The 57,671-nt window shown below is 49.2% G+C and carries 55 protein-coding genes (1 of these 55 running past the window's edge); 34 read left to right on the forward strand and 21 right to left on the reverse strand.

What is annotated here, in order from left to right; genetic code table 11:
- Window positions 1–453 precede the first annotated feature (453 nt).
- From ppa to DU481_RS07820, 4 genes are all read left to right on the forward strand, one after another.
- On the forward strand, window positions 454–987 hold the full coding sequence (gene ppa, locus DU481_RS07805; protein WP_350133620.1) for an inorganic diphosphatase: 534 nt from the start codon (window positions 454–456) through the stop codon (window positions 985–987).
- Between the two features lie 294 nt (window positions 988–1,281).
- Window positions 1,282–2,127, forward strand: a complete 846-nt coding sequence (locus tag DU481_RS07810; RefSeq protein ID WP_350133621.1) for a carotenoid biosynthesis protein — start codon at window positions 1,282–1,284, stop codon at window positions 2,125–2,127.
- A gap of 159 nt (window positions 2,128–2,286) precedes the next feature.
- A complete protein-coding gene (locus DU481_RS07815) occupies window positions 2,287–2,748 on the forward strand; it encodes a hypothetical protein (RefSeq protein WP_090316054.1) in 462 nt (153 codons plus the stop codon).
- 36 nt (window positions 2,749–2,784) lie between these two features.
- Window positions 2,785–3,117: a hypothetical protein gene (locus DU481_RS07820; protein ID WP_292666746.1), complete on the forward strand. Its 333-nt coding sequence runs from the start codon at window positions 2,785–2,787 to the stop codon at window positions 3,115–3,117.
- Between the two features lie 110 nt (window positions 3,118–3,227).
- Here the strand turns inward: DU481_RS07820 and DU481_RS07825 are convergent, their stop codons facing one another.
- Window positions 3,228–4,634, reverse strand: coding sequence for an alkaline phosphatase PhoX (locus tag DU481_RS07825; protein ID WP_350133622.1), 1,407 nt, complete (start codon window positions 4,632–4,634; stop codon window positions 3,228–3,230).
- Between the two features lie 353 nt (window positions 4,635–4,987).
- On the opposite strand from DU481_RS07825, the gene DU481_RS07830 reads away from it, so the two are divergent.
- Window positions 4,988–5,437 carry a hypothetical protein gene (locus tag DU481_RS07830; RefSeq protein ID WP_350133623.1) on the forward strand — a complete coding sequence of 150 codons (450 nt, stop codon included), beginning with the start codon at window positions 4,988–4,990 and terminating at the stop codon, window positions 5,435–5,437.
- Between the two features lie 85 nt (window positions 5,438–5,522).
- Here DU481_RS07830 and DU481_RS07835 read toward each other — a convergent pair whose 3' ends face one another.
- The 3 genes from DU481_RS07835 to DU481_RS07845 form a co-directional block, all read right to left on the reverse strand.
- Entirely contained in the window at window positions 5,523–5,885 is a 363-nt protein-coding gene (locus DU481_RS07835) for an exosortase system-associated protein, TIGR04073 family (RefSeq protein ID WP_121164020.1), read from the reverse strand.
- A gap of 61 nt (window positions 5,886–5,946) precedes the next feature.
- A complete protein-coding gene (locus tag DU481_RS07840) occupies window positions 5,947–6,471 on the reverse strand; it encodes a hypothetical protein (RefSeq protein ID WP_350133624.1) in 525 nt (174 codons plus the stop codon).
- Window positions 6,472–6,763: 292 nt separating this feature from the next.
- Complete coding sequence (locus DU481_RS07845; RefSeq protein WP_350133625.1) at window positions 6,764–7,300, reverse strand: hypothetical protein; 537 nt, start codon at window positions 7,298–7,300, stop codon at window positions 6,764–6,766.
- 204 nt (window positions 7,301–7,504) lie between these two features.
- Between DU481_RS07845 and DU481_RS07850 the strand changes: the two genes are divergently transcribed.
- On the forward strand, window positions 7,505–8,374 hold the full coding sequence (locus DU481_RS07850; protein WP_090316027.1) for a phosphoribulokinase: 870 nt from the start codon (window positions 7,505–7,507) through the stop codon (window positions 8,372–8,374).
- A gap of 151 nt (window positions 8,375–8,525) precedes the next feature.
- Window positions 8,526–10,724 carry a UvrD-helicase domain-containing protein gene (locus DU481_RS07855; RefSeq protein WP_350133626.1) on the forward strand — a complete coding sequence of 733 codons (2,199 nt, stop codon included), beginning with the start codon at window positions 8,526–8,528 and terminating at the stop codon, window positions 10,722–10,724.
- Between the two features lie 18 nt (window positions 10,725–10,742).
- Here DU481_RS07855 and DU481_RS07860 read toward each other — a convergent pair whose 3' ends face one another.
- The 4 genes from DU481_RS07860 to DU481_RS07875 form a co-directional block, all read right to left on the reverse strand.
- Window positions 10,743–11,606, reverse strand: a complete 864-nt coding sequence (locus DU481_RS07860; protein WP_350133627.1) for a BPSS1780 family membrane protein — start codon at window positions 11,604–11,606, stop codon at window positions 10,743–10,745.
- A gap of 46 nt (window positions 11,607–11,652) precedes the next feature.
- Window positions 11,653–12,603, reverse strand: a complete 951-nt coding sequence (locus tag DU481_RS07865; protein ID WP_350133628.1) for a homoserine kinase — start codon at window positions 12,601–12,603, stop codon at window positions 11,653–11,655.
- A 78-nt stretch (window positions 12,604–12,681) separates the two neighbouring features.
- Window positions 12,682–13,131, reverse strand: coding sequence for a DUF2782 domain-containing protein (locus DU481_RS07870; protein ID WP_350133629.1), 450 nt, complete (start codon window positions 13,129–13,131; stop codon window positions 12,682–12,684).
- A gap of 9 nt (window positions 13,132–13,140) precedes the next feature.
- On the reverse strand, window positions 13,141–13,860 hold the full coding sequence (locus DU481_RS07875; RefSeq protein ID WP_317530950.1) for an LOG family protein: 720 nt from the start codon (window positions 13,858–13,860) through the stop codon (window positions 13,141–13,143).
- A gap of 15 nt (window positions 13,861–13,875) precedes the next feature.
- On the opposite strand from DU481_RS07875, the gene polA reads away from it, so the two are divergent.
- Entirely contained in the window at window positions 13,876–16,617 is a 2,742-nt protein-coding gene (gene polA / locus DU481_RS07880) for a DNA polymerase I (protein ID WP_350133630.1), read from the forward strand.
- A 31-nt stretch (window positions 16,618–16,648) separates the two neighbouring features.
- Here polA and DU481_RS07885 read toward each other — a convergent pair whose 3' ends face one another.
- Window positions 16,649–19,174: an Rne/Rng family ribonuclease gene (locus tag DU481_RS07885; RefSeq protein ID WP_350133631.1), complete on the reverse strand. Its 2,526-nt coding sequence runs from the start codon at window positions 19,172–19,174 to the stop codon at window positions 16,649–16,651.
- Window positions 19,175–19,637: 463 nt separating this feature from the next.
- Between DU481_RS07885 and DU481_RS07890 the strand changes: the two genes are divergently transcribed.
- On the forward strand, window positions 19,638–20,636 hold the full coding sequence (locus DU481_RS07890; protein ID WP_350133632.1) for an RluA family pseudouridine synthase: 999 nt from the start codon (window positions 19,638–19,640) through the stop codon (window positions 20,634–20,636).
- 30 nt (window positions 20,637–20,666) lie between these two features.
- Here DU481_RS07890 and DU481_RS07895 read toward each other — a convergent pair whose 3' ends face one another.
- The gene (locus DU481_RS07895) at window positions 20,667–21,311 is read right to left on the reverse strand and encodes an arylesterase (protein WP_107803409.1); all 645 of its coding nucleotides are present in this window, start codon (window positions 21,309–21,311) and stop codon (window positions 20,667–20,669) included.
- Between DU481_RS07895 and DU481_RS07900 the strand changes: the two genes are divergently transcribed.
- From DU481_RS07900 to DU481_RS07925, 6 genes are all read left to right on the forward strand, one after another.
- Window positions 21,310–21,996 (forward strand): ABC transporter ATP-binding protein, encoded by a 687-nt coding sequence (locus tag DU481_RS07900; RefSeq protein ID WP_350133633.1) that lies wholly within the window; start codon window positions 21,310–21,312, stop codon window positions 21,994–21,996. The two genes, DU481_RS07895 and DU481_RS07900, sit on opposite strands and share 2 nt — an antisense overlap.
- Window positions 21,997–22,057: 61 nt before the next feature.
- On the forward strand, window positions 22,058–24,568 hold the full coding sequence (locus DU481_RS07905; protein ID WP_350133634.1) for an ABC transporter permease: 2,511 nt from the start codon (window positions 22,058–22,060) through the stop codon (window positions 24,566–24,568).
- Window positions 24,569–24,572: 4 nt separating this feature from the next.
- Window positions 24,573–25,766, forward strand: coding sequence for a radical SAM family heme chaperone HemW (hemW, locus tag DU481_RS07910; RefSeq protein ID WP_350133635.1), 1,194 nt, complete (start codon window positions 24,573–24,575; stop codon window positions 25,764–25,766).
- A gap of 45 nt (window positions 25,767–25,811) precedes the next feature.
- A complete protein-coding gene (locus DU481_RS07915; protein WP_350133636.1) occupies window positions 25,812–26,609 on the forward strand; it encodes a formate/nitrite transporter family protein in 798 nt (265 codons plus the stop codon).
- Window positions 26,610–26,675: 66 nt separating this feature from the next.
- Entirely contained in the window at window positions 26,676–27,182 is a 507-nt protein-coding gene (locus DU481_RS07920) for a hypothetical protein (protein WP_350133637.1), read from the forward strand.
- A 57-nt stretch (window positions 27,183–27,239) separates the two neighbouring features.
- Complete coding sequence (locus DU481_RS07925) at window positions 27,240–27,650, forward strand: hemerythrin domain-containing protein (RefSeq protein WP_350133638.1); 411 nt, start codon at window positions 27,240–27,242, stop codon at window positions 27,648–27,650.
- Window positions 27,651–27,760: 110 nt separating this feature from the next.
- Here the strand turns inward: DU481_RS07925 and DU481_RS15575 are convergent, their stop codons facing one another.
- The 8 genes from DU481_RS15575 to DU481_RS07965 form a co-directional block, all read right to left on the reverse strand.
- Entirely contained in the window at window positions 27,761–28,048 is a 288-nt protein-coding gene (locus DU481_RS15575; protein WP_502889927.1) for a PEP-CTERM sorting domain-containing protein, read from the reverse strand.
- A 418-nt stretch (window positions 28,049–28,466) separates the two neighbouring features.
- Window positions 28,467–28,928 (reverse strand): BLUF domain-containing protein, encoded by a 462-nt coding sequence (locus DU481_RS07935; RefSeq protein WP_350133639.1) that lies wholly within the window; start codon window positions 28,926–28,928, stop codon window positions 28,467–28,469.
- A gap of 32 nt (window positions 28,929–28,960) precedes the next feature.
- Complete coding sequence (locus DU481_RS07940) at window positions 28,961–30,556, reverse strand: putative bifunctional diguanylate cyclase/phosphodiesterase (protein ID WP_350133640.1); 1,596 nt, start codon at window positions 30,554–30,556, stop codon at window positions 28,961–28,963.
- A 253-nt stretch (window positions 30,557–30,809) separates the two neighbouring features.
- On the reverse strand, window positions 30,810–31,895 hold the full coding sequence (locus DU481_RS07945) for a Swt1 family HEPN domain-containing protein (protein WP_350133641.1): 1,086 nt from the start codon (window positions 31,893–31,895) through the stop codon (window positions 30,810–30,812).
- Window positions 31,892–32,305, reverse strand: a complete 414-nt coding sequence (locus DU481_RS07950) for a helix-turn-helix domain-containing protein (protein WP_350133642.1) — start codon at window positions 32,303–32,305, stop codon at window positions 31,892–31,894. The genes DU481_RS07945 and DU481_RS07950 overlap by 4 nt, the downstream gene beginning before the upstream one ends.
- Window positions 32,305–32,589, reverse strand: a complete 285-nt coding sequence (locus DU481_RS07955; RefSeq protein WP_350133643.1) for a type II toxin-antitoxin system HigB family toxin — start codon at window positions 32,587–32,589, stop codon at window positions 32,305–32,307. Before DU481_RS07955 ends, DU481_RS07950 begins: the two co-directional genes overlap by 1 nt.
- A gap of 156 nt (window positions 32,590–32,745) precedes the next feature.
- Complete coding sequence (locus tag DU481_RS07960; RefSeq protein WP_350133644.1) at window positions 32,746–34,257, reverse strand: YifB family Mg chelatase-like AAA ATPase; 1,512 nt, start codon at window positions 34,255–34,257, stop codon at window positions 32,746–32,748.
- Between the two features lie 78 nt (window positions 34,258–34,335).
- Entirely contained in the window at window positions 34,336–34,632 is a 297-nt protein-coding gene (locus tag DU481_RS07965; RefSeq protein WP_107803238.1) for an accessory factor UbiK family protein, read from the reverse strand.
- 243 nt (window positions 34,633–34,875) lie between these two features.
- Between DU481_RS07965 and DU481_RS07970 the strand changes: the two genes are divergently transcribed.
- From DU481_RS07970 to DU481_RS07985, 4 genes are read left to right on the forward strand one after another with little or no spacing between them, the layout of a single operon-like run.
- Window positions 34,876–35,880, forward strand: a complete 1,005-nt coding sequence (locus DU481_RS07970) for an aminoglycoside phosphotransferase family protein (protein WP_350133645.1) — start codon at window positions 34,876–34,878, stop codon at window positions 35,878–35,880.
- Window positions 35,881–35,899: 19 nt separating this feature from the next.
- Window positions 35,900–36,616: an N-acetylmuramate alpha-1-phosphate uridylyltransferase MurU gene (murU, locus tag DU481_RS07975; RefSeq protein ID WP_350133677.1), complete on the forward strand. Its 717-nt coding sequence runs from the start codon at window positions 35,900–35,902 to the stop codon at window positions 36,614–36,616.
- Window positions 36,617–36,634: 18 nt separating this feature from the next.
- Window positions 36,635–37,942 carry a Xaa-Pro aminopeptidase gene (gene pepP / locus DU481_RS07980; RefSeq protein WP_350133646.1) on the forward strand — a complete coding sequence of 436 codons (1,308 nt, stop codon included), beginning with the start codon at window positions 36,635–36,637 and terminating at the stop codon, window positions 37,940–37,942.
- A complete protein-coding gene (locus DU481_RS07985; protein WP_350133647.1) occupies window positions 37,939–38,304 on the forward strand; it encodes a hypothetical protein in 366 nt (121 codons plus the stop codon). The genes pepP and DU481_RS07985 overlap by 4 nt, the downstream gene beginning before the upstream one ends.
- A gap of 37 nt (window positions 38,305–38,341) precedes the next feature.
- Here DU481_RS07985 and DU481_RS07990 read toward each other — a convergent pair whose 3' ends face one another.
- Window positions 38,342–40,660, reverse strand: coding sequence for a penicillin acylase family protein (locus DU481_RS07990; protein WP_350133648.1), 2,319 nt, complete (start codon window positions 40,658–40,660; stop codon window positions 38,342–38,344).
- 287 nt (window positions 40,661–40,947) lie between these two features.
- Here DU481_RS07990 and flhB point away from each other — a divergent pair, with 287 nt between their 5' ends.
- From flhB to motD, 7 genes are read left to right on the forward strand one after another with little or no spacing between them, the layout of a single operon-like run.
- Complete coding sequence (gene flhB, locus DU481_RS07995; protein WP_350133649.1) at window positions 40,948–42,090, forward strand: flagellar biosynthesis protein FlhB; 1,143 nt, start codon at window positions 40,948–40,950, stop codon at window positions 42,088–42,090.
- 53 nt (window positions 42,091–42,143) lie between these two features.
- Window positions 42,144–44,225, forward strand: a complete 2,082-nt coding sequence (gene flhA / locus DU481_RS08000; protein ID WP_350133678.1) for a flagellar biosynthesis protein FlhA — start codon at window positions 42,144–42,146, stop codon at window positions 44,223–44,225.
- Complete coding sequence (flhF, locus tag DU481_RS08005) at window positions 44,222–45,553, forward strand: flagellar biosynthesis GTPase FlhF (RefSeq protein WP_350133650.1); 1,332 nt, start codon at window positions 44,222–44,224, stop codon at window positions 45,551–45,553. The genes flhA and flhF overlap by 4 nt, the downstream gene beginning before the upstream one ends.
- Entirely contained in the window at window positions 45,546–46,442 is an 897-nt protein-coding gene (locus DU481_RS08010; protein WP_350133651.1) for a MinD/ParA family ATP-binding protein, read from the forward strand. The genes flhF and DU481_RS08010 overlap by 8 nt, the downstream gene beginning before the upstream one ends.
- A gap of 6 nt (window positions 46,443–46,448) precedes the next feature.
- Entirely contained in the window at window positions 46,449–47,165 is a 717-nt protein-coding gene (locus tag DU481_RS08015) for an RNA polymerase sigma factor FliA (RefSeq protein WP_350133652.1), read from the forward strand.
- 43 nt (window positions 47,166–47,208) lie between these two features.
- The gene (locus DU481_RS08020; protein ID WP_350133653.1) at window positions 47,209–47,967 is read left to right on the forward strand and encodes a flagellar motor protein; all 759 of its coding nucleotides are present in this window, start codon (window positions 47,209–47,211) and stop codon (window positions 47,965–47,967) included.
- A gap of 48 nt (window positions 47,968–48,015) precedes the next feature.
- A complete protein-coding gene (motD, locus tag DU481_RS08025) occupies window positions 48,016–48,807 on the forward strand; it encodes a flagellar motor protein MotD (protein ID WP_350133654.1) in 792 nt (263 codons plus the stop codon).
- Between the two features lie 11 nt (window positions 48,808–48,818).
- Here motD and DU481_RS08030 read toward each other — a convergent pair whose 3' ends face one another.
- Window positions 48,819–49,253 (reverse strand): flagella synthesis protein FlgN, encoded by a 435-nt coding sequence (locus DU481_RS08030; RefSeq protein ID WP_350133655.1) that lies wholly within the window; start codon window positions 49,251–49,253, stop codon window positions 48,819–48,821.
- A gap of 29 nt (window positions 49,254–49,282) precedes the next feature.
- Complete coding sequence (flgM, locus tag DU481_RS08035; RefSeq protein ID WP_350133656.1) at window positions 49,283–49,588, reverse strand: flagellar biosynthesis anti-sigma factor FlgM; 306 nt, start codon at window positions 49,586–49,588, stop codon at window positions 49,283–49,285.
- A 281-nt stretch (window positions 49,589–49,869) separates the two neighbouring features.
- Here flgM and DU481_RS08040 point away from each other — a divergent pair, with 281 nt between their 5' ends.
- From DU481_RS08040 to hisS, 8 genes are all read left to right on the forward strand, one after another.
- Entirely contained in the window at window positions 49,870–50,619 is a 750-nt protein-coding gene (locus DU481_RS08040) for an EI24 domain-containing protein (protein ID WP_350133657.1), read from the forward strand.
- Between the two features lie 48 nt (window positions 50,620–50,667).
- Window positions 50,668–51,501, forward strand: coding sequence for a DUF3025 domain-containing protein (locus DU481_RS08045; RefSeq protein WP_350133658.1), 834 nt, complete (start codon window positions 50,668–50,670; stop codon window positions 51,499–51,501).
- 148 nt (window positions 51,502–51,649) lie between these two features.
- A complete protein-coding gene (gene ndk, locus DU481_RS08050) occupies window positions 51,650–52,075 on the forward strand; it encodes a nucleoside-diphosphate kinase (protein WP_350133659.1) in 426 nt (141 codons plus the stop codon).
- Between the two features lie 24 nt (window positions 52,076–52,099).
- A complete protein-coding gene (rlmN, locus tag DU481_RS08055; protein ID WP_350133660.1) occupies window positions 52,100–53,200 on the forward strand; it encodes a dual-specificity RNA methyltransferase RlmN in 1,101 nt (366 codons plus the stop codon).
- Window positions 53,197–53,985, forward strand: coding sequence for a type IV pilus biogenesis/stability protein PilW (pilW, locus tag DU481_RS08060; RefSeq protein WP_350133661.1), 789 nt, complete (start codon window positions 53,197–53,199; stop codon window positions 53,983–53,985). The genes rlmN and pilW overlap by 4 nt, the downstream gene beginning before the upstream one ends.
- On the forward strand, window positions 53,985–55,157 hold the full coding sequence (locus DU481_RS08065) for a RodZ domain-containing protein (protein WP_350133662.1): 1,173 nt from the start codon (window positions 53,985–53,987) through the stop codon (window positions 55,155–55,157). Before pilW ends, DU481_RS08065 begins: the two co-directional genes overlap by 1 nt.
- A gap of 38 nt (window positions 55,158–55,195) precedes the next feature.
- Complete coding sequence (gene ispG / locus DU481_RS08070) at window positions 55,196–56,434, forward strand: flavodoxin-dependent (E)-4-hydroxy-3-methylbut-2-enyl-diphosphate synthase (RefSeq protein ID WP_350133663.1); 1,239 nt, start codon at window positions 55,196–55,198, stop codon at window positions 56,432–56,434.
- A protein-coding gene (gene hisS, locus DU481_RS08075) for a histidine--tRNA ligase (RefSeq protein WP_350133664.1) crosses the window boundary here: on the forward strand, window positions 56,434–57,671 show its 5' portion. Its footprint extends 22 nt past the window's final position; only the first 1,238 of its 1,260 coding nucleotides appear in the window; its start codon is at window positions 56,434–56,436; its stop codon lies beyond the right edge, outside the window. Before ispG ends, hisS begins: the two co-directional genes overlap by 1 nt.

The following is a 57,671-nucleotide window of genomic DNA, read 5'->3' on the forward strand; positions in this document are numbered from 1 at the left end:
ACTGTAATCAAGATCGGCAAAACTCGTTTGGTGTGGCATGGCGTATTTAGAAGGTCGTTAATAAATCTATTATCTCAACAAACCTCGGGATTTGTTCAGCGGTTCCTTAAGAAAACAGCGTAGTACGAACATGTGTAAAAGTGCTATCCGGAATGGATCAGCAAACCGGGGGACCATTTCCTTTTTAAATTTTCATTGAAACGGAGTGTTTTTTTAGCCGGAATTGAACTCATACCGGTCGACGCCAAATATCCCGGAAACTTAGCCCATCCGATGCTGCAACCGGCGATGATTGAACATTGTGTAATTCCTAAGTGCCTGGATTTGCGCATGGGCCGCAATGAACGGTTTTTTCAATGCTGGTTTGACAGCCTTTCCACTCCTCAGTACACTCAAACCCAATGAATGACAACTTCTGTCATTCACTTCAAACCTAGCAAAAAGGCAAATTCCATGGATATCAATGCTATTCCTGTAGGCGGAAATGTGCCTAACGATGTCAACGTCATCGTCGAAGTACCGACCGGTGGTGAACCTGTCAAATATGAGTTTGATAAAAAATCCGGTGCATTATTTGTGGATCGAATCCTGCATACACCCATGCGGTATCCGGCCAATTACGGTTTTGTTCCACACACCTTGTGCGATGATGGCGATCCGCTCGATGCACTGGTGATTGCCCGTTCGCCATTTCTCGCCGGTTGCGTCGTGCGCGCCCGACCAATTGCGCTACTGCATCTCGAGGATGAGCATGGCGGTGATGAAAAACTGATCTGTGTGCCGGATAATAAAACTTTCCCGTATTACGCCCATGTGCGCGAACGCGACGATTTGCCCGATATTGTGTTTCAGCAGATTGAGCATTTCTTTACGCATTACAAGGATCTTGAGCCGGAAAAATGGGTGCGCGTCGGCCGCTGGGGTGATTCCGCCGAAGCGCGTGACATGGTGATGCGCGCCATCGACATGGCGAAAGCCGCAGATTGAGCACTGGTGTGCCCGGAGCAAAGGTACGGACTGTACGGCAAAAGTAGAAGATTTCGCGAATACGTATCCAGCAACGCAGAATATGCGTTGCCTTGTTTTGCTTCTTTATTTAGTTGTTCATCTGTCAGATTAAGCTTATTGCTATCCTTCATAGCAAAATCAGCCAGACAATAAAACCCAGCAGGTTGTGAAGACGCTGGGAATCGCAATCCAATGCTGCGGATAATTGCCGGAACTAGCGATTATCCGCTCAAATCGAGAGGACTGAACAGTTCATCGGCCTAGGAGTTATTCATGTTTGATGCCGCAATTGACACCATTGTCATGCGTCCCTATGTATTTACTTTTTTTGCGGCATTTTTGCTGGCCTGTGTGCCGCATTTGGGCTGGCGCAAGACGTTGATTTTCACACTGGCCGGATACTTGATCGCTTTTACCTCCGAGAAACTCTCGATTACCACCGGATTTCCTTACGGCTGGTACTATTACATCGACGACACCAGCCATCAGGAGTTGTGGGTTTGGGGAGTGCCTTTCTTCGATTCGCTCTCTTACGTTTTCCTGACTTATTGCAGCTACACGACGGCATTGTTTATTTTGTCACCGCTGGCAACCAAAGGTGCTGATCTGATCACGTTGGAGACGCGTGCCATCCGGCATTCATGGGCAGCGCTGGTATTGGGTGCTTTTTTGCAAACATTCCTGGATATCATCATCGACCCGGTGGCACTGCAGGGAAACCGCTGGTTTCTCGGGCAGATTTACGGTTACTACGAAGCAGGATTGCATTTTGGCGTGCCGATTTCAAATTACCTCGGCTGGTTGCTGACCAGTTTTCTATTGGTAGCCGCTTTGCAGCAAATTGACCGCAAGCGGGACGGGAAAACACCGCGCGGGATTTTTGCCATGCCGTTCCGCTCTTTATTGGGGCCGGTTTTATATCTTTCGGTACTGGTCTTTAACTGGATAGTCACACTGTGGATCGGCGAATATCTGATCGCGCTGACCGGCATATTGATTTTTACTCTGCCGATCGTCATGGTGATCGTTTTGGCTGCTTTGCGGGTCAATCGCTACCGTGCGGAAGAGTTAAAGGAGCATTTGGAAAATTATCCGTGGTCACCGCTGAATAAGTCATGAAAATTGCAAACCGGGCGCCGGTCCGTTGCAGATTTGACGGCAACCGTGGTTTGTCTTGTCAAGCAACGCATACTTAGGCACTATGGTAGTGATGTTAGATTAGCCGGGAAGTTAATTTATCCATCTATTAACCGGGTTATATCCATCAGGAGATGACAAATGATGAACATTGATCGAAGAATACCGGGATTCGGCGTATTTTTAGTTTCTGTTTGTCTCGCGGTGATGCTGGCGTTATCCAGTTGTGCGGTAAAACGGATCAGCGGTTATGACGAGACGACCGATAGGGCGGTGACTGATTTACAGCGCAAAACGGAAGCACATCTGGTGACGCTTGAATCGGTAGAAGGTTTGCCCGAGTGCACATATGAAAATCATAAGCAATTTTACGATGAAGCCAAGGTGGATATTAACGTGATTACCGTCCGTGCTGCGGCGATTCCGAAAAATGACATCACCACACAAGAGTCGCAATTGCTGGCCAGTCAGTTGGATAATCTCGAAAAGCTACATAAGATCGCATGCTTATCCAAGGATCAAATCACGCTCGTGCGTACGCATTTCAATACCAGCTTTACGGCAATTCTAAAGCTCGAGCTTGCGAAGCGGCGTGGCGAGTGATTGTTGCGCAACGATTGATATCTATCTGAGGAGAATATGATGAGCCTGGATGCGGTTAAATTGGGAAAAGACATACTCGCTGCGTTGAATGGTAGCCTCACGGAAAAATGGCCCGATGTCAAAGATTATGGTGAAGCCGAAGCGAAAAAACTCGCACAGACATTGGTGATGATCGCAACGCTGAAAGCCACTGGGAAAATCAATAAGGAGCAGGCCGAGTTACATCTGGAAATGCAAAAGAATGCGACGCGCATGGTACTGATGACCATAGAAGGATTAGGTGTTCTGTCTGCCGAAGCAGCCATCAATTCGGCATTGAGTGCCGTGAAGGATAATGTGAATACGGAAATTGGTTTTACGTTACTTTAGCAAGCTATTCGATAAGAAAGATCACCCCAGGCTTATCCGGGGTGATCTGCTTATCGCAAAGTCTCAAGTCACGGTTATACCGCTGACTTCGAATTCCGCAGAATGATCAATTACGAATTGCTTTGTGAGGGACGTTTTCTGCGATACACAGTAGCACCTACCAAACCAAGTCCGACCATCAGCATCGCATAGGATTCGGGTTCCGGCACCGCAATCATCACGGTACGGTCATCGCCGCTGAACGGATGTTGCACATTCACATAAGCGATGTTCGGGTTAAATTTATCAAAATAAAGCCCGGTCGGTTCTGCACCCAAAGTTGACAGGGAAGCCCAACGGCCAACCGATTCGGCAATACCGTCGTTATTCGCATCTTGAGCAAACCAGATATCGGCGGAGCCGCCCGGTTGGTCTTCAACGATATAGATATTGCCTTTGGCATCGATAGCCAAATTATCCGGATTCTTGAATACGCTGCCGACACCCAAACCGGTGGCTTGGTCAAGCGTGGAAGTATTGACAAACAGACTGGCGTTATTGCTGGCGAGATTGAAGGAATACACTTCATCCGTCGTGGTAGTAGCCACGTAGAGGATCTGATCGCCGTTCGCCAATGTTTTGATTTCCAGATCTTCCGGGCGTTGATAATCGGTTGAAAGCGCATTGTTGGCGGATAAACGGCCATCGATGGTGCCATCGGCATTGAGTATTGAGACTCCAGGCAGTGCGCCGCCATTGGCATCCGTGATCGGCGCCCAAGTGATGGCGCCGGTCGCATTGGCATTGCCGCCACCGTTAACTTGCATTACGAAAGTTTGGCCAGCAGCAAAATAGTCATCGCCGTTGGTTGCATTCGGGCTGACTGAAACAAATTTGTAGATGCCGCCACCGTTGACTTCATCGATAAAGTAAAAATTATTGTCTTTGTCAAATGCCAGACCTTCGTGTGATACGTGTGGAATGACGGAGCGTTGCACGAAATGGGAATCGCCTGTGCCGGTTGCGGTGACTGGGTTGGTCAATTCAAACAGACGTCCTTTGGTGCTACCGGCGCCCCATGATTCCTCGGCGGTCAAGTAGCCACCCCAGGGGGTCCAAAGGGAAGCATCACCGGAAACGAAGTTTTGCGTGCCAGATGCGACCAGCGTCACGGTACGGGTATTGTAATTGGCATTCCACAAATCGATACGTTGTACGCCAGCGGATCCGGTTTCAAACGGCATGAACAGATAACGACCTGCATCCGCGCCGGATTCGTTTGCCGTGATCATGTCCCAATTGCCGCTATTATCGATGCCTTGGCTTAATTGATTGGCACGATTGGCAATGGAAGTCTGACTCCAGCTTGGATTAGCGAGTAAAAACGGACTGGATTCCGCTAACGAACCGCCGGGAACGCTGCCAGGTAAAGCAGTAAAGCTGTCAAAACCGGTGCTGGCGGCAACAGCTTGCGGTACTCCGGATATCATCATGAGCGCTCCGGAAACGACAGTAGCGAGTATTCTTTGTTTGTACATTGTATTCTCCCGAAATATGCTAAAAAATTCTTTAATCCAATGATAAGTACAGGCAATCTGGCTATCTGCGTTGCAGATCCTGGATTTTCCGGTCCCCGGCTCACACCGGGTATAGCTTTACAGTACGCGATGGATTATAAGAACGGGATGTGACGTGTCTATTGCAGGACTATTACCGGGCCGGTTGGAAATTACTTGGCGCCGGAATAGTCTGTGTGGATGTTTTGGTTGTCATAGGGCAAGGAAGAAAATGCTGTTATGAAAAAATGCGATAATTCTGTTTACAACGATGAGGTGTGGCTCCGCTATGGGACAGCGCATGCTTCGGATTAACAGTAATGAGAGGAGAATCAATGAAGTTGTCAGTTTTTCCATTTCTGGCGATTGCCTTGCTGGGCTGTACTGCGTTCACAGCCGGTAATCAGCGTCCTGCGCTTGATGTCATGCTGATCGGGGTATGGATAGGCGAATACCTGGAGGAGGGCGGCACGTTAAAACGCTGGACGCAAACGAGAAATGCCGATGGCACTTATACCATTGAATTCAGTTTCACGGAAAAGGATGATACGGCGCAGAGTTTTAGCGAATCCGGCCGCTGGTGGATCAAGGATGGTTTATTCTACGAGATTGCTTTACCGGAAAAAGGGCATCCCGATAAATACCGCTATTCTTTTAAAAAGAAGGATTGTGTCAGTTTCGTACTGGTGGAAAGCGAAGGATTCGCCGAAGAGGAAGGCAGTTATGTATTCAGCGAATGCCTGGAGGCGGACTCACCACCGGCAAATTTTGGTAAGTCCATATAGTTTCTAAAAAACTTATTTCTTAACGATTGTTTTCTGCCACTGCACTTTCTGCTGAGAGCGGCCAGTGGCAGAAATAGTGAAGCGATTAGCGCATGTGCGCTTCGACAAAAGTGGTTTCGCGGTTGAAATCATCCCAGATGGTGGCTGGTTTGACAAAAGGCGTTGTCGGTACCAGGAAGGTTGCAATATCGAATGCTCCGCTCAGTGAGCGGCCTACCGCATTGGCGATACCGGTCAGAAAACCGACCGTCATGCCGTGAACGACGCCATCCCGGTTGCCCACAATCGTGATTGTTTTCGGTATTTCAACAACCCCGGTCACCGCATTGGCAATACCATTTCCCAGTTTTTCTACAACTTTGTCCGGATACTGATCGGCAAATACCCATTGAGGGGCTGCTAAAAGCATCGTGCAGACGATTAATAATGCTTGAATCGTTTTTTTCATTGTCAATCCTGTCGAGTAATTAATTGCATTTTTCATTCTACCGAAATGCCGGGTAATTTTTCTACTTGCCATCCCCTGGTTTGGCAGGTTGTTTCAAAATGCCCAGAATTCCTTCAACATCACGTTCGATCCGGCTTTCCGCATGCCCCAAGTTTTGCAGTTCCGTTCTGATTCGGTAGGCGATTTCCAGAGCGAGCAAATCCATGGTGTTTTTGTCACCTTTCTGCGATGCTGCTTGATACTCTACTTGGAACCGGTCGATAGCATTCAGCATAATATCGTTCTTGATATTCAAACTGGCTAGGATGGAATCCAATTCATATTTCAGATTGCCGGGTAATGCCGGTTGCGCCAGCTGAGATCCTTTTTCCGGCTCATATGGCATGTATTTGGGTAGCAAGACCGAGAGCATGAACAGGGCCATACCCGATCCCACGGTGATTGCTACAAACTGCCAGATTTTATATTCCTTCCCACGCAGTTTTATGACGCTGGTCCGTTTCACACCAAACCAGGCTTGAACGATTATTCCAATTAAAAACAGAATGGCACCAAGTGCCATGATAATAGGTACAAGCGGATGCACAGTTTTACTCCTATATTCTTATCTTAAAGTTCAAATGCAATTGGCAAAAAACGAATGGCGAGTTTCTATCCTGAATCGCTGGTTGCCGATGTTCAGCGATCGTTTTCGATGCATATTCTAACGTAATATGATACGGAGTTATTGGTTGTTTGATAAGCAATGATCTATCCGTTTGAACACGGATTTATGCTGACCTCACTGCAAGCTTTTCTCTCCACACTGAAACTCCGGGTATTGTGACTCGAAATGTTATACCTGTTATGGAGATTAGTGCAGGAGGCAGAGCGAAAAATTATCGCGGTGGCGGTGGCGGGGGGTTACCCGGAGGCGGCGGAGGCGGAGTAAAATTGGATGGCGAAGGTGCCGTGCCGCTATGTGCGGGCGGGCCACCGCTAATTCTGCTGGATACCGGGACGTGATGGCCTTTGGCGTACATGCATTGAATATAGCTCATGTCGTAGCGCTGCTGATTGACGTACGCGGAAGTGCTGGCCGTGCCAGAACCCGCCAACCCGCCAGCTAACAAACCAGTACCCGCGCCGATTGCGGCGCCTCCACCACCCGCGATGGCTGCGCCTGCTGCCGCACCGAGTCCGGCACCGATCGCTGCACTTTCCACACCACTCGCTTGCGCCGATTGCCGTGGTGTTATACCGCCGACTTGCTCATAGGCATAGCGGCGGCAATCGTAGTCATCGTAGCGGAACTGCTCGAAGCTTTTACCGGAGCCCGGCAAGGTCATCACGCTGGGGCCGGACGGTAAACTGACACAAGCTACCAGAATGCAGGAAGCTATCGGCGGTATGATCAGTTGTTTGATTGCTTTCATGGTGCTTTCACTCCATTATCGTGCATGCGGGTTTAGGGGGCTGCGTGCGGTCAAGCAGTGGTATTTCTCGCTACGTGAATTCGTATAATGCTTTCAGACAAAGTTCAATGCAAAGCAATTATCCCTGTCAAAGATTAGCAGAAAAAAGGTATCATATAGGATGCAAAATTTTAATAGTGATATATATTTTAGGAGAAAATAAGAATGTCGCAAAAACACCCGGTTATCGCCGTTACCGGATCATCAGGTGCAGGCACCTCAACGGTTAAAACCAGTTTTGAACATATTTTCCGCCGTGAGAAGCTCACTGCGGCGGTGATCGAGGGTGACAGTTTTCATCGCTACGATCGTGAAGCGATGAAGCAAGCCGTAGCCGAATCAGAAAAAAACGGCAACCGCCCGATCAGCCACTTCGGTCCTGAAGCCAACGAATTTGAAAAATTGGAAGCACTGTTCAAAGAATACGGCGAGAAAGGCACGGGACAAAAGCGTTTGTACCTGCATAACGAAGAAGAAGCTGCGCCTTGGAATCAAAAACCGGGAACATTCACACCTTGGTCGCAGATTCCAGCTGGATCCGATCTGCTGTTTTACGAAGGGCTACATGGCGGCGCCAAGAGCGATACCGCCGATGCTGCCAAATATGTGGATTTATTAGTCGGTGTAGTGCCTATCGTCAACCTGGAGTGGATTCAAAAAATCTATCGCGACACCAGTGCACGCGGTTATTCGGCTGAAGCTGTCACACACACCATATTGCGCCGCATGCATGACTATGTGCATTACATCACGCCGCAATTCTCGCGTACGCATATCAATTTCCAGCGCGTGCCGACGGTCGATACTTCCAATCCGTTCATCGCCCGGGAAATTCCGACATTGGACGAAAGTATGGTCGTGATTCGTTTTAGACATCCTGAAACGACGGATTTTCCATTCCTGCTGAGAATGATCCATGATTCGTTCATGTCCCGTCCTAACACCATCGTTGTTCCCGGCGGCAAAATGGGTATGGCGATTGAACTGATACTGACACCGCTGATTTTGGATATCGTTGCCAAAAGCAGGGCATAGTAGTTTCTAACCAACGGCCGGTTAATTCGTGAATCACGATATCAAGTGCAAGCTCTGATTTATCGTATTCCGGATTAATCAGTGCGTTGAAAATGCACTCGATACCCTTAGTTCCAAGTCTAGTCAGTTTGTTGCTGGCTATATCGGCTACATGACTTCTTTATTATCCAACCTCAATCCGCAGCAACTCGAAGCGATCACTTTACCGCATCAATCAGTACTGGTGCTGGCTGGTGCCGGTAGCGGCAAAACCCGTGTACTGACAACGCGCATTGCTTATTTGATCCAATCGGGGCAAGCGAATCCGCATGGCATCCTGGCCGTGACGTTCACCAATAAGGCGGCTAAGGAAATGTTGACGCGTATTACCGCAATGCTGCCGGTGAATCCGCGCGGTATGTGGGTCGGCACGTTTCATGGTTTGTGCCATCGCATGTTGCGGACGCATTATCAGGATGCCGGTTTGCCGCAAGCGTTTCAGATTCTCGATTCCGCCGACCAACTGGCTTTGATCAAGCGCATTCTGAAAGATTTGTCGGCTGACGAAAAGAAATTCCCGCCTCGCCAGGTGCAATGGTTCATCAATAATGCCAAGGAAGCCGGATTGCGTGCGGCGTATGTGACGGTCGAAGATGCTTATTCGCGCCGCATGCTGGAGTTTTATCAAACGTACGAGCAGCAATGCCAGAAGGAAGGTGCGGTGGATTTTGCCGAATTGCTGTTGCGCAGTTATGAATTGCTAAGCCGCAATGAAGTCCTGTGCCAGCATTACCGCGAGCGTTTCCAGCATATTCTGGTAGATGAATTCCAAGACACCAACCCGCTGCAATACAAATGGCTCAAATTACTCGCGGGTACAGGAACTAAGAATGCCGCTGCGGTTTTTGCCGTCGGCGATGATGACCAGAGTATTTACGCGTTTCGCGGCGCTTATAGCGGTAACATGCGCGACTTCGAACATGATTTCGGCATTACCCGGGTGATCAAGCTAGAACAGAACTATCGTTCGCACGGCCATATTTTGGATGCAGCGAATGCTTTGATCGAAAACAATAGCGAGCGATTGGGGAAAAATCTCTGGACGGCGGAAGGAAAGGGCGAGCTATTGCGGGTTTATAACGCCCCGAATGATTTCGACGAAGCGGCGTTTATCGTAGGAGAAGTCAAAGCATTGCACGCGGAGGGTGTAGCGTTGTCGGAAATGGCATTGCTGTATCGCTCCAATGCCCAGTCCAGGGTGCTTGAGCACAGTTTATTCAATGCCGCGATACCTTACCGAGTGTACGGCGGTATGCGGTTTTTCGATCGGCAGGAAATCAAACATGCATTGGCTTATTTGCGCTTGATTGCCAACCCCGACGATGACAGCGCGTTATTGCGAGTGATTAATTTTCCAGCACGTGGCATCGGTGCTCGCGGTTTGGAGCAATTACAGGACGATGCCAAGACGCTGGGCGGCAGCTTGTGGGCGGCTGCGGTGCAGAAATGCGGCGGAGAAGATAGCTTGTTGCAAAAATCACCGGAATCGTTAAAAGGCATTGCCGGGTTTGTGCACCTAATCCTGACCATACGGCAGTATTGCCATGATCTGCCATTGCCGCAGATTGTGGAATACATGCTAACGCATAGCACGTTGTTGGCTCATTACAGTAAAGAGCGTGAGGGTGCGGAAAGACTGGAGAATTTGAACGAATTGATTAATGCTGCAACCAGTTTTGTGCATGAAGCGGAAAATGACAGCTTGGCGGAATTTCTTGCGCACGCTTCGCTGGAAGCCGGTGAGCACCAAGCGGGCAGCGGCCAGGACGCACTGCAATTGATGACAGTGCATGCTGCCAAGGGACTGGAATTTCACAGTGTTTTTCTAAGCGGTCTGGAAGAAGGGTTGTTTCCACATGAAAACAGTCTGAATGAAATCAACGGCATTGCTGAAGAGCGGCGGCTGATGTATGTGGCCATGACGCGCGCGCGCCGCCGGTTGTATATCAGTTTTGCGCAAAGCCGCATGTTACATGGTCAAACCCGTTATCACATCGCGTCGCGTTTTCTCGATGAAATCCCGCAAAACTGCTTGAAATGGCTGCAATCAGCACCGCGAATGAATCAAAGCGCCTACGCTTCCAATAGCGGTGGTCAAACCACAGCAGGTTTTTCAAAAACCGCTTATGGTCAGCCAAAATCTTCCGGTGGAGAGTGGCGCATCGGACAAAATGTCTCACATGCCAAGTTCGGCGACGGCGTTATCATCAACTACGAAGGCAGCGGCAGCGATGCACGCGTTCAGGTTAATTTCGATCATGCCGGTGCGAAATGGCTGTTGCTCGAATATGCCAAATTGACCGCGCTTTAGCGCGCTGTATGCGTGTGCTCAGCGGTCGTTTTGGTCCTTATCCTGAGGTTTATTTCCGGTTGTAGTCGTTTCCTGCTTGGCTTCAGGCTCATGTTGTTCCGGTTGCTGATCGGCATCACCCCAATTGGCTTTTTGTAAATCCGCTTCGGATGGGTTGTTTTTAAAGCGAATGGGTTCATTGAGGAAAATATCTTTGTAGCTGACGTAAATGGAAGCGAAAACGGTAGGAATCAGGATGATCAGACCGGCACCATATGGCATTACACTGATGATAGTCAACACGATGAGCGTGACGCCATACAACTGAAATGGAATGAAGTTTCTCAGGCAGGCAAAAAAGCTTTTTTGCATGGCGATAATGGGCGGTACGTTATCAAACACAACCAGCAACGGTGAGAACCAGGAAGCCATCATCAATGGAATGGAAAGCGTCAGTGCAATCAAAGAGGATGTCAGGAAACTGCTCATCACACCCATCAGCTCACTTTCGTCGACCCGCTTGCCATAGAGCATCATGTCCGTCATTTGGGAACCGCCAATCAACATGACCAGACCGATGATGAGAATCTGTCCGATCAAATAAATTCCGCCGATCGTAATGAGCGGCACGGCATTGGTTCTGAAGGCAACGAATAAGTGTGTCATATCCAGTGACTTGCCTTGTTCCATGTCCTTGCATCCCAGCATGATCCCCGCCAGAAATACCGGTGAAACCAGGGTGAAAATAAATTTTCCCAGCAATGGGATCAATGACATCGATATGGCGATCAACATCAAGGTGAAGCACACAAAAATCCAAGCCAGCGGTGCTCTACGAAACATGTAGAAACCGCTTAGAATCCATTGCAATCCTTGTTTTGCGTGAACTTGATGAATTTCCATTAATGTTTCTCCAGTTAATTTCAGTAAAAACGGTTTTAATCGAGCGTTATATCCAGAGCTGTTGTAGTTTTACTGAATCGCGTGCATGATTTTTTAATATATCCCGGAAATGCGCCGGATCTTTGGCGTGTGTCAATTCCCCCGGGCGCGGTAAATGATAGTCGTACAAACGGGATACCCAGAAACGCAGTGCGCCGGCACGCAGCATGGCTGGCCAGACATCGTGTTCGGCCGCGTTGAGCGGACGTTCATCATGATAGGCTTTAATCAGCGCTAGCGTGCATGATTCATCCAAGACTTTGTTCTCAGTCATGCACCAGTCGTTGACCGTAATGGCCAGATCATACAAGAATGCATCGTTGCAGGCGAAATAAAAATCGATGACGCCGCCGATGGTATGTCCGGTAAACAGAATATTGTCGCGGAACAAGTCGGCGTGAATAACGCCGCCCGGTAGTGCGCCGGTTTGCTGCGATTGTTGAAAATTCAATTCTGCCGCAAGCAGGGATTGCTCGTCAGCGGAAAGAAAAGGTGCAATCTCAGGCGCTCTGGCTTGCCACCAAGGGAGTCCGCGCGGATTATTCATGCGTTCCGGATACGAGCTGCCCGCCACATGCATTTGAGCCAGCATCCGGCCAACTTCCGCGCAGTGTTCCGCAACGGGATGTATAACGGACTGTCCCGGCAGGCAGGTTACGATCGTCGCCGGTTTGCCGTTGAGCTCGCCCAGCAATTGATGATCCAGCATCGCGACCGGCGCGGGGCAGGGAATGCCATGCCGGGATAAATGCGCCATCAGATTCAGATAATATGGCAGTTCGTCGCGCGTCAGTTTCTCGAACAACGTCAATACAAATTTGCCTTGCGTGGTCGTGACGAAATAATTGGTATTTTCGATGCCCGACGAAATACCTTGCAATTGGACCAACTGACCCAACGCATAATTTTGTAACCAGACCGTGAGCTGGCTATCGGAAACAGGTGTAAAAACTGACATGGGCTAACAGACTAAAAAAGCGGAAAAGTGGAAACAGAAAGGTTTCATTGGATTACATGCTTTCGCTTTTTATCGGGGTTAAAATTTCAAGAATTGCCACATCGGCGGGCTGACATCAATACCGGCATCACCTGCGTGCGTATGGCCTCGGCTGATGTTTTTTTTCAGATAATACGGCGGACCGATGCGCGGAATCACCTTGATCATCATCAATTCGCCGTTGACGCGATGCTCTTCAATGGTGTCTTCGCCACGCTTGATGATGGTGACTTGCGTTTCCAGTTCGGGATCCGGCTGAATATCGGGTGGAAGTGGTGGAGGATCCGCCAATTCTTTAGGTAACTCGGGAGGCTCCGGCAATGGAATGAGGTTATCCGGGTGCGAAAGCTTTTTAGCTTGCTTCGGCTGATCGGATTGCGCCGTGGCAAGCGGTGCAGAAATGATCACCAAGATAAAAATAAGTGGATACAGGTACATCATGTTGGTTACCGGCGGGTCGAGATTAACGGGTATTCTACCTAAAATCATCGCTGACAGTTAAAGATTGAGTTGAATTTCTCGCTCGGCGGCGGTCGGTTCAAATCCGCTGCTTTCATAATATTTAAAAATGGCATTGACGATTTGATCCGGCTCATCAATGACCTGAATCAGATTCATGTCTTCAGCCGATATAAAACCTTCGGTGATCAAAGTGTTCTGAAACCAATCCAGCAAACCGCGCCAGAATTGGGAATACACCAAAATGATCGGCATCTTGCGGGTTTTGCCGGTTTGTACCAATGTTAGCGCTTCCATCAATTCATCCAGGGTGCCGAAACCGCCGGGCAGCACAACATAAGCCGTGGCGAATTTGACAAACATATATTTGCGCGCGAAAAAATGCCGGAAAGTCTGGCTGATATCCTGATAAGCATTGCGATGCTGTTCGTGTGGCAGCTGAATATTCAATCCGATGCTGGGCGATTTGCCGTAATAAGCGCCTTTATTTGCGGCTTCCATGATACCCGGACCGCCGCCGGAAATGACCGCAAAACCGGCATCGGAAAGTTGCTTGGCAATCTGCTCGGCTAACTTATAGTGCGGATTATTGGGGTCAGTGCGTGCGCTGCCGAAAATGCTCACAGCGGGCTGAATGGTGTCAAGACGTTCTGTTCCTTCGACAAACTCTGCCATAATGCCGAACAAGCGCCATGATTCTTTTGCTGACCAGGGTTTATCCACAGACAAATGCGTGGCCGGTTTATCGTATAGGCTCATAGGAAAATCTTATCAATGAAAACATTGTTGCTGGTTGACGGTTCATCGTATTTGTATCGCGCTTTTCATGCATTGCCAGACTTACGTAATCATAACAATGAACCGACCGGCGCAATTCATGGCGTGCTCAATATGCTGCGGCGCTTGCACAAGGATTACCACGCCGATTATAGCGCGTGCGTGTTTGATGCAAAAGGTAAAACTTTCCGCGACGAGTTGTATCCCGACTATAAAGCGCACCGGCCGCCGATGCCTCCCGATCTGGCGGTGCAGATCGAACCCTTGCATGCTTGCATTCGTGCGATGGGATGGCCGATGCTGATTGTTGATGGCGTGGAAGCCGACGATGTCATCGGCACGTTGGCCAAACAAGCCGCCGCTGCCGGTATGCGTTGCATCATCTCGACCGGCGATAAGGATATCGCGCAACTGGTGAATGCGCAGGTGACGTTGGTGAACACCATGAGCAATGAAATACTCGACGAAGCGAACGTGCAGGTTAAATTTGGTGTGCCGCCGGATCGTATGTTGGATTATTTGATGCTGGTTGGTGATACCTCCGATAATGTTCCCGGTGTGCAAAAAGTGGGCCCCAAGACGGCGGTCAAATGGCTCGCGCAGTACGGATCGATCGAAAATCTCATAGCGCATGCCGGTGAGATCAAAGGCGCGGTCGGTGACAATTTACGCCAGGCGCTGGCTTGGTTCGATACCTCGCGTCAGTTAATCACGATTAAATGCGATGTCGATTTGCCGGTCAAAATTACCGATCTTGCGCCGCAGCCGCAGGATACCGGGCGATTGGTTCAGCTGTATGAGCAGCTCGACATGAAATCATCTTTGCGAGAACTGCGCCAGCAGATGATTGAGAGCCAATCCGGATCGATCGTTACCGATGAAACGCCAGGTAACGCGATGAGCGATAGAAGCTCTCCTGCCGCACTGGATTGCCCCGTTATGTACCAAATGATTCTGACCGAAAGTGAGTTGGATGAATGGCTGACCCGGCTGGATACAGCGCCCTTGGTGTCAGTGGATAGCGAAACGACCAGCCTCAATCCGATGCAGGCGAAATTGGTGGGGATTTCGTTTTGTATTGAAAGTCATCATGCGGCGTATGTTCCGCTAATGCATAACTACGCCGGTGTACCGCAACAGCTTGCACTTGAAACGGTGTTAAATAAATTAAAGCCGTGGTTGGAGAATGCGGCAAAACCCAAGCTGGGGCAAAATTTGAAATACGATAAGCATGTGTTTGCCAATCATGGTATTCAATTGAACGGTATTACGCATGATACGTTGCTGCAATCGTACGTATTCGAGTCGCACCGGCCGCATAATATGGATAGTCTAGCGTTACGTCATTTGGATGTGAAAACTATCAGTTATGACGATGTGACCGGCAAAGGCGTGAATCGCATGGGGTTTGACGAAGTAGCGCTTGATGTCGCTACACAGTATGCCGCGGAAGACGCGGATATCACACTGCGCTTGCACCAAGCGCTATATCCCGGCATTCAGAAGGAAGAACGGCTGAATTACATTTATCGTGAAATAGAGATGCCGGTTCTGGACGTGCTGTTTGAAATTGAACGCAACGGTGTGCTGCTGGATTATAAGCTGCTGCAAAGACAGAGCCACGAACTAGGCGAAAAATTGCAAACGCTGGAACAACAAGCGCATACGCTTGCGGGACAACCCTTTAATCTGAATTCACCGAAGCAGATTCAGGAAATTTTGTTCACTCAACTCAAACTGCCGGTTATCAAAAAAACACCCACCGGCGTGCCTTCCACCGACGAGGATGTGTTGCAACAATTGGCACTGGATTATCCATTACCCAAACTGTTGCTCGATTATCGTGGCTTGGCCAAACTGAAGTCGACTTACACCGACAAACTGCCATTGATGATGGATCGCAATACTGGCCGGGTGCATACCAATTATGCGCAGGCGGTTGCGGTGACCGGTCGTCTGGCCAGCTCGGATCCGAATTTGCAGAATATTCCGGTGCGCACCAGTGAAGGCCGTAGAATCCGCGAGGCATTCATAGCGCCGCCAGGTCACAAAATTGTGTCGGCGGATTATTCGCAAATCGAGTTACGCATCATGGCGCATATTTCCCAGGATGAAGGATTGCTCAAAGCGTTCGCCGCCGGGGAGGATATCCATCGCGCAACAGCTGCGGAAATTTTAGGGATTCCGCTGGACCAAGTCGATCAGGAGCAGCGCCGTTACGCCAAGGTGATTAATTTCGGTTTGATTTATGGCATGTCGGAGTTCGGTCTGGCGTCTCAACTCGGCATCGAACGCAGTGCCGCGCGCGCGTATATGGAACGGTATTTTGCCCGGTATCCGGGGGTGGACACGTATATGCGGCAAACCCGCGAAAAAGCCAGGCAATTGGGGTATGTTGAAACCGTACTGGGGCGCCGCTTATGGTTGCCGGAAATCAATAACGCCAATGGAAACCGCCGCCAAGGCGCGGAACGGGCCGCTATTAATGCGCCGATGCAAGGAACTGCTGCCGATATCATCAAACTGGCGATGATCGCAGTGCGTAACTGGCTGCATCAGGAAAGGTTAAACAGCAAATTGATCATGCAAGTGCACGATGAATTGGTTCTGGAAGTGCCGGATGATGAGGTGGTGTTAGTCAAAGACACCTTACCGGAGTGTATGGGCAATGTGTTGCAGCTGGATGTTCCGCTGCTGATTGAAGTCGGTGTTGGAGATAATTGGGAGCAGGCACATTAAACTTAGTGTGCCTGCTGCATGTTACAGGTGTTTATTCGCGCGTTTCAACTTGCATCAGCGGTTCAGTTGGCGTCGTAACGGCTTTTCTAACCCTTCTACGCGGTCTTTTAGGGGTGATGACTTCTTCAGTCACCATTTCGACTTTTTCTGGCGGTGTTTCTATCATGATCAAGCCGCTCTTGCTTAAATCCGGAAGTTCCTTAGGTGCACTGATTTCCGCTATTGGCGTTGGAACTGGTACGGATTCCGGTGGAATAATACTGTTTTGAACCGTTTGATCGACCACCGGTGCTCTCCTGCTGGATTGCTTTTTAACAGCGGGGGGCGGCGGTGAATCTTCGTTAACAGGTATCGCTTCCGCTACTACTACCACCGGTTGCAGGCTGACTGGATATTCATCATGTTGTACAGCATCACTCGGTGTTTCGTCCGACACAGTTTCGTGGTTCTCCGCAGCATTTCTCCCTTGTCCGTTATGGTCGCGGCTTTTATTGCCACGATGCCGACGGTTTCGTCTGCGCTCATCGGTTTTCGTAGCGTTGCCTTCAGCGCTTTCGGTTTCCGCAGCAGAAAGATCGTTAATCTCGGCGGCTTCCACAAAGTCTACGGTTACTGGTTGAGCGGTTCTCCTCGGATTGTTCCTTGGGGATTCTGCGGCTACCGGATATTGCGGTGATTGTCCGGATTCCGGATTATTGAAATCCTGTGCCGCACCGGTTGAATCTGAGGTATCGCTTTGCTTGGCTGGTTTTTGTGCGGAAGTATCTTTGCGCTCATTCCGGTTGCGTCCACGGCGTCCACGCGAGCGTCCGCGCTCCTGCTGCCTGGTTTTATCTTCAACCGGCTTTTCTTCAAGATCAATCCTTGTTTCTTCACTGTGCGCGGGCTTAAACCAGCTGAAAAATTTATCCAGCAGCGAGGTATCGCGTGATCTATCTTCGCGGATCGGTGCAGGTTGAGCGGGTGTTATGCCTTGAACTGCGGCTTGAGGGCGGGTGGGTTTGTTTCTTTGCTCGGAAACGACCAGGTTGTTTTCCTCGGTATTTTTTTCGACCAGTTTATAACTTGCTACGGATTCGTTTGCTTTGCTGTCTTCGTGGCGTATTCGAGTGATATTGTATGTGGGTGTTTCAATATGGATATTAGGTATGAGGACGATACTGATCCGCTGTCGCACTTCAATATCATAAATTTCCGCTCGCTTCTCATTCAGAAGGTAAGTGGCCACATCCACCGGAAGCTGGACGTGCAATGCATTGGTGTTTTCTTTCATGGCTTCTTCCTGGATGATTCTTAGCACATGCAATGCCGAAGAATCGGTTCCGCGGATAAATCCGGTACCTTGGCAGCGTGTGCACGGAATATAATTGCTTTCACCCAGGGAAGGGCGCAGGCGTTGCCGTGATAACTCCAGAAGGCCAAAACGCGATATTTTTCCGACTTGGATGCGCGCGCGATCTTGCCGCAATGCTTCATGCAACCTGGCTTCAACCTCACGTTGATTGCGCTGCACATCCATATCGATAAAGTCGATGACGATTAATCCGCCCAAGTCGCGCAAGCGCAATTGCCGGGCGATTTCATCGGCGGCTTCAAGATTGGTATTTAAAGCGGTATGTTCAATATCCAATCCACGGATAGCGCGTGCTGAGTTGACGTCAACCGATACCAACGCTTCAGTGTGATCAATCACAATTGCGCCGCCGGAAGGAAGCGTAACCTGCCTGGAATAGGCCGTTTCTATCTGATGTTCGATCTGAAAGCGTGAAAATAAAGGCACATCATCGTGATAAAACTTCAGGCGATCAACATTGGCGGGCATGACATGCGCCATGAATTGACTGGCTTGTTCATAAATATCGCGGCTGTCGATTAAGATTTCACCGATTTCCTGGCTGAAATAGTCGCGGATCGCGCGAATCACCAAGCTGCTTTCCTGATAGATCAGAAAAACACCATCCTGATGATTGGCTGCTTCTTCAATCGCATACCAGAGTTGTGTCAGGTAATTCAAATCCCATTGCAACTCTTCCGTGCTGCGGCCGATTCCGGCAGTTCTGGCAATAATACTCATTCCATCAGGAACTTGGAGCTGCGCGATCACTTCGCGTAAATCGTTGCGCTCTTCACCGGTGATGCGGCGTGATACGCCCCCGCTATTGGGATTGTTGGGTATTAAAACCAGATACCGGCCAGCCAGCGAGATATAGGTTGTCAGCGCGGCACCTTTTGTGCCACGTTCATCCTTATCGACTTGTACGATTAATTCCTGGCCTTCTTGCAATAGATCCTGAATACGGCCATTGGCGGTACCATTTTCGGCAAGACAAGAGGAGGCTATTTCTTTGAAGGGTAAAAAACCGTGACGTTCGCAGCCATAATCTACAAATGCGGCTTCCAGACTGGGTTCTATTCGTGTGATGACAGCTTTGTAGATATTGCTTTTACGTTGTTCTTTACTAATAGATTCGATGTCAAGGTCGATCAGTGTTTGACCATTGACGATTGCAACTCGCAACTCTTCAGGTTGGGTCGCATTAAATAACATTCGTTTCATTTACAAGCCTTACGTGTTCTATTTATAAATACACTATCCGCAATTTCTTCGGTTAGATTTTTTTGGTATGCGTAGTTGTAATGACGAGGCTTTGATTTAATAATTTTATTGTATGCTTATTTATCAATCTAATTATTTTATTGTTATATTTCAATATCTTATTCTTATTGGTGAAATTTTTTCGTGTCGAAGTCATTAAAGCTCGCCCATGCTCTACTTAGCAGGTTTTATTGTCCTCGTTACTTAGTAGGTTTTATTGTCCCCGTTTAAGGTAACAGATTTTACATAAAGTTCCAAATAGAACTTTGTTTTATGTCAATATTATTATTAACGCTGCTGGTAGTGAGTATAGCCAGTAGATTTTACAGCAACAACTTTAAAAAGAAATGAGTAAAATCTTTAGATTTTTGTCAGAGAACTACATCTCTTTGCGTCAATAACTGAAATAATCAAAAATGTGACAATGAATACTCAATCCCCTGTATCAATCGTCAAAGAATGCATAGGAGAAGAAGAAAACGATCAGCGGATTGATAATTTCTTATTCAAGCGTTTTAGGAATGTACCGAAAAGCCATATCTATCAATTGGTGAGAAGCGGCCAGGTGCGCGTTAACGGAAAACGGATAGATGCCTGTTATCGCCTGCAATCGGGCGATATGGTGCGGATTCCGCCGGTCAAGACCACTGAAAAGAATGCGGTCAAGCAGATTGCACCGGTCAATTTTTTTAACTTCACTGTTTTGCATGAAGACGATGCATTATTGGTGATTGATAAGCCCAGCGGCATGGCGGTCCACGGTGGCAGCGGTATCAGTTTCGGTGTCATCGAACAGCTGCGCACACAGCATCCAACCTGGAAATTTCTCGAACTGGTGCACCGCTTGGATAGAGAGACATCCGGCGTACTTTTGCTGGCGAAGAAACGAAGCGCGCTGGTTGATCTGCACCGGCAAATTCGTGACGGCTTGATGGAAAAGCATTACCGGGTGATGGTCAAAGGGGAGTGGCGTAACGCCAAGCAACATGTCAAATTGGCGCTCGACAAATATGTGACAACCGCCGGTGAACGGCGCGTGATGGTTGCCAGCGGGACTCACAAAGACAGCAAGCCGATGCAGGCGCATACGATATTCACACTGCAAAAATCCTGGAAAAATTTCAGTTTGCTCGACGCTGAGATTAAAACCGGGCGGACACACCAAATTCGCGTCCATTTGTCGCATATCGGGTTTCCCATCGCCGGTGACGATAAGTACGGTGATTTTGAAGTGAACAAGCAACTGGCTAAAGCGAGCGGAGGAAATAAACTGGCGCGCATGTTTCTACATGCTCACACGTTGCGCATTACACACCCGGTTTCAGGAGCGCGCATGCAACTGCAATCGCCGTTGTCGATAGATCTACAGAAATTTATCGATGGTCTTGAGCATGCGCAAGCGTCGCACACTCGCGGATCTTAATGGAATGAGTCCAAGTGCTATAATGCACTGCTAGTTTTTCGGGGTAGCGGCAACTTGTTTGGTTTTAAACATGGTGTATAAAACTTCCCAAACATTTTCTACAATCTTTTTCTGTGCAACTTCGTTCGGGTGTATTCCATCGGCCTGAAAATATTCGTGTTTATCGCCAAAACCGGCTAATAGAAATGGCACTAATTTGATTTTATAATTTTCAGCGAGTTGCGGAAAAATAGCCTGGAACTTTTGTGTGTAAGTCATGCCATAATTGGGCGGCAGTTGCATTCCAGCCAGTAAGACCAAAGCGTTGTGCTGTTGACATTTTTCAATGATCGCCGCCAAGTTGCTATAGATGGATTTAATTGCTGCGCCACGTAAACCGTCGTTTGCACCAAGCTCAAGGATAATAATCTCAGGGTGATGTTTCTCAAGGGTTTGTTGAATCCGGTTGCGGCCACCCAGCGTGGTTTCACCGCTGATACTGGCGTTGATGATTTGATAATCGGCAAACTCGGATTGTAACCGTTGCGTGAGCAATGCAACCCAGCCGGCTTCTCTCGCTATACCGTAATTGGCGGACAGGCTATCGCCAAAGACCAATACTGTTTTGCTGGATGCAGTAGCGGGAGTGGCGAAAGTAAAAACAAGAATCAGAATAATCAGGAAATTTTTTTTCATGTCAGATAATCGTATTAATCAACCCATTCTTTGGACGCAGGCGCTCACCAAACAAGTGAATACCGGCGATCAGCAATTGACTATATTGCAGGATATCGAATTGCAAGTAAATCCTGGTGAAGCGGTTGCAATTATAGGCGCATCCGGTTCCGGTAAATCGACTTTATTAGGGCTTCTGGCTGGATTGGATTTGCCGACTTCAGGGAAAGTTCATCTGGATGCGGTGGATATTTTCTCGCTCGATGAGGATAGCCGGGCGGCATTGCGTGGCAGGGTTCTTGGTTTTGTGTTTCAATCATTCCAGCTGTTGCCTGCCTTGACCGCGATTGAGAACGTTATGCTGCCGCTCGAATTGGCCGGCACCGGCAACGCGGAAACTACCGCGCGAAGATTGCTGGAACGCGTCGGACTGGGGCAGCGCCTGAATCATTATCCCAAACAGTTATCCGGCGGAGAGCAGCAGCGGGTCGCCATTGCGCGTGCGTTTGCAACCGATCCCAAGTTGTTATTGGCCGATGAGCCTACCGGCAATCTCGATTCGGCTACCGGTGTGCAAATTATCGACTTGATGTTTGAACTCAATCGCGAACATGGCACGACCCTGGTACTGGTTACGCATGATGAAGCTTTGTCGCGGCGTTGTGCGCGCCAGATCCGGTTGGCGGACGGGCGATTGGTGCGGTAGTCGCAACAACTGAGCAGCGCGGGTATTTCTTCTTTATTTTTTCACCAAGGCCCTCATTCTCATGAATCATTTTAAGCTGTCTTTGCGCATGCTGCACCGCGATTGGCGCGCGGGTGAGCTCAACGTTTTGCTGCTGGCTCTGATTATTGCCGTCAGCGGCATTGCTACGGTCGGTTTTTTTGCCGACCGGGTGGAATCGGCGCTGGCGCGTGAAAGCAATCAATTACTGGGCGCGGATTTGCTGGTTATTTCAAGCCAACCACTACCCGAGCAATACGCTGATGAAGCTCAGCGGCTCGGTTTGTCCGTTTCATCGCTGACCAAACTTGCCAGTATGATTTCCAATGGGGACAGCAATTTGCTGACCGAGATTAAGTCGGTTACCGAAGGCTATCCGCTACGCGGACGTGTGCATTTGGCTAATCAGTCATCACAAGCTTCCGCTACGCAAGCGGAAATCCGCGAAGCCGATGGGATTCCGCAGCCAGGCGCCATTTGGGTCGACGAAAAGGCCATGACCCGGTTGGATCTCAAAGTAGGCGACATCGTTGATGTCGGTGTGACCCAATTGACGGTCACCGAGCTGGTGGTGCGTGAGCCGGATCATTCGGTTGGATTCATCAACATGGGCCCGCGTGCCATGATCAACGCGGCCGATCTGGAAAAAACCGGTCTGATACAAGAAGGCAGCCGTGTTTCCTATCAATTGCTGATCGCGGGTGAACCACATGTGGTGCAGCAATTTCGTGATTGGGCAAAACCTCAACTGACCAAAGCGCAACGAATGGAAGGCATACGCGATGCGCGCCCGGAAATTAAAGCCGCGCTGGAGCGCTCGGAAAAATTTCTCAGCCTGGCGGCATTGGCCAGCGTGGTTCTGGCCGCCGCCGCAATCGCCTTGGCCGTGCGTCGCTTTACCCAGCGTCATCTGGACGGGTGCGCCGTGATGCGCAGCCTGGGCGCCAGCCAGCGCCAACTGTTTTATTTATATGTTTATTATTTCGTTGCCTTAGGGGTGATTGCCAGTAGCATTGGCTGTTTGCTCGGTTTTGCCGCGCAGCAAATTCTGACGCACTGGCTGACTGGCCTCGTGGAAACCGAATTGCCGTGGCCGAATTGGCTGCCTGCGGTGCAGGGGCTGCTGGTGGGGCTGGTTTTGCTGCTTGGGTTTGCCTTGCCGCCGGTACTCAATTTACGCAGCGTTCCAGCATTGCGCGTGCTGCGCCGCGATATCGGATTGTCCAACGCGCACAGCATTGCGGGTTATTTACTGGGATTGGCGGCTTTATCCCTGTTGTTTATCTGGAAAGCGCAAGATCTGAAGCTGGGACTTTATATCGTGACGGGATTTATCTCGGCCATCGCCATTTTCGGCAGTCTCGGCTGGTTGCTGATCCGCTTGCTGTCGAGCTTGCGGCATCAGGCCGGTGGTGCGTGGCGCTATGGTCTGGCCAGCATCCGCCGCCGCGCGGTTTCGAGCGTTCTGCAAGCGGTGGCGCTGGGTTTGGGATTGATGGCTTTATTGGTGTTGACCCTGATCCAGGATGACTTGATCGACGATTGGCATACCAGCTTGCCGCCGGATGCGCCAAATCATTTTTTGGTGAATATCCAAGCGGATCAGTTGCAGCCGCTGCAGGAATTTTTCCAACAGCACGCGCTGGAGCCGCCACAGATGCATCCTATGGTTCGCGGCCGATTGATTAAAATCAATGGCAAGGAAGTATCCGCAGAAGATTATGCCAATGATTTGCATGCGGAAAGACATATCCGGCGCGAGTTCAACTTGACCTGGGCTGATGAACTGGGATCGGATAACCAAGTGGTACAGGGCGCTTGGTGGGATAACGGTACACAGAAAGCGGAATTGTCGATCGAAGAAGGCATCGCCAAAACCATTCGCGTCAAACTGGGCGATGAACTGACTTACGATATCGCGGGCAGTCATTTTTCCGCCAAAATCACCAGCATGCGGAAAATCGATTGGGATACTTTCCGCGTCAACTTTTTTGTCGTTGTGCCTCCCGGTTTGCTGGAAAATTACCCAGCCAGTTACATCACCAGTTTCTATGTGCCGCCTACGGAAATTCATCGCGTGCATGAATTGGTTAAAGCGTTTCCGAATATTCTGGTGGTCGATGTGGCGACGGTGATCAATCAAGTTCAGCAGATGATCCAGCAGGTTTCGCAAGCGATTGAATTTGTCTTTGTGTTTACGCTGCTGGCTGGTTTTGCCGTGCTATACGCTGCGATAGCTGCAACGCAGGATGAACGCATTTACGAAGCGGCTATTTTTCGGGCATTGGGCGCCCGGCGTGAACAATTGTCGCGCGCCTGGGCTGCGGAGTTTGTGATCCTGGGCGGGCTATCCGGACTATTCGCGTCGGCAGGTGCCAGCGCGTTAGGGTATGTGATCGGTAAGCATGTACTGCATCTCAATTACACGTTTAATCCCTGGATCTGGGCGGTGGGTGTGTCCATCGGCGTAGCCGGTGTGTTAATCGCCGGTTTGCTGGGTACGCGTTCAGCGCTATCGAGTCCGCCATTGTTGACGTTGCGCAAGATCGGATAAATCCATGAACGATTTACCGGTACCAAAACTTAAAGCGCTGCCGCCGCTGAGTCTGTATATCCACATTCCGTGGTGTTTGAAGAAATGTCCTTATTGCGATTTTAATTCGCACGAAATTCGCGGGCAGGATAACCAAACACCCGAGGATGAATATGTGGCGGCACTGATACGCGATCTTGAATTCGCCCTAGCCGATGTGTGGGGACGGCGCTTGAGCAGTGTATTTTTCGGCGGCGGTACGCCGAGTCTGTTCAGCGCCCGATCGATCGATACCATCTTGACAGCGGTACGTACCTTGCTGCCGCTTGAACATTTCGCCGAAGTCACGCTGGAAGCCAATCCGGGCACGTTTGAAGCGCAGAAATTCGCCGATTTTCGCGCGGCAGGCATTAACCGCTTGTCGATCGGTATCCAAAGTTTTAATCCCCAACATCTAAAAGCCTTGGGGCGGGTGCATGACGATCAGGAAGCGCATCGCGCCGTCGAAATTGCGCAAAAAAATTTCGATAATATCAATCTCGACCTGATGTATGCGTTACCCGGGCAAACCTTGCCAGAAGCGGAAAACGATATCGAAACGGCATGCGCTGCAGGTGTTACGCATATTTCCGCTTATCATCTGACGCTCGAACCGAACACGTTGTTTCACCGTTTCCCGCCTGCGCTTCCCGATGACGAACAAGCGGCGGCGATGCAGGAAATGATTGAACAAGTTACGGCAAGGCAGCAGTACCGCAATTACGAAACCTCGGCGTTTGCGCGTGCAGGCAAGGAGTCGCGTCATAACATGAATTACTGGCAGTTTGGCGATTATCTGGGGATTGGCGCGGGCGCGCACAGCAAAATCAGCTTCGCCGATAAAATCGTGCGCCAAATGCGCTACAAACAACCGAAGGAATATCTAACCAAAGCGCAATCGGGCGAGTCGTTGATTCACACACACCAGGAAGTGACTGCTGAAGACCGTGGTTTTGAATTCATGATGAACGCGCTGCGGCTGAACGGCGGATTCGACACATCCTTGTTCCAGGAACGCACCGGCTTGCCGCTCAGCGCGGTGCGCCAACAGTTGGATGAAGCCGAACAACGTGGTTTGCTGGTGCACGATCATCTGCGCATTAAACCGACCATCTTGGGCAGACGATTCCTCAACGATCTGTTGCAAATCTTTCTGCCGGGAAAAAATTCCGCCGGATAATGGGCTAAAATCGCAGCCTCGAATTTGTACTGAGGGGACACGGATATGGCGTATGTAAAACCGGAAGAAGTCGTCGAAAACATGTTGCAGGCGGGCGCCAAGAAAGCCGGTTTGCCGGTCAAACAGTTGCTGATTCGCGGCTTTCTGTCGGGTGCTTTCCTGGGTTACGCCACCACACTGGCGATTCTGGCGGCAACGCAAACCGGTTGGGGCATCGCTGGCGCGCTGGTGTTTCCGGTGGGTTTTGTCATGATCGTGCTGCTCGGATTGGAGCTCGCCACCGGTAATTTCGCGCTGATCCCGATTGCCGTCAAAGATAACAGAGTTCCGTTCAATCGCCTGCTCGTCAATTGGACCTGGGTGCTGACCGGGAATCTGATCGGTAGCGTCACGTATGCGTATTTGTACTGCATCGTGGCGACCAAAATGGGCTCGATTGACCCAGCCACTATCCCGGCATTGCAACGCACCATCACCATCGCCGAAATCAAAACACTCGAATACGCGAAACTTGGCTTCGACGGCACCATCGCCGCGTTCACCAGCGCAATGCTGTGCAACTGGATGGTGACCCTGGGCGCCGTGATGGCGTTTACCTCGACCAGTACCATCGGCAAAATCGCCGCGATGTGGCTGCCGATCATGACGTTCTTCGGTTTGGGTTATGAACACGCCATCGTCAACATGTTCGTCATTCCCGCCGGTATCTGGCTGGGTGCGGATATCACGATTGCAGATTGGTGGCTGTGGAACGGATTGCCGGTGATTGCGGGGAATTTGTTGGGTGGAATGGTGTTTACCGGGTTTATGTTGTATTGGAGTTATGGTAGAGCAAATCATTAAAATTAGTATTTGCTTTAATATTCATCATGAAATCAGTTTTTCGATTCTATGGTTGAGGTTTGAATAATGACACCTGATGATCATGTAAAGCTACTGGGTAAATTAATAGCAAATTTTCAATCATTTGAGCTTATGTTACGTTTCTTTCTGCAAAGATTGCCTACAGCACGGCCAATTGGTATTCCTTGTGGAATAGATATCTATTCTTTTCAAGTTGGAGAAGATTTACCTGAAAATGAATTGACGAGCTATGACTCGTTAGGCGAGCTAATCAAAAAATATAATAAGGAAGTGAGTAAGCATGACTTAGAGCAAATTGATGAAACCCTTGTTTACGTTCGAGATGCACTCGCACATGGAAGAATTTCTGCGAATGATATCAATGATACTTTGCGACTTCTCAAGTTTAGTCGGCCCAAAGAGGGGCGAGTAACTGTGTTATTCAATGAGGAAATGACTGAAACTTGGTTTGAGAATCAGAGGCAACGTGTTTTTATTGCTACTAAGCTTGTTGCAAATGCAATGTCAGTAATTCACTCTAGTAAGATTCAATTGATAAATGAAGCACCATAATTTTGGTCAACTGATGTAATAAATGGCATTTTAGCTAATAAACTTTTCTTGATTGATATGCCTCGAACCGGCGCTTTACTCTCATTATCTCGTGAACACCATTCGTCCCTGGTGTTAGCGCGTGCTATCCGTCAAGCAGCGGAGGGCGGCGACAACATTGTTTTTACGGCTATGATGCAGCGCATCGAAGAACATTGGCGAACCGTATTGTGTGAGCATTTCGCACGAGAAGAGCAATTGTTGCGTCTGGCGGCGGATGCCGTGGATGCTGAATCTGCCGATCGAATCCTGACCGAACATGCGGAATTGCGCAATTTGGCTTGCGGGCCTTGCGAATTGGATTTGCCTGCGCGGTTGCGCCGGTTTGGTGAGTTATTGGGTACGCATGTGCGCTATGAGGAACGTGTGCTTTTCCCGCAATTGCAATCGCACCCAAGCATCGATTCTGCGGCTGCGGAGTCAATTTAGGGCATATCAAGCGGAACGGAAAAAATCGAGCGTTTTCCGGAATCTCGTCCGGTTAGAAAAACAAATCCCGCTACTTGAGCGGGATTTGTTAGCAATGCAGTGAAATGCGATTATGCGTTTGCTTTATTGCGGCGTACTGCGAAACCCAACAATCCGAGACCTGCTAACAGCATGGCATAAGTTTCGGGTTCGGGAACCGGTGCGATACCGGCGACACCGACTGTAAATCCGTGCCAGCCTTCGGAGACATGGGTAAACGTGATGGAATTGAATGAACCGGGTAGTCTGATCACGCCATGCACTTCACCGGAACCGAAGAATCCCGTGCTTGTTCCGTTCAGAATAGGTGTGCCCGAACCCCAATATCCCGGACCAAAACTGTCAATCACGATAGGCACGCCAAAATCCACGGTATTGCCATTTCAGCTCACCAAGCCGATGTACGGATCCACGACGGTTTGTGAAAACGTGATCGTGACGGTGCCGCCTGTACTGAGCGCAACGATATCGGAAGCAGGTGGTGCATTATCAACGGTGCCGTTGGTATACGCTGATCCTGTCCAGAAATTTGTTCCTCCTGCCGTCTGCAGTCAGATGTTCCTTAATTTTTTAGATGGTTGCCCTGGTTACGGGGTACACGATGCGTAAAATCTAGCCAGTTGGGCATTGGAACGGGGATCTGCGGTTACCCGAAATTGCTGCACACATAGGTAATTGAATGGGCGAGATGACTTGTTGACGGTACTGAAACCTGGAAAATTTTCCCGCCGGGATGAAGGTTTACTTTAAAGCAATGAATAAACGGTTTTATCCGGGTTAAGCAATTTTCTCCAGGTCGCTGCCGGCTTTTTCAGTCGCATATAAATGCGCATGCAACAGATCGTATATGCGCTCCCCGCTGAGTTGTTTCATATCGAATCCGGTTGCCAGCTGGATTTGCGTGAATTCCTTGCTGGCCAGCGTATCGTAGCCGATGTAGCCCATCGACCATTGCGGAAAACGGCGCGCGTCTACCGGTTCGAAATCAAGGACTACCACATCGCCATGGCGTGGATCACACTGAATGCGCTCAAAAGTTTCCTGGATATCATCGTGCATGCCTTCGAGCACCTGGGCAAAGCATTCCCGGTTGAACATGAGTGCGCCGGTAATGCCGGATGCCGCATTCCGTTGCCGGGAAATGGCCAGTATCTGTTCGATTTCCTTATGAACATTTTCATTGCTGCCAAGAATCGTGTTTTGACTTAAATAAATCAGCCGGTATAAATTTTGTGTCATGGTTGCTTCCTCACTGCGATGGCCATCGTAAACTATGATATGAGCGCTTGAATTTGTTCAGCCGGAACCGGTTTGCTGATTAAATAGCCTTGAATTTCCATGCAACCATTGTGTGCCAGATATTCGAACTGCTCTTCTGTCTCAACGCCTTCGGCCAGGGTTTTTATCCCCAGCGCGCTACCGAGCGTTATTACCGTTTTAATCAGGGTGCGTGACTTGTCAATTTGCATACGATGAACAAACGATTGATCAATTTTGATTTTTGAAAACGGAAAACTGCTCAAATAATTGAGTGAAGAATATCCTGTGCCAAAATCATCCATCGCAACGGATACGCCCAACGCCTGTATTTCCTTGAGTTGCTCCAAAGCGTTTGCTACATTTTTGATCAGCAAGCCCTCGGTAATTTCCAGTTCCAGGCGTTGCGGTGTAAGGCCACTGGCTGAAAGCGCCGCTTGAACGATTTGTTTCAGATTGCCGTTTTCAAACTGCACGGGAGAGACGTTGACGGCAATCTTGATGTCTTCCGGCCAGGCTGTTGCTTCCCGGCAAGCCGTTTGCAGCACCCACTTGCCAATTTCGTGAATTTCCCCTGTTTCCTCCGCCAACGGAATAAACCGGACCGGCGATATGATTCCGGCGCCTGGTTTTTCCCATCGGATCAGTGCTTCAAACCCAACTATTTTTCTATCCTGCATGCGCACTTGCGCTTGATAAAACAACGTGAATTCCTGCAAAAAAAGCGCGCGCCGCAAGCCAACTTCAAGATCATGCTGTTCACCCGCATTTTCTTGCAGGGATTGTTCGTACAAGCGATAGCTTCCGCGCGCATTGTGCTTGGCATCATACAGCGCCAGTTCCGCATGTTTGATCAGATCACCGCTTGATCCGGTATCCTGATGCAGAATCGCGAGACCGATGCTGGCACTGATATTGGCTTGTTGACCATTGATCAAAAAAGGGCGTTTGAGCAGCCCGATGATGCGCTCCGCCATTGTGGTAGCGGCTACGGGTTGATTTTGATTGATTTGCAACACGACGAATTGATCGCCTGCAAAATGCGCTACGAGATCATCCGAACGAACGATGCGCAATAACCGCTGCGCGGCGAATTTCAATAATTGATCACCGGCATCGTGTCCCAGTGTTTCATTGATTTTCTTGAAGCGATCCAAGCCGATCATGATCATGGCCAGCGAAGCAGCGCCGGATTCATCCGGTTTCCAATTTGCAATGCGTTCACTGAGCATAACCCGATTGGCCAATGGTACAGCGCTATGATTTTGTGCTTGATGGTTGATTCCGGATTGTGAAAAATTGCTGGAAGACAAACTCTCGACCATGATCAGCCGCTGTTCCTGATTGCATGCGATGACATGCACATGCAGGGTTTTGTTATCGATTGTAGAAGTCAGTTTGATCGTTTTCGTGTGCTGTCCGGCAACGGCTTGCCGGAGTAGATCGGATGCTGATACATTGAGTGGGGCGGTCAAATCAAATAATGTTTTATCCGCAACATCTGGTGGCAGGGCAAGAAGATTTAGAAAAGCCGGATTGGCGGATATGATTTTTCCTGCCGTATCAACCCAAGCGAATCCGCAAGACGAATCGATAGCCGTAAAATCCATTGCACTATGCTGTGATTGACGATTATTAATCTTGTGTTCCCCAATAGCTGAATGATGCAGGGAATTATAAATCATTCCAATTCTAAACCGGGATAGCTAATGCTAATGCGATTTACATGAAGGATGGCCACACTGCTGCACTATGCGGTTGTACTTATTGAGTTGATCCTCAAATACAAAAAGAGATTAGGTTTGGAATTCAGAATATATTGAACAATATTTTTGATTTGTGGCTTGAATCCATATTTATATATCAGGCACCAAAAATTGAAATTGGTGTAGTTTTATCACTTACAATTGACCAAATACTTGAAGTGTGGACTCGAGGGTCGAGATCAGAATTGATTTCATTCCATTTTTCGGAAGCATCATGTGGTAAGTAATTTGGTAGTTGATGAAAAATAATCAGATCAAAGATAGCGCCTATCGCATTTGCGATAGCTGGAGCATCCTCAAGAAATGAGAATGAGATTTCAATTGAGTAAGGACTTGGGGCGCACACCAAAAGCAATAAGTCACGAAAATCATTCAACGCATAATCTTCCCAGAAACTTCTAAGATTTAGTTGTTTATCCAGAGACCAATTTGCATGCCAAACATATCCTTGCTTACTAGTAGCTGGTGGAATTGTTTGTGACGGTACAACCCAATGACGCTTGGAATAATTCAATTGGAAGGTAGTGCCATATTGCCTTTTCGCATGTTCAATCAGTCGCTGTGCATCTTCGTGCTGGTAATTAGCCCATGCTTCAGCAAGTGGATCCCGCCAATCCTTGGATACCGACCACTGGCGATTAAAAGCAGATGCTGCTTGGAAAGCGCCATTTTCGAGGTCGCGCAATATTTGTTCGAGTCTTGAAAGGTCATCAGGATGAGGTCGTCGACAGTGGCCGATGCGATTGCGGATGTTACGAAGTTCGATTACTCGTCCTTTCCATACTTCTTTAGGAAGTAAGGATTTTTCGAATAGCGACCACTGTTCATCAATGATCTTGAGGAGATCGGCTACATCCGTATATGCGAGCAGTGTTTGAGCATTGGGTGTTGCCATATATTGAAACTCTTCATCTTTTTGCTGACGTTTCTTATTGTTGGGGAGTTGGGGTAATCTTTCTGTCCAATTGGACCCATAGGCAGCACGAAGCTCTAAGTAGATAAGCGAACGCAACCAGGTTTCAAATTGCCACCATCGTGCAAATACCGCACTGGCTAGTGGAGGTACATCATTCCGCCATGATGCAGATATTGAATTTTGAATGTCACTGGGTAACTGATCCCATTCTTTTACGCTATTTTTTTCATAATCAATAGAACCGATGTACCAAGCTAAAACTGTCAAACAAAAGTTGCTGGCGAAACTCCAAATCGCTCGCTCAATGCTCGGATCTGGCGGATGTTGAGTTCTCGCTTGCCGGATAGAATTTCCGAGACGACACCTTGACTGCCAATTTCTGTTAAATCGTTTTGTTTAAGCCCATGCTGTTGCATGAGAAATTTGAGTGCATCGATACCGGTTGCATCGGGTAAGCGCGAATGTAGTGTTTCATAATCTTCGATCAGATCGCCGACGATATCGGCCAAGCTCATAGCCGGATGTTTCTCGTCTCCGGATGCTTCTTCCAGCAACGCTTCTAGTAGTTGGATCATGCGATCGTAGTGCACTTGATCGCGAATGGGTGCAATATCGGTTTGATTGCTGAATTGCTCCCAAGCAGGAAGCAACTGTTTAATATCGACGGATGTAGTCACTATTTCCAAGCTCCTTTGTCGTAATCTATATGGGTTAATACGGCTTTTATGTAGACGATTTGTTTTTCAAAGCGAACATAAGCGATCAAACGATATTTGTTGCCGCCAATATTAAACACGGTTAATTCATCGACTTTATCAACGGTATTGAATGCGGCTTTCAACTCGGCCCAATTGTTAAATTGGTTTTTTTCAATCACACGGCGCCAACCCGAGAGCGATTGCGCAGCTTGCGGATGTTCCTCAATAAAAATCCGCAGAGCTTTATGACTAATAATTTTCATAATAGTAGTCTATCTCATAATGAGATTGATGCGAAGACTAACTCAGTGAAGTAAGCTCACGGCATTGCCGGGGGACTCACGGTGGTTTGACCTATACTGCAGGTCACGCTCGTGTTACTTAACGATTAAAAAGCAAGGCTCTAGATTATTAGAAGCTTATTGCTTATCCAGCCGGCGATACTGAATTGCTTCCGCAATATGTTGATTGTTGATTTTCTCAATGTTCGCTAAATCCGCAATGGTTCGCGCAACTTTCAGAATGCGATGATACGCACGTGCGGATAGATTCAGGCGGCTGATGGCTTGTTTCAGTAAATTCTCGCTGGCGTCATCGAGTGCGCAGAATCGGTCGATTTCCTTAACGCTCAAACGGCTGTTGGTTTTGCCTTGCCGGTTAAGCTGCAATTGGTGGGTTTTTTCAACGCGCTGGCGGATGGTGCTGCTTTTCTCGCCTGTTGTTTGCTGTTTCATTAATTCCTGTTGCGGAACGGCTGGGACTTCGATTTGCATGTCGATGCGGTCGAGTAATGGGCCGGAGATTCGTCCGCGGTAGCGGGCGATTTGGTCGGGGGTGCAGTGGCATTTGCCGGAGGGGTGGCCTAAATAGCCGCAAGGGCAGGGGTTCATCGCGGCAATCAGCTGAAATTGCGCTGGAAATTCGGCTTGCCGTGCGGCGCGAGAGATGGTGATTTTGCCGGATTCGAGCGGCTCGCGCAGGACTTCCAGGACTTTGCGGTCGAATTCGGCCAGTTCGTCCAAAAATAATACCCCATGCATCGCCAGCGAAATTTCCCCGGGGCGCGGGTAGCTGCCGCCGCCGACCAGAGCAATGCCTGAGGCGGTATGGTGCGGGGAACGGAAGGGGCGTTTTTTCCAGTTATCGATACTGAAGCTACCCTGGCTCAATGATTGGATTGCGGCGGATTCCAGCGCTTCCGCTTCGGTCATGGGCGGCAGAATGCCGGGGAAGCGCGCCGCGAGCATTGATTTTCCGGTGCCGGGCGGGCCGATCATCAGTAGGCTGTGCCCACCTGCGGCGGCAATTTCCAAAGCGCGTTTGGCGTGCGTTTGTCCTTTGACTTCATCCAGATCCGGATAAGCGGAACCGCTGGTATCCATGTCATTGGCCGCGGGATTCTGGTAAACCGGCAAGGATTCGTGTCCGCTCAGGTGTGCGCAGATTTGTAACAGCGACTTGGCGGCGTAAATCGTGGCTTTGTTGACGAGTGCCGCTTCGGCGGCGTTTTGTTGCGGTAAAACAAAACTTCGTCCGGATTGCGATGCATTGTAAGTCATCGCCAGCGCGCCGTGGATTGGCCGTAATTCGCCGGTTAACGCCAACTCTCCGGCCCATTCATATTGATCTAGTTTGTCGCTGGGAATTTGCCCCGTTGCAGCGAGTATTCCCAAGGCGATGGGCAGATCGAAACGCCCGCTTTCTTTGGGCAGATCGGCGGGCGCCAAGTTAACGGTGATGCGTTGCGCGGGGATTTTGAATTGCGCGTTTTGCAATGCCGCCCGGACGCGGTCTTTACTTTCTTTGACTTCGGTGTCGGGGAGTCCGACGATGGTGAAGCTGGGCAAACCGTTGGCGATGTGTGTTTCCACCGTCACCAACGGTGCTTGAATACCTGCCAGCGCCCGGCTATACAGAACAGCGAGAGACATAGGCGAGTCGCAATCCTAGAGGCGCAAGTATGGCCTGGAGCAGGTCTGAACGAAGCCAGGAGTGGTGATCTGCGTAAATTACCCTTCGGTTTGTATTTGATCCGATGTCACATTTCTTTCTGTTGAGGTAGAGGTGGATTGATTAAAGCGTGCTTCCAGTTCAGCAACCCTGGCTTCGAGAAGTATTAATTTCTCCCGGGTGCGTTGCAGCACTTCCTGCTGGATATCGAATTCATCGCGCGTAACGAGATCAAGCCGTGAGAATGCGCCCGATAACAGGACACGAATATTTTTTTCGATATCTTTGGCTGGGCTGTTTTGCAATATTTCGCTGACTTTGGTATTGATTTCGTCGATTACATTTTTGTTAAGCATTGATGTTCTCCTTGTTGATGAGACTTACCAGTTGATCAGCTGATTGGGATGGCTACGTGATAAAATCCAAAACACTTTTTACTTTACGAAAACGGATTATCCACTGTTATTGAATTGGGTTCCAGTTTAAACAAACTGTTATCAATCGCTGGTTATTGTGCCATGTTGCCGCTAGCCAGTGAATAGATGAATACACTCAATTAGTGCTTTGTTTTAATACCGGTAAATTATCCGGGTACATCAATGGAACGTAAACAATTACTCGAACGTTGGCTGCAAGATCAATTTCCCGCGCAGCCATTTACTTTGCAGCCTGCATCCTCGGATGCCAGCTTCCGCCGTTATTTTCGTGCATCCTTGGGCGATCAGACGTTCATCGTCATGGATGCGCCGCCGCGACAGGAAGACTGCACGCCATTCTTGCGCGTAGCAGAAATTCTGGCGGATAGCGGTGTGCATGTGCCGAAAATACTGGCGCAAAATTTGGATCTGGGATTTTTGCTGCTGTCCGACTTGGGCAATACAACATTTTTGCAAGCATTGAATCATCAGCCCGGTGATGCCAGCCAGTTGTACGGTGAAGCGATGGATGCGCTGATCAGCATGCAATTGTCGCATCAGGCAGAAAATTTACCGGCTTACGATGAAGCGCTGCTGCAACGGGAATTGGATTTGTTTCCGGATTGGTATATCGCGAAGCATTTGCAAGTGGGTTTGACGGAACAGCAACAAGCCGTTTTACGCACGGTTTTTTCCCGGATTTTGCAGAACAATCTGGCACAACCGAAAGTGCTGGTGCACCGCGACTATCATTCGCGCAATCTGATGGTGACATCCCCGAATCCGGGTATCATCGACTTCCAAGATGCCGTCTATGGCCCGGTCACCTACGATCTGGTGTCGCTATTCAAGGACGCCTATATCCGTTGGGACGAGGAGCGCATTTTGGATTGGACCATCCGCTATTGGGAGAAAGCGCGCAAGGCCGGATTGCCAATCGCCGCCGATTTCGCCGAATTTTACCGGGATTTTGAATGGATGGGCGTGCAGCGCCATCTCAAAGTGCTGGGCATTTTCGCCCGCCTGAATTACCGCGATGGAAAAGCCAATTATTTGGACGATATGCCGCTGGTGATGCATTATCTGCGTAAAGCGTGCGAGCGCTACCGCGAACTGGCTCCGCTGCTGAATTTGCTGGATGAATTGCATCCTGTTGAGTCAGACCAGAAAATTGGCTACACCTTCTGAGCGTATTCCTTATAAAGCGATGATTCTCGCGGCGGGACGCGGCGAGCGCATGCGTCCGCTTACCGATACGGTGCCGAAGCCTTTACTGAAAGCGGGCGGCCATGCGTTGATCGAATATCAATTGCACAATCTGGCGCGCGCGGGTTTTACCGATATCGTCATCAATCATGCGTATCTGGGTGAAATGATTGAAAATGCATTGGGTTGCGGTGAACGTTATGGTGTTAATATTCACTATTCGCCCGAGCAAGTGGTGCTGGAAACCGCTGGCGGAATAGCCAATGCTTTGCCTTTGTTGACGGATGAATCCGGTAGTTTGCCGTTTCTCGTCGTCAACGCGGATATTTTTTGCGGCATGGACTACGCGGCGCTGTTGCCGGTTTTGCATGCGATGCAAACGGACACAAACCAGCAGCTTGCTCACCTGGTGCTGATTGACAATCCACCGCATCATGCCGAGGGTGATTTTGCGCTGCATGGCAATCAAGTAAAGCTGACTGGAGATCCTAAGCTGACGTTCAGCGGCATCGGTATCTATCAAGCGCAGCTTTTCAGCGGCATTCAACCGGGTTTGCCGGTGAAACTGGCGCCACTGCTGCGGCAGGCCATGACAGAAGGAAAAGTCAGCGGTGAATATTTTTCCGGGCAGTGGGTCGATGTCGGAACACCGCAGCGGCTTGAATGGCTGGACAAACAACTCCAATCGCGCGCAGAATCAACAGCAGGATCGGTTTAAGGACATCAGAACTCGTTTATGACACACTTTCAACATTTCATCGCCCGCCGCCAGCATCTGGCCAACACAATGCAATCCGGCATCGCGATTATTCCGACAGCGCCGGAACGGTTGCGTAACCGGGATGCGCATTATCCGTACCGGTTCGACAGCTATTTTTATTATTTGACCGGCTTCCGTGAACCCGAAGCGGTGTTGGTCCTTGTTGCCGCGACTGATAAAACGCCGTCGAAGCATATTTTGTTCTGCCGCCAGAAAGATCAGGAACGCGAGATCTGGGATGGCTTTCGTTATGGCCCCGAGGCCGCCAAAACAATGTTTGGCTTTGACGAAGCACACCCGATCGATCAGCTGGATGCATTACTGCCCAAATTATTGGCCGATCAACCGGCGGTTTATACCGCATTGGGATTGGATGCGGCGTGGGATCAACGCGTTATCGGCTGGTTAAACCGGGTGCGTGAGTTAGCGCGCACGGGCGTTGCCGTACCGGCGGAAATTCATGATAGCCGAGCGCTCTTGGATGAAATGCGCCTGATCAAAGGCACCGACGAATTGCAGATCATGCAGCGTGCCGCGGATATTTCGGCGCAAGCGCATCAGCGCGCGATGCAAACGGTGCGTCCAGGTATGCGCGAATTTGAAGTCGAAGCGGAATTGCTTTATACGTTTTACCGGCATGGGTCGCAAGCACCGGCATATACTTCCATTGTTGCAGGTGGCGCCAATGCGTGCGTGTTACATTATGTGCAGAATGATGCTGAGCTGAAATCAGGCGATTTATTACTGATCGACGCCGGGTGCGAGTTGGATGGTTATGCGTCGGATATTACCCGCACATTCCCAGTGAATGGTAAATTTACCGCTGCTCAGCGCGATGTTTATCAACTGGTGCTGGCTGCGCAAGCCGCCGCAATGGCGCAAGTGCAGCCGGAAAAGCGCTGGAATGATCCGCATCAGGCGGCATTGCACGTATTGGCGCAGGGTTTCATCGATCTGGGGTTGTGCCAAGGCAGCGTCGATGCGGTGCTGGAATCGGAAGATTACAAACGTTTTTACATGCACAGAACCGGGCATTGGCTGGGCATGGATGTGCACGATGCCGGTGAGTACAAGCAGAAGGGCGAATGGCGTGCATTGCAGCCCGGTATGGTGCTTACCGTTGAGCCGGGGTGTTACATTCGTCCGGCGGATAATGTGCCGGAACATTTCTGGAATATCGGTATCCGCATCGAAGACGATGTCGTGGTTACTCCATCGGGCCATGAGATTTTGACGTTGGCGGCGCCCAAGACAATTGCCGAAATAGAGGAGTTGATGCAATGAGCGACGAAGAAAGGAAAATTATTATCAGCAGAGTTTCCGAGTATCGCCAGGACGAATCGGGTCAATATCAGCGTGTGCCGGTTTCTCCGGTGAATCGCTGGTTGACCTATGCGATACTCATTCCCGTTGTGGCAATTATGATCGTACTTGGCATATTCTTTTTTGCCGCTTTTCTTGCGCTGCTGGCGGTGGCCATTTTGGTGGTCGGAACACGCTTCTGGTGGCTACGCAGGAAGTACGAAAATTCCATGCAACATCCTGGCGATGCCAGCCGGCAAGCGGAAACGGATCAGACCGTGATCATCGAAGACGCGCAGATCATTGAAGAAACGGAAGCCCGCAACGAGCATAAGAAACATTAAACGCAGTTAAATCAGCCGGTACACGTTGTGTTACCAGCTATTTCGATGGAATCAATTTCATCTGTCTTTCAGCAACACCCGGAAGAAAAGCCGTCGGTTTTCCGCTAACCCAATTGGCGTGCCCGCTGCCGTAATACGGTGACAGCGGGTGTCCGCTTTGCCCGCCGGGCATATCAAAATACCCTTGTTCTTCCTGCCCTGGCGCAACCACCGAGCGTTGCGATGCGCCGAAGTTGGGCGATTGCACGCGCGGCATGTTGTGATCGCCGGGCAGCGGGTCGTGCGGCATATCCAGCCATTGCGCGAGCCATCCGGGCAGTTTCTGGCTGAGCGGATGTTTGATCCGCGCGGCATTCTGCATTCCCCAGTTGCGTTCCGTAATACCGCCATCCTGCTGTAATTGCGCCGCAATCGTTTGCGCGCAGCGGTAGAGTAATTCATCCCAAGTTTTATACGGTGCCGGAAGCAGATGCTGCGGCTGGTGCTCGATCAATTGCCAGAGAATCGATTCGGTTTGGCTCAGCCTCGGGAGTTCAAAATTTTCATGATGCTGCCGCACCGCTGCAGCAAATCCATTTAATACGGTTTTCATCACTTCATAGCGGTACGCACGTACGATGCGGTACGCAACGGAATCCGCGGCAGCCTGTTCATTCCAACCGGCCAGCGCGGTTTTCATGACCGGAATCCATGAAGCCGCGTCGTCTGCTGTTTCGAGCGTGGTTTGCAGTAACTGATTCCAGCGGGTTAACAATAGCGCGCGGTAATCCAACTGAATGGCTTGCAAGTCATCGACGGTAAACTGTTCGCGTGCCAATAAGCTGTCACGGATTTGCGTGGCGCGTGCGCCCAGATCGAAACCGCCATTGCCTAGCAGCGTGAGCTGATCGCCCGAGACAGTGCGGGAATTGGCCGACCATAATCGTTGCGAAGCGGGATTGTGGAGCACGGGATAATGCGCGGGATCGAGCCAGCCATGCCAGCCGGTATCGGGTTGCGTCCAATCGGCGGGTATTTGCCCATCATAATTGCCGGAACGGGCGGGAATGCGGCCCGCGAGCGTCCAACTGATATTGCCGTCGCGATCACCGGCGATGAAGTTTTGTACCGGAATGCCAAATCGTTGCGCAATTTTTGCGGCCTGTGCGGCGGTTTTTACTTGTTCCAGTTGGATCAAATTGAGATTGACGGCTTCCGGCCGCAGCGCAGTCCAGGCCAGCGCCAGCGGCGTTTTATCATGATCTTCCGCAATGACCGGCCCCCATCCGGTTTCGGAAATCGTCAATACCTCGTCCGGGGCGTTACGGATATGGACAGTTTCTTCGACGATTCGCAGCGGTTGCCAGCCGGTTGCGCCGAGATAGCGCGTGTTATCGCGATCATCGATGGTAATGCGCACCCAATCGGAAAAATCGCCGTGGCTATTGGTGAAGCTCCACGCAATATGCCGGTTTGATCCGGTCACGATTGAAGGGACACCGGGTAAGCTGATGCCGGTGATGTCGTGCTGCTGGCCCGGAGAGGTGGCATCGGGATAAATCAGCCGGGAACGAAACCACAGATTCGGCACCCGCAGCGTCAAATGCATATCGTTGGCGACAATTGCAGCACCATCGGCTAACGCGCCGGAAACCGCGAAACTGTTACTGCCCGGGGACTGTTCCGTATCCAGCTGGCCATCCTTGAATAGATGTTTATCCAGCACTTGCAGGTTGATGTCGGTTGCCGGCGGGAGTTGCGCCTGGGTAATCGGCGCATCAAGTAGCGGCGCATCCCAATTTCCGGCATTCTGCGTCAGAAAGTGATAGACCGAGGTGGGTAGCGTTGCGTGCAATCGCGATAACGCCAGCTCCCGGTCGATGTTTTCTTCGTTCAAAGTGAAAAACATCGCATAAATGACCAGGATACTGTCCTCGTTGCGCCAAGCGACAGGCTGATTTTGTGTCAGCAAATAAGGAAAAGGGCGCACCGCCAAAGCGGTGAGCCCCTGATTCACGCCGGTTCGGTAGGCATCCAGCAATTGCTGCTGTTCTCCGGAAAGTTGATTCAGCACCTCGGTTGCGCGAGCGCGCATGCGGAATAACCGTGCTTTACGGTCATGCGGCGCTGCACCGGAGCCGAATAATTCGGCCAATTCACCCGCCGCTTGGCGGCGCATCAAATCCATCTCGAAGAAACGTTCTTGCGCATGCACGTAACCCAGCGCCTGCGCCAGATCGAGCCGGTTTTGACCTTGCAGGGTGACACTGCCCAAAGCATCCCGGTCGATGGATACTGCGCTGGCCAAGCCGGGTAATGCCGCTTCGCCGTCATACTGCGGCAAGCTGCCGCGCAATAATAACGCAGTTGTAAGCATCGATAAGCAAACGATTAACAGGCTTGTTATCAGGAAGGGACGGATAAAACGTAACGTAGACTGCATAAGGAGATGAAAGTAATTAGATCATTAGGTGAGTAGCGATGTGGGACATACATCGAAGGCGCGATATTATGCATGAATTATTATTTAACATATTGATATTAATAATTATTCGTTATTATTTTCAATGTTTCGATAATAAAGGGGATGATTCCTTCTTTATTCCCGCTATTGAATCCCAGTGTTCGCAATGATAATTCATTTGCAGATATTTGGAGCTTGTCATGGCTGAAGATAGTGATTTAGAACGTACCGAGGAGGCGACGCCGAAGCGCATAGAGAAAGCGCGAGAGGAAGGTCAGGTTGCGCGTTCTATGGAACTGACTACGTTTACTGTATTGCTGGCATCCTCTGCCGGGATATTGTTCATGGGCAGCGGCATGATGGACAAGTTGCTGAAGATCATGAAAGCAGGCATGCATATAGAGCGTGAATTAGCGCATCAGCCCGACTTGATGCTCAATCGTTTTTACGAGCTTGCTTTTGAAGGTTTAATCGCGATTGCACCTTTGTTGTTTTTACTTCTGGTCGTAGCGTTCTTCGCACCGATGTCATTGAGCGGTTGGATGTTCAGCACCAAGGCGCTGATGCCCAAATTTGACCGCATTGACCCCATTAAAGGTATCGGCCGGATTTTCTCCGTGCACAGTCTGGTCGAGCTGGTAAAAGCGATTCTCAAAACGATCGTGATCGGCAGTGTCGCCGCGCTGGTGATTTGGTACAACAAGGAATCCGTGATGATGCTGCTGGCGATGCCTGTCGATCTTGGCATCAGCCGCACGGGTGAATTCCTGACGATGAGTTTTCTGCTGATTGTGGGCGCGATGATTCTGGTGGTTGTGATCGATGTGCCTTACAAACTCTGGGAACATGCCAAGCAATTGCGCATGACTAAGGAAGAGATCCGCAAGGAATACAAGGAAAGTGAAGGCGATCCATTCATTAAAGCACGTATCCGCGGTTTGCAACGGGAAGCCGCGCGCCGCCGCATGATGGCGGAAGTGCCGAAAGCCGACGTTATTGTCACAAACCCGACGCATTACGCCGTGGCACTGCGCTATCACAGTAACAGCATGCGGGCGCCGAAAGTCATCGCCAAGGGCGTGCATTTGCTGGCAGCGCGTATTCGTGAAGTTGCCGAAGAGCATCGTATCCCAATTCTGGAAGCGCCGCCGCTGGCGCGTGCTTTATATCATCACGCCGAGTTGGAAAGTGAAATACCGGAAAAATTGTATACCGCGGTTGCCGAAGTGCTGGCTTATGTTTTCCAGTTGAAGCGCTATAACGAGTACGGCGGAAAAGCACCGCAGCCGCCGGTGGATGTGCCAGTTCCTGCGGAACTCGATCCGGGACAGCAGGCAGTCTAGCGGAACGGGATAACGTTGAACACTATTAATGATCAGTTTTTATGGCCCACATTATGAATAATGCAGCTACATTGTCATCCGTAGGAGTGCTTAATAATCTTAAGAATTTGGCCGGGCCAATATTGATTATTATGATTCTGGCCATGATGGTGTTACCGCTGCCGCCATTCATTCTGGATGTGTTCTTCACTTTCAATATTGCGGTATCGATCATCGTGCTGATGGTCAGTCTGTACACCCGGAATCCGCTGGATTTTGCGGTTTTTCCGACAATTCTGCTGATTACTACCTTGTTGCGGTTATCGCTGAACATCGCTTCCACCCGGGTGGTATTGCTCGAAGGTCATACCGGGCCCGATGCCGCCGGTAAGGTGATCGAAGCGTTCGGGCACTTTCTGGTGGGCGGGAATTACGCGGTTGGTATCGTCGTATTCATTATTCTGGTGGTGATCAACTTTGTTGTGATTACCAAAGGTGCGGGACGTATTGCCGAAGTCAGCGCACGTTTCACCTTGGATGCCATGCCGGGTAAGCAAATGGCGATCGATGCCGACCTGAACGCCGGTTTGATCGGCGAGGATGAAGCGCGCAAACGCAGAGCAACGATTTCCCAGGAAGCGGATTTTTACGGTTCCATGGATGGTGCCAGCAAGTTCGTGCGCGGCGACGCGATTGCCGGCATCTTGATTATGTTGATTACCATCATCGGCGGATTGATTGTCGGTGTCATGCAACATGATCTGGAACTGGGCGCGGCGGCAAAGAATTACACCTTGTTGACCATTGGCGACGGCTTGGTCGGACAAATCCCGGCGCTGATTATTTCGACCGCCGCCGGTTTGATGGTGAGCCGTGTCACTACCGATGAAGATCTGGGCGAGCAGGTTCTGAATCAGCTGTTCAACCAACCGCAAATATTGGTTATCACCGCAGTTATTTTGGGTGTGATGGGAATGATTCCCGGTATGCCGAATTTTGTATTTCTGCTGATTGCATCCATTTTGGGTGGAATAGCCTACTTGAAAATAAAAAATCCGGTTGTTAAGCCGGTTGAAACGGTGGTTCCGGAATTGCCTTCCATCGAAAAAACGGACGCAAGCTGGAGTGACGTCACACCGATTGATACGCTGGGATTGGAAGTCGGCTATCGCTTGATTCCTTTGGTCGATAAAGCGCAACAGGGCGATCTGCTGAAAAGAATCAATGGTATCCGCAGAAAATTCGCCCAGGAAATCGGTTTCCTACCGCCGGTCATTCATATCCGCGACAACCTGGAACTACGTCCGAATGCTTATTGCATCACGTTGAAAGGTTCAATCATCGGGCAAGGCGAGTCGTATTCCGGTATGTATCTGGCGATCAATCCTGGCCGTGTTACCGCGCAGTTACCGGGCACCGCAACGACTGATCCGGCGTTTGGTCTTCCCGCCGTTTGGATCGAAGCCAATTTGCGCGAGCAAGCGCAAATCAACGGTTATACCGTGGTCGATGCCAGCACCGTGGTGACCACGCATATCAATCATTTGATTCATATGCATGCGGCCGAGTTACTGGGCCGGCAGGAATTGCAAAAACTGCTGGACCATCTCAATGCGCAGTTTCCGAAACTTATCGAAGACTTGGTGCCGAAGTTGCTGCCGTTATCGACGGTACAGAAAATTTTGCACAATCTATTGGAAGAAAATGTGCATATCCGCGACATGCGCACCATCATTGATGTGCTGACCGAATATGCAGCGCAGACACAAGACGCAATCGAACTGACCGCAGTTGTCAGAACCGCTTTGGGGCGTGCGATCGTCGATCAATTTTATCCTGCCGGTTCTGAAGTCCAAGTCATGAGCCTGCATCATGAGCTGGAGAACATACTGGGTCACGTGATGCAGACCGGCGGCGGACAGGGCGCCGGAATTGAACCCGGATTGGCCGATACTTTGTTGAGAGAAGCGCGTAACGCGGCGCAGCAGCAGGAAAAACTGGGATTACCGATGGTGTTACTGGCGCCGGGCTCGATCCGCTTCCTGCTAGCCAAATTTTTACGCCGCGCGATTCCACAGTTAAGGGTGTTGGCACATTCTGAAATTCCAGATTCACGAAAAATCAAAATCACTTCCGTGATTGGAGGTAACAAATGAAAGTAAAACGCTATCTTGCTTCCACATCCCGCGAAGCACTCCGTCATGTCAAAGAGGAATTGGGTGAGGACGCGGTAATTCTGTCGAACCGTAAAACCCGGGATGGCGTGGAAATCATGGCATTGGCGGATTCCGATATGACCGATCTGGTGCAACCCCACACACCGGCTATACCGGCTAAGCCATCAATGCAACCAACGCCTTCGATGCCTTCAATGCCGCCGTTGCAGGGTATTTCGCATTACGAGCAAAGCAAAATGCTGAGTGCGGCGGACCCGTATTCAGACATGCTGCCAATGCGCAATGAACCGGCGGAAACGCGCAAAACTTCGAGCGATGTGCTGTCCGCATCCTTAGCCAAGGACATCATCGCCGAGATCCAAGCGATGAAAAGCACGCTGGAAGATCAGCTGGCGACCGTAGCCTGGGGGAGTTTTACCCAACGCAGCCCGGAAAAAGTAAAACTGTTACGCACCCTGCTGGATACGGGATTCAGTCCGCTATTGGCGCGCCGTCTGATCGACAAGCTATCCGCCGGTCTCGATTACGAGCATAGCCTGAAACAAGCCATGTCCGCGCTGGCCTTTAATCTGCGGACAGTGGCCAGTGACGACATCATTGAAAAGGGCGGGGTGTATGCACTGATCGGCCCGACCGGCGTCGGTAAAACAACGACTACAGCGAAACTGGCGGCGCGTTGCGTGATCCGGCATGGTGCCGACAAAGTGGCGTTGCTGACGACCGATAGTTACCGTATTGGCGGTCATGAGCAATTGAGAATTTATGGGCAATTATTGGGTATTCCCGTACGCAATATCAAGGATACCGAGGATTTACAGCTGACGCTGTCGGAACTCAAAAACAAGCATATGGTGCTGATCGATACCGTGGGCATGAGCCAGCGCGATCAAATGGTGGCGCAGCAAATCGCCATGCTCAGCAACTGCGGCGCGGATGTGAAGCGCATGCTCGTTCTCAGCGCTGCATCCAACGGCAGCACATTGGATGAAGTGATTGCCGCTTATCAGAAGAACGGAATTTACGGTTGCATCATCACAAAAATCGATGAAGCTGCGAGCCTGGGCGTGGCGCTGGATGTCGTTATCCGGAGAAAGTTGCCGCTGCACTATGTCGCCAACGGGCAGAAGGTTCCGGAAGATATCCATACCGCCAATTCACGCTATTTGTTGCATCGCATTTTTAAATCGGTGCCGGGTGACACGGCTTTTACTTTACAGGATGCCGAGTTCGCGTTGGTCATGGCGACCCGGAATAGCGAGCCAGCGCCATCGGAAGAAAGATCATTAGCGGGATTCATGTATGACTAGGTTGATTTTACAAGATCAGGCCGCGGGCTTGCGCAATCTGACTTCTTATCAGAAGCGTGATCCGGCGCGCGTCTTTACCATCGCCGGCGGCAAATCGCGTGTCGGGAAAACCAGTGTGGTTGTGAATCTTGCGGCAGCGCTGGCGCAGAACGGTCAACGGGTTTTATTGATCGATGAAAATCCTTGCCATAACAATATCTGCACCAGTTTGGGCTTGCAGGCGCGCTTCGATTTACTGCATGTGATTCATAAGGATAAAAGACTCGACCAGGTGCTGCTGCAAGGCCCGGAAAATATCACGATCTTATCAGCGATGCGCGGCATTCATGCACTGAACAAGTTGAACCCGCTCGAACAGGATTGGCTGGTCAAGAGTTTTTCCGAGCTGACGGAGTCCGTCGATATTGTGTTGATCGATACCGCCATGACCGGCACGACGCATGTTTTACCGTTAAGCCTGGCTTCGGAACAAGTCATGATCGTGATTTTCGGTTCTGCGGCATCGATTACCGGTGCTTACGCGCTGATCAAAATCATGAGTCAGGAGTATTCCAAGCAGCATTTTCTGATTTTGGTGAATAAGGTTGAATCGGAAACGGAAGCACTGATGATTTATCAGAATTTATACCGGGTGGCGCGCCAATATTTGTCGGTTTCGCTTGAATATGCCGGTTACGTTGAAAGTGATGAGCGATTACGGAGTGCAACGCAATTGTGTAAACCGGTGATCGAGATGTTTCCGGCTTCGCAAGCGGCTATTTGCTTCCGGCATGTAGCAGAAAATATTTTGCGCTCTACTTGCCCGGATAAATATAGCGGGGGAATGGATCATTTCATGCAGCGATTGATTATGACGAGTCATTTGAGTATGGCTAATTTTACGGTGTGATTGAATATGTATATTGCGACTGGAACCAAAACGATTGATAAAAAACAATTTGTCACTGAATTTACGCCGCTGGTAAAGCGCATTGCTTACCATATGATGACGCGTCTGCCAGCTAGCGTACAAGTTGATGATTTGATTCAGGCCGGCATGATCGGCCTGCTGGATGCGATTAATCGCTACGAAGGATCTTACGGGCGCCAGTTTGAGAGTTATGCGGCGCAACGGATACGCGGTTCGATTCTGGATGAGTTGCGCGAAGCCGATTGGCTGCCACGCAGTATCCGTAAAAAAATGCGCCGGATCGAAGCGGCGGTGAATATGCTGGAACAACGGAATGGGTGCGCGCCGAATGAGCTGGATCTGGCAGCCGAGCTGGAGATGTCGTTGGATGAATACCATGAGACCTTGCAAAGTGCACGCGGCGCGCAGTTGATTTATTACGAAGATTTTCAGCAGGAAGATGAAGAGCCTTTTCTGGATCGGCTTTTCATTGATTCCGAAGGCGATCCGCTAAATGCGCTGCTGGATGAAAATTTCCGCAGCACATTGATTGCTGCCATTGATAACCTTCCGCCGCGGGAAAAACAGGTCATGGGTATGCATTACGAACAGGAAATGAATCTGAGGGAAATCGGTGAGGTGCTGGGTGTCAGCGAATCCCGTGTATGTCAGTTGCACACGCAAGCAGTGGCAAGGCTGCGCAGCCGCTTAAGAAATACTTGAAGTGTTTTATACCGTCTATCCGCGCCATTAAACGGAATATGTGATGCTTAAAAAATCAAAGATGGATTTGAACAGCGTCTTTGGCATTCTGCTGGCTTTGGTGGCAATCGTAGGCGGGCAGTTTCTTGAAGGCGGGCATATCAGTTCTTTGTTGCAAGCGGCCGCATTTGTAATCGTGATGGGTGGCACTGTCGGAGCGGTTTTACTGCAAAGTCCGATGAAAATTTTTATCAATGGTCTGCGAATGGGCGCATGGGTTTTCTTTCCACCGGAGCATTCTCCGCAAGCCCTGATTAAACAAATTATTAATTGGGCGCATATTGCACGGAAGGAAGGGTTGCTGGTGCTTGAAGAGTTTGTTCCCGGTGTAAAGGATCCGCTGACAAAGAAGGGATTGCAATTGCTGGCGGATGGCAGTCCGCCTGAAAAAATCCGCGAAGCTTTGGAAATTGATGTTTTGGCTTTGGAGAACTATCAACGTCAATCGGCCCGGATCTGGGAAGCCGCCGGCGGTTATGCGCCGACGATTGGCATTTTAGGTGCTGTACTCGGATTGATTCACGTCATGGAAAACTTATCCGATCCCAATCTTCTGGGAAACGGTATTGCGGTTGCTTTTGTGGCGACAGTGTACGGTGTTGGATTAGCCAATCTGGTTTTCTTACCGGTAGCCAATAAGCTTAAAACTATCATCGGTGAACATGTCGTGATGCAGGAAATTCTGCTTGATGGCTTTGTGGCGATTGCGCAGGGCGAGCATCCGCGACTCATAGAGAGCCGGTTGAACGGCTATTTCATTTAAATCTGATACAAACAGAATAACGATCAGTCAATAATTTCTGAAAATCCGATGCTGAGAAAAAGAAAACAAAAAAATGATGATCACACTGAAAACCAGGAACGCTGGCTTGTGTCCTATGCTGATTTCATAACACTGTTGTTTGCTTTTTTTGTGGTGATGTATGCCGTTTCATCGGTAAATGAAGGGAAGTACCGCGTTCTAAGTTCTTCGTTAGTGAGCGCATTTAAGAGCAGTAATCCAACAAATGCGGTGCCGGTGCAGTCCACGGAATTTATACCGATTAATATCCATCCATCAAATGAAACGGATTCAATCAAACTGATTGATAATCTCAGTATTCATAAAGCAAAAAAACAAGAAAAAATGAAAAGCATGGCTAAGAATATCCTTCATACTTTGGATCCTTTAGTGAAAGATGGTCAGGTGAGAATTACCCAAAGTTCTTTGGGAATAACGGTTGAGATCAACGCCAGCGTTCTTTTTTCACCAGGACAAGCTAAACTGGCCGAGAATTCAAGCTTAACGCTCCAGGCCGTAGCCAATGTGATCAAGGGTCATGAGCACGAAATTCATGTCGAAGGGCATACGGATAATTTGCCGATCCATAATGGCAGTTTTCCATCAAACTGGGAATTATCGACTGCTCGTGCTAGCAGTGTGGTCAGATTATTTATAGAAAATGGCGTTGAAGCGCACCGGCTGACCGCAGTGGGATATGGCGAGAATAGGCCGATAGAAAGTAATGATACCCCTGAGGGAAGAAAAAGAAACCGCCGGGTATCGGTTATGATTTTATCTGCCGATCCGGATAAAGTAACTGAAATTCCTATCGTTGAGTAATTGCGCTAAGATCAAATGTAAGTCTGACCTTTGGGGCCGTAGAGTGAAACATTTCCTGCCGCACTGTGCAGTGCGGCGAAAGCGCGTTGATTATGTTGCAATTGAGTTGAAATCATCAAACCATTTGAGTGATTGAGTTGTTGAGCTAATTTTGCCAAATCGAGTAATTCATTCCATAAATTTTTTACTTCCAATAGATCTGAATGTTGCTCGATTAATCCGATCAACCAGGCATCAATACTTTTTTTCTCTAGATTGAGTCCTTGTTTCTTAAGGTAATCAGTGCGATGCTCATCAAACTGTATTAATTCTTCGATTAAGCGTGATTTATCTGAAGCGAGAAAATCTATTGCTTCTATTTTTCCTTCCACGAGTGCATTTTCTTCTTTTTTGAGAATCTCAATAAATGCTTGAAAAATACCTTTTTCATCCTTCAGTTCATTCATAAAGCACATTATGTGCTGTGATTGAGACATTAGATGGCACCTTTCTTAGATTGAATTAATTCCTTAACTGTCTCGAGTAATCGATCAGCTACAACCTCAGGATTTATCTGAAAATTACCTTCGCTAATCGCTTGTTTTATTTCTGCGACACGCGCGGTATTAACAACCGAGCCGTTTGCGGAACTACTGTCAATATTTTGCAGTTTCGCCGCGTTCGGGCTTAAATGCACACTATTTTCTTGACTCGCATCTGTGCTGGGTGTGATATCAGCCCGCCTTTTTCCATCACTGACAGATACGGTTGACACTGGCTGTAATGATTTATCTATTTTCACTTTTAGACCTCTTGACGAAATTCATTGAGTGCCTTATCGACACCTTTATGGAGAACTTTAGTAATCAAAGCTTTTTCATGAAACTTAAGAATATTAAAGCAAATGATTAAATTTTTTATTGTTGTAATGTTGTTACGACACAAGTTGAAATGAAATTCAGTATTTTGAAATATATAATTCTATTGTTTTGCCAGATTTTGGTGACTGGTAAACCAAATGGATATCGTAGATAATCAATTTTCCTCGGAAACCATCATATATTATTTCTAACCGGTAGCTAAATGTCTTTTATATTTAAAGCAAGTGCCAGTGCATTTCGTGACTTAGTACGTTTCAAAATTGCTTGGATCATTATTTGGCCAATTATGGTTTCGATCCTGTTATGGCTCATCATCGGTTTTGTTTTCCAGAATAGTTTTTCTGAATTAGTTGTCATGTTATTTGATCAGATTGGAATTGGCGAATGGTTACGGGATATCCAGTCTGATTGGGTGTCCTCTGCTATTCAGAATCTCTTATACTTCATGGTATACGTGCCGCTCGTAATAATGACAACGCTGATGATCACCGCTATTTTTATAATGCCCGCGCTTATCAATCTGGTAGCGAATCGCGACTATCCGGAGCTTAAACGGGAATATGGCGGTAGCATCGCCGGTAGTGTCGTCAATGCAATTCTGGCGTGCGGTGTTTTTATACTCATTTGGGTTGTCACGTTACCGTTATGGGCGGTGGGTGCGGGTATCATTATTCCTTTTGCTGCTGCAGCCTTTATGAATCAGCAACTATTCCGCTACGATGCATTATCGGAGCATGCCAGTAAACAAGAAATCAAGACAATATGCGCGGAAAACAGATATTCATTGTGGGGATTGGGATTATTGACCGGATTAATTCAATTTATACCGATACTCAATTTGCTGGCGCCAATTTATACGGCACTCGCGTTTATTCATTTTGGATTGGATCATCTGAAGCTTTTGCGCGCTCAAAATCTACTGAATAGTAGCCTACCTGCGGATAATCATTAATTTGTACCCGTTGAAGCAGTATTAATTCCGGTCAAACTGAAATCAGGAATGAATGAGCAACAGTGGAATCCTGATTTTATTGAGCTTTCGCCGATATTTGAGCCTTTTTTGTATCTGCAAAGACATTTTAAGAATCAGCAATCCTGGTCCGAGCCTGACGATCTAAATAAGCTCTGCGCTCAGCAGAACCGGGAAATACTTACCCGATCAGGAAAATCGGTCCGCTTTGTGCCTCAAATTCCCGGTAAGCTTGATGCTGAGCAACGATATGAACCCGGAATTTACTTAACCGGTAAAATACCGACTAGAGCGCAGAATTGGCACGATTTTTTTAATGCTTTGGTGTGGCAAATTTTTCCGCAAGCTAAATCCGCGCTCAACCAGCTGCACTATCAGGCACAGTTGGTTGAGTTATCAAATCAGGTACGGAATCGTTGCAAATTACGAGATGCTGCAACGCTGTTCGATGAATCTGGGGTGATTGTCGTATGCAGTCAGGCAGCATTAATTCAGCTGATAAAAGATTTTGAATGGAAGGAATTGTTTTGGCGGCAGCGCAAAGCAGTGCTGTTATCAATGCGGTTTTTTGTTTTTGGCCATGGACTGTACGAGAAGGCATTAAATCCCTATGCCGGTATGACCGGCAAAGCAATAATTTTTAATGTGCCGGAAGCTTTTTTTGCGCACGATTTACCAGCTCAATTGTGTGCTATCGATGCCATGTTGGAGCTTTACTTATTGCAAACGTTATCGTCAACTTCCGATTTGGTGCCGATTCCCCTTTTAGGATATCCGGGTTGGATTGGCGATAACGACAGTGAATCTTATTATGAAAATAAACAATATTTTCGTGATCGCCCTAAGTCCGTACAAATGAGATAAGTGTTTATCGATCCTGACCGGTAAGTTGACTGGATGGATTCCGCAACGAAAAACGCCCGATGCCGGAATTAATCCATATGTTTTACGATTCCCGGCTGTTTTTTTGTTAAAATGCACCGCTTAATTTACTAATTAATTGGAGTATTTAATGGCAATTGAGAGGACACTATCCATCATTAAACCGGATGCTGTGGCGAAGAATGTGATTGGGCAAATTTATTCCCGTTTTGAATCAAGTGGTTTGAAAATCATTGCGGCGCGAATGATGCATTTATCACAAGCAGAAGCTGAGCAATTTTATGCCGTGCATCGCGCGCGTCCGTTTTTTAACGATCTGGTTAAATTCATGATATCGGGTCCTGTGATGGTGCAAGTATTGGAAGGAGATGAGGCCATTAAAAAGAACCGCGATCTGATGGGCGCTACCGATCCCAAGAAAGCGGAGAAAGGAACGATTCGCGCCGATTTTGCCGACAGCATTGACGCCAATGCAGTACATGGTTCCGATGCACCGGAAACGGCCGCGGTTGAAATTGCCTGTTTTTTTCCAACATTAAATATCCATTCCCGTTGAAGCACTGCGTGCTGTAGCTCAATAGTGACAATCAATCTGTTAAATTACGATGGCAAAGGTCTGGCTGATCTTTGCACCGGAATAGGCGAGAAACCTTTTCGTGCAAAGCAGCTGCTGCACTGGATCCATCAGTCCGGTACCGCTGATTTTGCTGCGATGAGCGACTTGGCAAAAAGTTTGCGTGAAAAACTCGCTGCGATGGCGGTTATCGAATTGCCACAGATCACTTCTGATCACGTCGCTGCAGACGGTACTCGCAAATGGCTGCTATCCGTCGGCTCCGGCAATGGCATAGAAACTGTCTTCATACCGGAAGCAAATCGCGGCACGCTATGCGTTTCCAGTCAGGTAGGATGCGCTTTGGCTTGTACTTTCTGTTCAACGGGAAAACAAGGCTTTAATCGTAATTTAACAGTGGCGGAGATCATCGGGCAACTGTGGATTGCCAACAAAACGGTTGGATTGAATACCGGTGACCATGCATCCCACGCAAACAGAGCTGTGACCAATGTGGTGATGATGGGCATGGGTGAACCGCTGGCCAATTTTGATAATGTGGTAATCGCGCTGGACATCATGCTGGATGACCATGCTTATGGTCTTTCGCGCCGGCGCGTCACGGTCAGTACATCCGGGCTGGTGCCCGCCATCGATCGATTGCGCGAGCGTTGCCCGGTCGCTTTGGCGATTTCCTTGCATGCGCCGAACGATGCGTTACGCGATCAACTGGTGCCGATCAATAAGAAATATCCGATCAAAGAGCTGTTGGCTGCCTGTCAGCGCTATCTGCCATCAGCGCCGCGTGATTTCATCACGTTTGAGTATGTCATGCTGGACGGTGTGAATGACAGCACTGCACATGCGCGCGAGCTTATAAAACTGGTGCAGGATGTTCCGTGCAAATTTAATTTAATTCCGTTCAATTCATTTCCGGGTTCCGGTTTCAAGCGCTCAAGCGCCGAAGCTGTGCGGATTTTCCGCGAGATATTGATGCAAGCGGGATTGGTGACTACGGTACGGAAAACCCGTGGTGACGATATTGCGGCGGCCTGCGGCCAGCTTGCCGGGCAGGTAAAAGACAAAACACGCCGCACGGCTAATTTCAAGACAGAGGCGATGCAGTGAAAAAAAAGCTGTTATTTTTTTTCATACTGCTGCAATTTCTGATAGGGTTTAGTGGGTGCGTGCAACAGTCAACGAATAACGGAATGCCGGTTCAAGCAAACTCGGACCGGGCTTTTCAAAGCGCGAAGATTCATACGGAACTGGCAGCGGAATATTTCTATCGCGGCCAGCTGGATGTAGCGATCGAGGAAGTAAACGAAGCATTAAAAGCGCAATCCAATTATGCGCTTGCCTACAATGTGCTGGGGCTGATTAATATGACGCTGAATGAAGATAGCAAAGCACTGGATAATTTTGAGCGCGCTATTCGTTTGGCGCCGAGGAATTCGGAAATTCGCAATAACTACGGATGGTTCTTGTGCCAGCGTTTTTCGCAACGCATGGATCAAGCCATAGATCATTTTATGATGGCTGCTAAAGATCCACTTTACGCAACACCGGAGATGTCTTATACCAATGCCGGGATTTGCGAGGCTAAGCGCCAGAATTACACTGAAGCAAAAGTTTTTTTACAAAAAGCATTATCCCTAAAGTCCAATTATGCACCCGCAGCGATCGGATTGATTGATATCGATTTTCAACGCGGCAATTTAGCCGAAGCAAAATCCAAGCTTGCACTGTTTTTGCAAAATAACACGCAAACAGCAGAGAGTCTGCTGATGGCGATAAAGATTGAACAAGCGATGGGTAATCAATTAGCCGCTGAAAGTTACATTTTTCAGTTGCAGAAACATTTTCCGGAATCTAAAGAAACGGCCATGGTTCGAGAAGGAAGGATGAGATAATGACGATGACTGATGAAAAGAGCAGCGATAATGGTTCGTTTCCAGAGAATGCGTCACCGGATCCAGTGACGCATGGAAATGTGCAGATGACCGCGACGGAAACAATCGAGCTGTCATCTGATAAACCCGTGGATGATTTCAGTCCGCTGGCTTCCGGTTTGAATAGTCATCAAAAGCAACTGCAAACGAATAATAATTACAACAGCATGAATACTTCATTTGACAATAATCAGGCCAGAAATGAATTCGTCGCTATTGATTCGGCGAGTGTCGTACAAAGCGTCGGACACTTGCTGCGTAATGCGAGAACGGCCAAAGGCTTGAGTATTGATGATGTATCGCGGCAATTGCGGTTGTCGGCGCAACAAATTGAAGCGATTGAAAAAGAAGATTTTGAGAAATTACCCGGACGGACCTTCTTGCGCGGCTTCATCCGCAATTATGCCAATCTGGTGCAGTTGAATCCCGTTCCGCTGCTGCAAATGCTTCCCGAATCGACCCGGGTAATATCGACTTACGAGCGTACGCCGTTTAAGAACAAACAAATATCGTTTTCCTCGAATCGCGAGAAACCCGGCAATCATTCATTAATCATCGCGATCATTTTGTTTGTCATTATCCTGGGTGCATATTTCCTGTTTGAAAACGGTGGCTGGAATAAAAATTCTGATATCAGCGCCGAAAGTGAAGAAAAGAAAACGGAATCCGCCACAGCCTCAGTGGAAATTCAGCTGCCTTTGCCGGGAGTGGTTAAAAATACATCCAATACATCCGACTCACCAGCCAATAAGCCATCGGAAGTCAATAATCCGGTTCCGGCCACGGAAAATACAGTGGCTCAGGCGGATGCAAAAACTGAAAGCGCGCCAGAAAATAAATCCGCTGTTGAAAAAACTGAGAAAACTGAAAAAACCGCTGCTTTCGATAAAAATACCGGTTATTTATATTTCAAACTCACTGCGGATTCATGGATTAAAGTGGTGGATGGCAAAGGTGTGACCGTGTTCGAGCAGCTCAAAAAGAGCGGCAGCGAGCAGATTGTTACGGGTAAGCGGCCGCTATCCCTGGTCATTGGCAATGCATCAGGTGTCAATCTCACCTATAATGACAAGGAAATCGATATTTCATCCTACAAGAAACAAGGTGGAACCGCGCGTTTCACGCTCGAATAAAAATGCCTGTAATCTTTTGATCTTAATACAATTAAATTATGCCTGAGAATAGTTCTGCAATAAATCGCCGATCCAGTGTGGGTGTCCGGATTGGTTCTATCATGCTGGGTGGCGGTGCGCCGGTCGTAGTGCAATCCATGACAAATACGGATACGGTTGACGAAGTTGCCACAACCGACCAAGTTGCGCAATTGGCGCGCGCCGGATCCGAACTGGTGCGTATCACCGTCAATTCGATGGAAGCGGCGAAGGCGGTAGCCGGAATTCGTGCGCGTTTGGATGATATGGGATGCCATGTGCCTCTGGTTGGTGATTTTCACTTCAACGGCCACAAACTGCTGACCAGTTATCCCGATTGCGCCAAGGCTCTGGCGAAATTTCGTATCAATCCGGGAAATGTCGGTCACGGCAAGAAACGTGATGAACAATTCGCGACATTGATTGAGACTGCGTGTAAATATGACAAACCGGTACGTATCGGCGTCAACTGGGGAAGCCTCGATCCGGAAATGCTGGCGCGCATCATGGACGAGAATGCTGCTTCCAGCGATCCGCAAGATGCCAAATACGTCATGCGCGAAGCGCTGATCACCTCGGCGCTGGAAAGCGCGGCAAAGGCGGAAGAAATCGGCTTGAACCGCAATAAGATTGTTTTATCGTGCAAAGTCAGCGGTGTGCAGGACTTGATTATGGTCTATCGCGAATTGGCTGCGCGTTGTGATTATGCGTTGCATCTGGGATTGACCGAAGCCGGCATGGGCTCTAAAGGGATCGTGGCATCCACGGCGGCATTGGCCGTGCTGCTGCAGGAAGGCATCGGCGATACGATTCGTATCTCGTTGACACCGGAACCGGGTGGCAGCCGTTCGCGCGAAGTGATTGTTGCACAGGAGATTTTGCAAACGATGGGATTGCGCGCGTTTGTTCCGCTGGTGGCGGCTTGCCCGGGGTGCGGCCGTACCACCAGCACGTATTTCCAAGAATTGGCGGAAAGCATTCAAGCGTATGTGCGTGATGAAATGGTGGTGTGGCGCGAGCAATACGATGGCGTAGAAAATATGTCACTGGCTGTAATGGGATGCGTGGTGAACGGTCCGGGTGAAAGCAAACATGCCAATATCGGTATCAGCTTGCCGGGTTCCGGTGAAAATCCGGTGGCGCCGGTATTCGTGGACGGACAAAAAACCGTCACCTTGAAAGGCGATAATATCGCCAACGAATTCCGCGCGATTGTCGATCGATATGTCAGCGAAAAGTATCCGAGAAAAGCTGTCTGATGGCTAATGGTGTTAAAGCAATCCGCGGGATGAACGACATCCTGCCGGATGAATCCTATCTCTGGGCGTATTTTGAACAAACGGTGCAGCAATGGCTTGCCGCGTATGGTTACCGTAACATCCGTACCCCGATCGTCGAACAAACCGATTTATTTATTCGATCCATTGGAGAAGTTACTGATATTGTTGAGAAAGAGATGTATACCTTTGTGGATCATCTCAACAATGACAGCTTAACGTTGCGGCCGGAAGGCACGGCTTCATGCGTGCGTGCTGTGATCGAACATAACTTGTTATATTCCAGTCCGCAGCGCTTGTATTATGCCGGTCCGATGTTCCGCCATGAGCGTCCGCAAAAAGGCCGCTACCGGCAATTTCATCAAGTTGGTGTGGAAGCATTGGGTTATGCCGGACCGGATATCGATGCGGAGCTGATCGTGATGTGCGCGCGTTTGTGGGATTTACTGGGGATCTCTGGTTTACGGCTGGAAATCAGCACATTGGGCAACGCCGAGTCGCGCGCGCTGCATCGTACCCGATTGATCAAATACTTTGAACAGCACCGTGATGCGCTGGATGAAGATGCGCTGAGACGCTTACATACCAATCCGTTGCGTATACTCGACAGCAAGAATCCAGGCATGCAGGATATTATCAACAATGCGCCCAAGCTGATGGATGATCTGGACGCTGAATCGCTCAGTCATTTTGAGTATTTGCAGCATATTCTGCGGGCGCGGGGCATTAACTTTGAAATTAATCTGCGCTTGGTCCGAGGTCTTGACTATTACAATCGCACCGTTTTTGAATGGGTCACCGATAAGCTCGGCGCACAAGGCACAGTATGCGCGGGCGGGCGCTACGATGGTTTGATTGAGCAAATAGGCGGCAAGCCTTCACCGGCATGCGGTTTTGCCATGGGTATCGAACGCTTGCTGGCATTGATGCAGGAATGCGGTAAGGAAATTGCGCAACCGGCGCCGGATATTTATATTGTCCACCAAGGGGGTCAGGCGATGGATTACGCCTGGACATGCGCTGAATTTCTCCGCGATGAAGGGTTTGATGTCATTTTGCATTGCGGCGGCGGCAGTTTCAAATCGCAAATGAAAAAGGCCGATGGCTCCGGCGCGCGCTATGCCATGATTATCGGCGATGATGAATGTCAGGCGCAAGAAGTGACGCTTAAGCCGTTGCGTGAACCGGTCGAACAGGCAAGGGTGAAATTAAACACCGT

Source organism: Nitrosomonas sp. (assembly GCF_040240425.1).
Taxonomy (GTDB): domain Bacteria; phylum Pseudomonadota; class Gammaproteobacteria; order Burkholderiales; family Nitrosomonadaceae; genus Nitrosomonas.

Excerpts from the sequence above, each read along its gene's own strand:
- ppa (WP_350133620.1), top strand. The coding sequence starts at position 454 with ATGGATATCAATGCTATTCCTGTAGGCGGAAATGTGCCTAACGATGTC.
- DU481_RS07810 (WP_350133621.1), top strand. The coding sequence starts at position 1,282 with ATGTTTGATGCCGCAATTGACACCATTGTCATGCGTCCCTATGTATTT.
- DU481_RS07815 (WP_090316054.1), top strand. The coding sequence starts at position 2,287 with ATGATGAACATTGATCGAAGAATACCGGGATTCGGCGTATTTTTAGTT.
- DU481_RS07820 (WP_292666746.1), top strand. The coding sequence starts at position 2,785 with ATGATGAGCCTGGATGCGGTTAAATTGGGAAAAGACATACTCGCTGCG.
- DU481_RS07825 (WP_350133622.1), bottom strand. The coding sequence starts at position 4,634 with ATGTACAAACAAAGAATACTCGCTACTGTCGTTTCCGGAGCGCTCATG.
- DU481_RS07830 (WP_350133623.1), top strand. The coding sequence starts at position 4,988 with ATGAAGTTGTCAGTTTTTCCATTTCTGGCGATTGCCTTGCTGGGCTGT.
- DU481_RS07835 (WP_121164020.1), bottom strand. The coding sequence starts at position 5,885 with ATGAAAAAAACGATTCAAGCATTATTAATCGTCTGCACGATGCTTTTA.
- DU481_RS07845 (WP_350133625.1), bottom strand. The coding sequence starts at position 7,300 with ATGAAAGCAATCAAACAACTGATCATACCGCCGATAGCTTCCTGCATT.
- DU481_RS07850 (WP_090316027.1), top strand. The coding sequence starts at position 7,505 with ATGTCGCAAAAACACCCGGTTATCGCCGTTACCGGATCATCAGGTGCA.
- DU481_RS07855 (WP_350133626.1), top strand. The coding sequence starts at position 8,526 with ATGACTTCTTTATTATCCAACCTCAATCCGCAGCAACTCGAAGCGATC.
- DU481_RS07860 (WP_350133627.1), bottom strand. The coding sequence starts at position 11,606 with ATGGAAATTCATCAAGTTCACGCAAAACAAGGATTGCAATGGATTCTA.
- DU481_RS07865 (WP_350133628.1), bottom strand. The coding sequence starts at position 12,603 with ATGTCAGTTTTTACACCTGTTTCCGATAGCCAGCTCACGGTCTGGTTA.
- DU481_RS07870 (WP_350133629.1), bottom strand. The coding sequence starts at position 13,131 with ATGATTTTAGGTAGAATACCCGTTAATCTCGACCCGCCGGTAACCAAC.
- DU481_RS07875 (WP_317530950.1), bottom strand. The coding sequence starts at position 13,860 with ATGAGCCTATACGATAAACCGGCCACGCATTTGTCTGTGGATAAACCC.
- polA (WP_350133630.1), top strand. The coding sequence starts at position 13,876 with ATGAAAACATTGTTGCTGGTTGACGGTTCATCGTATTTGTATCGCGCT.
- DU481_RS07885 (WP_350133631.1), bottom strand. The coding sequence starts at position 19,174 with ATGAAACGAATGTTATTTAATGCGACCCAACCTGAAGAGTTGCGAGTT.
- DU481_RS07890 (WP_350133632.1), top strand. The coding sequence starts at position 19,638 with ATGAATACTCAATCCCCTGTATCAATCGTCAAAGAATGCATAGGAGAA.
- DU481_RS07900 (WP_350133633.1), top strand. The coding sequence starts at position 21,310 with ATGTCAGATAATCGTATTAATCAACCCATTCTTTGGACGCAGGCGCTC.
- DU481_RS07895 (WP_107803409.1), bottom strand. The coding sequence starts at position 21,311 with ATGAAAAAAAATTTCCTGATTATTCTGATTCTTGTTTTTACTTTCGCC.
- DU481_RS07905 (WP_350133634.1), top strand. The coding sequence starts at position 22,058 with ATGAATCATTTTAAGCTGTCTTTGCGCATGCTGCACCGCGATTGGCGC.
- hemW (WP_350133635.1), top strand. The coding sequence starts at position 24,573 with ATGAACGATTTACCGGTACCAAAACTTAAAGCGCTGCCGCCGCTGAGT.
- DU481_RS07915 (WP_350133636.1), top strand. The coding sequence starts at position 25,812 with ATGGCGTATGTAAAACCGGAAGAAGTCGTCGAAAACATGTTGCAGGCG.
- DU481_RS07920 (WP_350133637.1), top strand. The coding sequence starts at position 26,676 with ATGACACCTGATGATCATGTAAAGCTACTGGGTAAATTAATAGCAAAT.
- DU481_RS07925 (WP_350133638.1), top strand. The coding sequence starts at position 27,240 with ATGCCTCGAACCGGCGCTTTACTCTCATTATCTCGTGAACACCATTCG.
- DU481_RS07935 (WP_350133639.1), bottom strand. The coding sequence starts at position 28,928 with ATGACACAAAATTTATACCGGCTGATTTATTTAAGTCAAAACACGATT.
- DU481_RS07940 (WP_350133640.1), bottom strand. The coding sequence starts at position 30,556 with ATGGATTTTACGGCTATCGATTCGTCTTGCGGATTCGCTTGGGTTGAT.
- DU481_RS07955 (WP_350133643.1), bottom strand. The coding sequence starts at position 32,589 with ATGAAAATTATTAGTCATAAAGCTCTGCGGATTTTTATTGAGGAACAT.
- DU481_RS07960 (WP_350133644.1), bottom strand. The coding sequence starts at position 34,257 with ATGTCTCTCGCTGTTCTGTATAGCCGGGCGCTGGCAGGTATTCAAGCA.
- DU481_RS07965 (WP_107803238.1), bottom strand. The coding sequence starts at position 34,632 with ATGCTTAACAAAAATGTAATCGACGAAATCAATACCAAAGTCAGCGAA.
- DU481_RS07970 (WP_350133645.1), top strand. The coding sequence starts at position 34,876 with ATGGAACGTAAACAATTACTCGAACGTTGGCTGCAAGATCAATTTCCC.
- murU (WP_350133677.1), top strand. The coding sequence starts at position 35,900 with ATGATTCTCGCGGCGGGACGCGGCGAGCGCATGCGTCCGCTTACCGAT.
- pepP (WP_350133646.1), top strand. The coding sequence starts at position 36,635 with ATGACACACTTTCAACATTTCATCGCCCGCCGCCAGCATCTGGCCAAC.
- DU481_RS07985 (WP_350133647.1), top strand. The coding sequence starts at position 37,939 with ATGAGCGACGAAGAAAGGAAAATTATTATCAGCAGAGTTTCCGAGTAT.
- DU481_RS07990 (WP_350133648.1), bottom strand. The coding sequence starts at position 40,660 with ATGCTTACAACTGCGTTATTATTGCGCGGCAGCTTGCCGCAGTATGAC.
- flhB (WP_350133649.1), top strand. The coding sequence starts at position 40,948 with ATGGCTGAAGATAGTGATTTAGAACGTACCGAGGAGGCGACGCCGAAG.
- flhA (WP_350133678.1), top strand. The coding sequence starts at position 42,144 with ATGAATAATGCAGCTACATTGTCATCCGTAGGAGTGCTTAATAATCTT.
- flhF (WP_350133650.1), top strand. The coding sequence starts at position 44,222 with ATGAAAGTAAAACGCTATCTTGCTTCCACATCCCGCGAAGCACTCCGT.
- DU481_RS08010 (WP_350133651.1), top strand. The coding sequence starts at position 45,546 with ATGACTAGGTTGATTTTACAAGATCAGGCCGCGGGCTTGCGCAATCTG.
- DU481_RS08015 (WP_350133652.1), top strand. The coding sequence starts at position 46,449 with ATGTATATTGCGACTGGAACCAAAACGATTGATAAAAAACAATTTGTC.
- DU481_RS08020 (WP_350133653.1), top strand. The coding sequence starts at position 47,209 with ATGCTTAAAAAATCAAAGATGGATTTGAACAGCGTCTTTGGCATTCTG.
- motD (WP_350133654.1), top strand. The coding sequence starts at position 48,016 with ATGCTGAGAAAAAGAAAACAAAAAAATGATGATCACACTGAAAACCAG.
- DU481_RS08030 (WP_350133655.1), bottom strand. The coding sequence starts at position 49,253 with ATGAATGAACTGAAGGATGAAAAAGGTATTTTTCAAGCATTTATTGAG.
- DU481_RS08040 (WP_350133657.1), top strand. The coding sequence starts at position 49,870 with ATGTCTTTTATATTTAAAGCAAGTGCCAGTGCATTTCGTGACTTAGTA.
- DU481_RS08045 (WP_350133658.1), top strand. The coding sequence starts at position 50,668 with ATGAATGAGCAACAGTGGAATCCTGATTTTATTGAGCTTTCGCCGATA.
- ndk (WP_350133659.1), top strand. The coding sequence starts at position 51,650 with ATGGCAATTGAGAGGACACTATCCATCATTAAACCGGATGCTGTGGCG.
- DU481_RS08065 (WP_350133662.1), top strand. The coding sequence starts at position 53,985 with ATGACGATGACTGATGAAAAGAGCAGCGATAATGGTTCGTTTCCAGAG.
- ispG (WP_350133663.1), top strand. The coding sequence starts at position 55,196 with ATGCCTGAGAATAGTTCTGCAATAAATCGCCGATCCAGTGTGGGTGTC.